We start from the raw sequence: 57,671 nt of genomic DNA, 5'->3' as shown, positions 1-57,671 counted from the left end.
AACGGGAAGCGTTCGCCAGACTGAAGGGCAAGGGCGTAGAGTCCGGTGCGCTTGGGGAAGGCCGGTCCGATATTGCGGTCTCCCCAGGGCGAGCCGTTGGCGAGCGAGAACGTGCGGTCCGACAGGAACCACAGCCATTTGCCATCCGGGGAGAAGCTGGGCGTATAGGATTCATAGCGCCCGTCCGTTACCCAGTTCGACTGGCCGGTGGCGGGGACGTAAAGGGCAATCTGGCGACGCAGGTTCGCGCCGCGTGTGCGGACGTAGGCCAGAACATGTCCATCCGGGGACCATGATACTGAGTCAAAGACGTTGGTGCCGTCCAGCGTGGCGTTATCGACCAATTTGTCGGCCTTTGTGGACAGGTCCGTCAGCCAGAGGCGGCCCAGAAGGTCGGTATGGGCGGCGTATTTGCCATCCGGGGAAAGAGACAGCGCCACGGGTTCGGTGGAGGAGGGCTGGGTGATGGCCTCGCCCTTGCCGCTGCCGTCGGCTGCAAAGCGCCACAGGGCGGAATCGCCGCCTGCATCGCTGAAGGCAATGACGGATTTGCCGTCCGACGTGATCTGGGCGAGACGCAGGCGGACGTTATCGGGGGTGGCGAGCACGACGACCCGGCGGGGTGAAGCGCCGGCAACCACAACATGACCGCGCATGGTGAAGGCGGCGGCGTCCCCTTTAGGAGAAATGGTCGAGGACGTCAGGAAGCGCGTCGGCTTTTCCAGCCAGTACGGGCTGCGGGGCAGGTTGTCGGAGGTCAGATCGACTTTGACGGGCGTGGTCTCACCGCTGGCCAGATTGAAATCGAACAGGTCCGCGCCTTTGCGCAGGACGATGTGATCGCCGGAGATGGAGGCTTCGAGAACGCTGTAATCCGTAAAATGGGTGAGCTGTTTCGCGTCCGAGCCGTCGGTGGCGAGGCTCCACAGATTATAACGTCCATCTTCGTCGGAAATGACGATCAGGCGGTCGCGCCAGGGCATCGGGCGGATCAGGTTGGCGTCATGCGTGCCGATGCGCTCGGCTTCCTTGCCGTTCTGAAGATCGAAGCGCCAGAGCTGGGACAGCGCGCCGCCGCGATAGGCGCGCATGTGATCGCCGGTCGTGGCGAGGCCAAAGCGGATCGCATAAAGCCAGTGTCCGTCCGGGCTGAGGGCGGCATCGTTCACGCCGGAAAGCGGGAAGACACGTGTTGCGCCGGTTTTCGGATCAATGGCGGAGACGGTCTGGGTGTAATAGGGGCCGGTTGCGGCGGGGCTGGCATAGAGCACCCCGGCATGCGCGTCCCAGCCAATGATCTTCAGACGCGCGACGTTCTCGAACGTCAGGCGGTGCGGCGTGCCACCGCTGCGGGGCATGACGTAGATTTCGGTCGGGCCGTCGAAATTGGCGGCGAATGCGATCTGGGTGCCGTCCGGAGAAATGACGGGATGCGGGTCGATGGCGTTGGCGCCCTGCGGCACGGTCGTCAGGCGCTGGGCCTGACCGCCTGCGAGGGGAACGCTCCAGACGGACTGTTCGGCGTTGAACAGGACGGTCTGGCCGGAAATCGAGGGCTCACGCAGATAGCCCGGCTCGGCCTGGGCAACGCCGAGACTGAAGCCCATCAGGGCTGCGCAGGACAGGAGGGAGTTTCTGAGCGAGGAGCGTTGGAGCATGGCGATGATCTCGATATGAAACGAATATGGTCCAGTCGTTTCATAAAGGTGTCATCGCGTCAAAGGCCCCCGGATGACATCCTGTTAAGATATAACACTTCGTTCAGCCCACGGCGGCCTTGAGGCCCTGTCCGGCGGCGAGGGGGCATAGCGGCAGGCAGGCGAAAAGGCATGCTCCCAGCAGATCAAGGCTTGCGGCAGGAGAAGTTGCGAGCTGCCCGGCATAGGACGAAGCCGCGCCAAAAATCAGGACGGGTGTTGCCAGTGGCAGAACGAGCAGCGGGAGCAGCACGCCGCCACGCCGAGCGCCAAGCACGATCGAGGCTGCCATGCCGCCCAGAAGTGAGAGGGACATCGTGCCCATCGCAAGACCGGCCAGCAGAAGGGGAAGTTCGGAGCCCTTGACGCCCAGCATGATGCCGAGCGGGATGCTGGCAATCAATAGTGGAAGGCCGGTTGTCAGCCAGTGCGCAGCCATTTTGGCGAAGGCCACGGCGGCGGGGGCCGGACCGGTCAGCATCAGCAGATCGAGAGAGCCGTCTTCGAGTTCGGCTCCGAACAGACGGTCCAGCGGCAGGAGACAGGCCAGCAGCGCGCAGACCCAGATGATGCCCGGCCCCATATGTCGCAGAAGGTCGGGCGAGGGGCCGAGGGCGAGCGGGAACAGGCTGCCGCACAGTATAAAGAAGAGCAGCGAGGCGAGCGTGTCGGCGCCGAAGCGGAACGCCAGACGGAGGTCACGGTCGATCAGGGCTAGAAAAGCGGTCATGACAGCCAGAAGGATTCCACATGCGCGAGCGAGGGCAGTTCGTGCGAGCGGGTGTTGTCGAGGGGAAGCGGCACATGTGTTGTGACGATCATCGCACCGCCCTTTGCACGATGGGCGGCCATGACGGCCCCAAGGCGCTCGATGCTGGCGACGTCCAGCCCGACCGTTGGCTCATCGAGCAGCCAGAGCGGCGCGCCGGACAGCATGACGCGGGCGAAAGCGGCGCGGCGCTTCTGCCCCGAGGACAGCAGGCGCGCGGGAAGATCGGTCAGATGTGTGAGATCAAGGGCGTCAAGCGCGTCGGGCAGGCTGGTTGTCCCGAGTTTTTCGGCCAGAGCGAGGTTCTGCGCCAGCGTCAGCCCTGGCTTGAGGGCATCCTGATGGCCGAGCCAGGCGAGGGCGCCATAACGCACGACGTCGCCTGAATCGGGGCGCCGCAGGCCGGAGATCGTGCGGAGGAGGGTGGATTTCCCGGCCCCGTTCGGACCCGTGAGGATCATGGCGTCCCCGGCGTCTAGCGTCAGGGACACCCCGTCGAGCACCAGCCGGTCTCCACGGAACACCGTGACGTCCTCGACATCAAGGAGGCGTCCGGGCGTGGGAGGTGGTGGAAAATCAGACGGGGTGGTCATCGGAAGGTCTCATGCGCGGGGTTCGGTTCTGTCCCGGTGTGTGTCTTTCTGTTTTAGAGACCCTGCGGGCGTCCTTCGCAAGGGCTGGCGTGGCGCAGGTGGCCGGGAGGGGTGAAAGAAATATGATGATCGTATGAATCGTGACATGAGCTGCATTAAGGTCTCGATACCCGTGCTCAGGTCCGTTATGAGGTCTGCACGGTCGTGTGATCGTGCGTCTTTTTTCAAGGGTTTCCGGAACTGGCTGATCTGGTGCTGCAGGCGAGTGGTATCGCCAAATCTTTTGGTGGGAACGAGGTTCTGAAGGGCCTGTCGCTCGATGTGGAGCGTGGCGAACTGATCTCGATGATCGGGCCTTCGGGATGTGGAAAATCCACGTTCCTGCGTTGCCTCAACTTTCTGGAGCATCCGGATGCGGGGTCTGTCCGGATCGAGGATGTGACGGTTGCGTGTACGGGCAAGCACTGGAGCCGCGCCAACGAGGCCGAGGCCCATAAACTGCGTGCGCATGTCGGGATGGTGTTTCAGGCCTTCAATCTGTTTCCCCATCGTACGGTGCTCGATAACGTCATGATGGCGCCGATCCAGGTCAAGAAGATGTCCCGTGACGAGGCGCAGTCCATTGCCTGTGAGCTGCTGGAAAAGGTCGGCCTTGCCGCGACCAAGGACCGCTATCCAGACAGTCTTTCGGGCGGGCAGAAACAGCGCGCCGCCATTGCGCGGGCGCTCGCGATGAAGCCGTCTGTCATGCTGTATGACGAGCCGACGTCCGCGCTGGACCCCGAGCTTTCCGAAGAAGTCCTGTCCGTGATGCGGGCGCTGGATGATGATGGCATGACACAGCTTGTGGTGACGCATGACATGCGTTTTGCGCGTGCGGCTTCGGACCGTGTTCTGTTTGTCGAAGGCGGGGAAATCGTTGAGAGCGGTGATCCGGACCTGATGTTCGCCAACCCCAGGGAGGGACGGACACGCCAGTTCCTGCGGACACTTCTGTGATGAAGAAAATTCTTGCGCTTGTGCTGGCTCTTGCGGCCAGCCCCGTTTCTGTCGCGCTGGCCGATGCGCCGGCTGCTGCCCCTCAGGAACTGCTCTGGGCGTCGGACGGTGAGGCGAATGTGCCTTACGTCTTTCATGATCCGGCCCATGAATCGCGGATGACCGGCTTCGAATATGAACTGGCGGACGCGATTGCCGAGCGGCTGCATCGCAAGGCGACCTTTATCCAGAACGACTGGGACGGTCTGATTCCCGGCCTGTCACGCGGGCTGTACGGGATGGTGCTGGACGGCATCGAGATGACGCCGGAGCATAAAGCGGCCGTCCTGTTTTCGCGTCCGTATTATGTGACGAGTGAGCGGATCATTGTCCGGCATGACCAGACCGGACTGGACACGATGGAAGCCCTCAAGGGCCATACCGTCGGGACGATCAAGGACACGACGGCGGAGCGGATGCTGCGTCGGCAAGGTGGCTCGAACGTGCGGTCCTATGAAGAAGAGACGAATGCGTTCTCGGATCTGCGGAACGGGCGGCTGGATGCGATCCTGCTCGATGCGCCGATCGCACTTTATTATGGCAGCATCTCGCCGGATATGAAGCTCGTTGGCGACCCGATCGGGAGCATGGAATACGGGATTGCGTTCTCGCCCGAAAACCGGGAGTTGCGCGATCAGGTGGATGCGGCGCTCGGCGAAATCATCAAGGATGGAACGCTGCATCGCATTCTGGCGCGCTGGAACCTGTGGACGCCGCTGATGGCGAACTACACGGGGGACAACAGCCAGCCGGATATCGCGCCGACGGAATGGAACCGTTATCAGGAGGCCATGGCAAACACGACCGGCAGCGGCTGGCGTGTTCTGATGCGGCGTTATGTCAGTTTCCTGCCGCTGATCGGGCAGGCGGCGCTGATGACGCTGGCAGTTTCGGCGCTGGCCATGGTTCTGGCTGTGGCGCTCGGCCTTCTGCTCGCGCTCGCGCGGCATTATGGCGCGGCTCCGCTGCGTTTTGTTGCGGGGATCTATGTCGAAGTCGTCCGCGGGACGCCGCTTCTGATTCAGGTGCTGTTCATTTTCTATGGGCTGCCGGCATTCGGGATCCGGCTGTCGCCTTTCGTGGCGGGTGTGATTTCGCTGGGTCTGAACTATGCAGCCTATGAAGCGGAAAACTATCGCGCTGGGCTTCTGTCCGTCCCGCGCGGGCAGATGGAAGCGGCGATTGCGCTGAACATGACGCACTGGCAGGCGCTGCGGCTCGTGATCGTGCCGCAGGCGTTCCGCACTGTCGTGCCGGTCATGACCAACGACTTCATTTCACTGCTCAAGGACAGTTCGCTCGTCTCCGTTATTACGTTAACGGAACTGAGCCAGACCTATGTGCGGCTGTCGTCCACCTATTACGATTATTTCGGAACGGGGATCATGGTGGGCATGGCGTATCTGCTGCTCGGACTGCCGTTCGTGCGGCTGGCGCGCATGGCCGAGCGACGGCTGGGACGCGGTTTCTCGGGAGCCGGGCACCACTAAAACCGGGTGCCCGGTCCCTGTTCAGGACGGCTGAGGGGCGGATGGATCGTTGATGAGCGGGGAAACAAGAGTCGCCGTATTCAGCGTTCCGTCAAAGCCCTGACGCAGGACACGCGACCACCCGATCATCCATCGGTCCAGAGCGTCAATGAACTGGGAGGCCTCCGGGTTTTTGTGAACCGAGGCCTTGTTCCAGTATTGCGGGGGCGCCAGAAGCTGGCGCGATCCGCGCTCGATGGGGGCGACGAGCGTCTCGACCGTTTCGATATGAGCGGTGCCCTTGCCAGCCGCTGCGGCATAATACCAGCCGACATTGATCATCAGGCTCGGGATCGGAAAGCCCAGGGTGCGCATTCGCGAAAACGCTGCCGTGATGAACGGGTCCGTGCTGACGCTCTGGTTTTCCAGCACGGCGTTGCTGGTATAGCTGCATTCCTGCGAGATGCCGGGCCTGTCTGAAATATGCGCAGCGTAATCGCGGTCGTCATGACAGGGGGTTTCGAGCTGTTCGGCCAGATCGGCCGGGACGGGCTGCTGCGTGGCGCGCACGACGATGACCCCGGAGACGACGCCGCGATCGGTCCGGGCCAGAACCTGCTGGGAGAGTTCTCCATGCGCCCCGCTGCGGGCGGTCAGGATCGGATGCCAGTCTCCGGCCGGAAGCGGGAGGATGCGTCCGGCAATGGTCAGGCTGCCGTGTTCGGTGATGCCAGGATCGGGAACGCCGATCTGGTCACCGAGGCCGGGCGCACCATTGGGCTGTGCCCCCTGCGCGTCCGGCTGTGAAGCGCCGGAACCGGCATTACCCGGTGGTGCCGCGCCCGGCAGATGCCCCGGAAGCCAGGGCATGGCCTTCTTGAGCGCGGGGGTGGGATAGAAGGCGGCCATGCCGAGCGCGCCGACTGTTACAATCACGCTCGTGCGCCACAGGGGCGCGCGTCGCCAGAGCCGTCCGAATGCCGTCATGGATCAGTGACTCACCCGACCGAGCTGGGCTTCGGAATCGCTGGCGATTTCCGTGATGACGGTGCCGTCGTCCTGCGTGACGAGGCGCACGCGCTTGGCGCCCTGCTGACGCGCAACGATCAGGCTTTCGCTGACCATGTCCTCGATGGAGCGGACGAGATCGCGCGCGCTGGCGCCGGTGCCAAGGTTCTTCTGCTTGACCATGACCTGGAACAGGACACCGGCGTCGATGCCGCCGGTTTCGACATGCAGGCCATAACCTTCGATCATGGCTTCGATTTCGAGTGCCGCGACGCGGGCAAGGTCCAGCCCACGCAGGGCGCGGAAAATGAAAATCCGGTCCAGACGGTTGAGGACTTCCGGAGCAAAGCCGGATTTGCGCAGGGCTTCGACCGACTCGGCACGCATCTTTTCGGGTTCGTTGGCGAGACGATCGGCGATTTCGGTCAGGGCTTCGGTGGCGATGTTGGACGTCAGCATGAAAATCGCGCGCGTGGTCGAGACCTGCTCGCCGGTGGAAGCTTCCGTGACGTGGCCATCGTTCCAGGCGGTGAGGAACTTCTTGAAGACGTCCGGATGGGCTTTTTCGATTTCGTCGAGCAGGACCACGGCGTCCGGATGATCCTTGAGGCCTCCTGTGAGCTTGCCGAACGTGTCGGAGCCGACATAGCCTTTGGGCGAGCCGAAGAGCTGTGTTGCGGCATGGGCGCTGGACATCTGCGTCATGTCGAAATGCAGCAGGGGGCGTTCCATCTGCTTGGCCATCTGTTTGGCGAGGTAGGTCTTGCCGGTGCCTGGAGGGCCTGCGAGCAGGAAAATGCCCACAGGCTTGCCGCGGACCTGAAGGGCTAAGCGGCGGCGCATCTGCTGGGCGATATCCTCGCAGACCTGATCCTGTCCGATGACGCGGGCGCGGAGGGAGGCGGCCAGTTCGTCGGCGTCGAGAACGGTTTCGCGCTGTTCGCGGGCCATGAGCTCTTCAAGGGCTCCGCGGTTCGTCAGACGGCTGAGAACATCCATGATGAGACCTTTCCTGCGGCGCAGTCCGCGACGCGCCAGTTTTTCGGCTGACGTTTCATACGCCAGCCCCGTGACTGCCAGAAGGGCGCTGATGCCTGCCAGCGGAAGATAGAAACGCCGTCCCCATTCGATGGCGGCCCACAGCCCGTTCAGTGACAGGTGTAGCATGACCGCGACCTGAATGACCGCCAGAATGAGAAAGGCGGCCATCATCAGCGGCATGGCCCGGTTGAGCATGGGCACGAGAGACTTGAACACCGGGCGGTTCCTTACTGGACGATCACATTGAGCAGGACGCGCTGGTCGAGCGTCGTCAGGGCAGGCAGGGCTTCGGGGCCGAGGGCCGTGAGGGCGCCGACGATGAGGGCAGGTGCATGCGGGATGCTGATAGGAGCAATGAGAATCTGTCCGGCTTCGACAATGGGGATGACGAGATGCTGGAACTTGCCCGTCAGGACAATACGCTGTGTCAGGCCGGAGACCGTGACGTCAATGCTCTGGCCGACGGCACCCGACGCATCCAGCACAGGCATTTCCACGAGGCGCATCTTGCCGTCCTTCACAGCGGCTAGAATGCGGGCGCGGTCCGCCGGACTGAAGCCGCTTCTGGCAAGGGCTGCCGGAGCCTTGGCGGGTGGCAGCATCGAAAGCTGAACCGCGGCGGTCTGGGCAGCGGGAATGGCCGGAACGTTCTGGGATGGGGGCGCTATCGCAGGCGCGGTGGCCGTGTTGTGGGTGTAGAAAAAAGCACCCGCACCGACGGTCAGGGCCGCGATCAGGCCACCTCCACCCCACAGAGCCCGGCTCCGGGAAGCGGGATCGGCGGGCAGAGGTTGCGGGCGCGGTTCGGGGCGCAGTTCCGGTCGGGGCTCGGGCTGGACAGTCATTTCAGAACCATCTCACTCCCGACAGCGTCCGAAGACAAGGGCTTTCGGGGCATCGGAATGTAAACAAATCTTTCGACTCGTCCAATGGACAAGGCCTTCAGGAATAAAGGGATTTGCGTTCCTCTTGCGTCTTGAGAGGAGGTGACTTACATAAGGCACATTCCATTCATCTTCCGCTCATTTGGGGGGTGGCCCTGACGGGCCGCCTTTTTTGTCTTGTCTCAGCAGCACGCCTCTTCCGACATCGAACTGCCTCACCTTACGGGGCTGGAAGCCCGTATCGCGGAACGGATCGCGCCGACCCTGGCCGATCTGGGCTACGAACTCGTGCGTCTTTCGGTGCTGGGGCGCGATACCCCGACGATCCAGATCATGGCAGACCGTGCGAACGGTTCCCTGATTTCAGTGGAAGACTGCGAACAGATCAGTCACGCCGTGGGCGCCATTCTGGACGTTGACGATCCTATCCCCGGTGCATGGATGCTGGAAGTGTCGTCCTCCGGGATCGACCGCCCGCTGACACGCGCCAAGGACTGGGAACGATTCGCAGGCCATCTGGCGAAGGCGGAACTGGACGTGCCGCTCAATGGCCGTCGCCGTTTTTCGGGGACCGTCATGGGCGCGCGGGACGGAAATGCCCTCATCCGCCTGGATGACGGAACCGAGGCGGTGCTGCCGTTGGTAGATATCCGCAAGGCCCGTCTAGTCCTGACCGATGCGCTGATCGAGGCGAGCGCTGCTCTTGCAGGGCTCGATCCTGAAGGGGAAGATGGCGGCGAAGCGCGCCAGGCGCCCAAACTGAATCCGAAAAAGCCGGGAAAGAAGTGATGACCCGTCTCATGCTGGCTGGAGGTCCGATCTGATGGACACGTCTGTTACACGTCCCGAACTGCTGCTGGTTGCCGATGCAGTCTCCCGCGAGAAGAACATTGACCGCGAGGAAGTGCTCGAAGCGATGGAGCAGGCCATCCAGAAGGCTGGCCGCGCAAAGTACGGGCATGAAAAGGACATCCGCGCGACGATTGATCGCAAGAGCGGTGAGGTCCGTCTGAGCCGCTGGACCGAGGCGGTCGAGCAGGTCGAGAACGAAGACACGCAGATCCCGCTGCATATCGCCCGGAAGTTCCAGCCGGAAATCAAGGCTGGCGAGCATCTGGTCGATCCGCTGCCTCCGATTGATTTCGGCCGTATCGCCGCGCAGACCGCCAAGCAGGTCATCGTGCAGCGCGTGCGCGAATATGAGCGCAAGCGCCAGTACAACGAGTTCAAGGACCGCGTGGGCGAGATCGTCAACGGAACCGTCAAGCGGACCGAGTACGGCAACCTTATGGTGGAGATCGGTCATACCGAAGCTCTGCTGCGTCGTGACGAGCTGATCCCCCGCGAATCCTTCCGCAATTCCGATCGTATCCGCGCCTATATCTATGATGTGCGTGATGAGCCGCGCGGTCCGCAGATTTTTCTGTCCCGCACGCATCCGGCCTTCCTTGCCAAGTTGTTTGCGCAGGAAGTTCCGGAAATCTACGACGGAATCATTGAAATCAAGGCTGTGTCCCGTGATCCGGGATCGCGCGCCAAAATGGCCGTGATTTCGCGCGATGCCGCGATTGATCCGGTCGGTGCGTGCGTTGGTATGCGTGGCTCCCGCGTTCAGGCTGTCGTGGCCGAACTGCAGGGCGAAAAGATCGACATCATTCCCTGGAGCCCGCAGGCCGCGACGTTTGTCGTCAATGCTCTGGCTCCTGCTGAAGTCAGCAAGGTCGTGATGGATGAAGAAGCAGGACGTGTCGAAGTCGTGGTTCCAGATGAGCAGCTTTCGCTTGCCATCGGTCGCCGTGGACAGAACGTGCGTCTCGCCAGCCAGCTGACCCGCTGGGACATCGACATCCTGACGGAAGCCGAGGAATCGGAGCGCCGTCAGGAAGAGTTCCGCAAACGCTCTTCGCAGTTTGTCGAGGCGCTGGACGTCGATGACGTGATCGCGGGCCTGCTGGTGACGGAAGGCTTCCACACCATCGAGGAACTGGCCTACACGGAGCCGGGCGAGCTGAACGATATCGAAGGCTTTGACGAGAGCGTGGCTGAAGAGCTCATGCATCGCGCCAACGATTATCTGGCCAGCAAGGAACAGGCTCTGGACGACCAGCGCAAGGCGCTGGGTGTTACGGACGATGTGGCCGAGCTAGGAACCTTTACGAACCAGATGCTGGTCACGCTAGGTGAGAAGGGCGTGAAGACGCTCGATGATCTGGCCGATCTCGCAGGTGACGAACTGGTGGAGATCCTCGGTGACGAGGCCATCGACGAGGATGCCGCCAATGAGATCATCATGGCAGCCCGTGCACACTGGTTCGATGGTGAAGAAGCCGACTCGGTAAAAACGGAAAACGATGACGGGGAGTCGACCGACGTCTGATCTTTCTGATACTGATAATGGTCCCGTTCGTGGTGCTCTAGGGCGTCGCGGCTCGGAGCGGCGATGCATCGTTACGCGAGAGCAGAAGCCGCCTGAAGGCATGATCCGTTTCGTGGTCAGCCCGGATAACCGGGTTGTGCCCGACCTCGCCGGAAAGCTTCCGGGTCGGGGAATGTGGTTGAGTGCCAGCCGGGATGTGTTAGATAGCGCCCGAACACGACAGGCTTTCGCCAGAGCGGCAAAAGCCCAGGTGACCGTACCGGAAAACCTTGCCGATCTTGTCGGCGGGGCTCTGGTGCAGCGGATGCTGGATGCAGTCAGTCTGGCCCGGAGAGCCGGTCAGACGGTCTGCGGGTTTCAGAAATGCCGGGAGTGGCTTACCTCCGGCAGGGTAGGGGTGGTGATCCGTTCGGAAAGTGCAAGTCCGGACGAATTTTCCAGACTGGTGTCGGGCCGGCGTTCTCTGCCGGTTGTGACAGTTCCCGATCGGGTCCTGGAATCGGCGTTCAGCCGGGACCGGGCGGTCTATGCGGTGATGGCGCCTGGTGCGCTGGCACAGCGCCTGATCGCCGAACATGAGAGATTTTCGGGAGTGGCAGGACGTCCGCTCCCAGACCCCGCAGGGGTCAGTAAGGAACAGGCGGAACTATGAGCGACGGCAACGAGCGCAACCAGGACGGAAACAACACCCCATCGCAGGGCGGCGAACAGACCAGAAGCAGCCGCCTGTCGCTTCGCCCCGCTGGACGGCCGGAGGTCGGGCGTACTGTGGATGCTGGCTCCGTGCGTCAGAGCTTCAGTCACGGCCGTTCCAAGGTCGTGCAGGTTGAAGTGCGCAAACCCAAACGCAATGCCACTGGCCCGGGCGCCGGTGCGGCGGCACGCGGTGGCCGGCCGGGTGGTCGTGCCCTGACGGCAGCCGAGCTGGCAGCCCGTCAGCGCGCTCTGGAAGGGCAGCGTCAGGCTGCGGCTGAAGAAGCGGCGCGGCGCGAAGAAGAAAAGATTCAGATCATGTCTGCTGCCGAGGCCGCGCGTCGCGCCGCCGAGGAAGAGCGTCTGATCGCCGAACAGAAGGCAGCGGAAATCGCTGCGTTGAAGGAAAGCGAGCAGCAGGCTGCACGGGAACAGGCTGCGGCCGAAGCCGCAGCACGTGCTGCGGAACAGGCGGCTGTTGAAGCTGCTGCCCGTGAAGCCGAGGAAGCTGCGCGTTCGGCTCCTCTGGACCCGCGCACGCATTCGACCGGTGGTGTGCAGCTTGCTGCCCCGGTTCAGCGTCTGCGTCCGCTCGCCGAGCGTGCCATCATGCCGCCGCGTCCGGTTCAGCCGTCGCGTCCGGCGCCTTCTGCCGCTCCTGCCCGTAATAACGAGACCCTGCATCTGCGCTCGGGTGCAGCGGCTGCTGGTGAAGAGGAACGTCGTCCCGCGCCGCGCCGCAGTGGCCCGGGGGCGCCTCCGGCACCGCCGCGTCGTCCGTCGGCACCGTCCCGCAAAGCCGGTGGCAGCGACCGCCGCTCGGGACGTATCGACGTCCGTGCTGCGATCGAAGGGGATGACGACAAGACCCGTTCGCTGGCCTCGGTTCGCCGCCAGCGCGACCGCGAGCGTCGTCAGGCCGAACTGGAGCGTCTGCGTTCCGATCAGGTGCGCGTCGTGCGTGATGTCATCGTGCCGGAAACCATCACGGTTGCCGAGCTGGCCAACCGTATGGCGTCCCGTCAGGGTGAAGTCATCAAGGCGCTCATGAAGATGGGTGTCATGGCAACGGCCGCCCAGAGCATCGACGGCGATACCGCCGAGCTGGTGGTTGAGGAATTCGGTCATCGCATCAAGCGTGTGTCCGAGAGCGACGTTGAAATCGGCATTGAAGGCGTTGAAGACAGCGCCGAGGAACTGCTGCCGCGTGCTCCGGTCGTGACGGTTATGGGGCATGTCGATCACGGCAAGACCTCCCTGCTCGACGCCCTGCGCACCACGGATGTGGCGGCAAGCGAAGCCGGTGGCATTACGCAGCATATCGGCGCGTATCAGATCACGGCACCGTCGGGGAAGAAGATCACCTTCATCGACACGCCGGGTCATGAGGCTTTCACCTCCATGCGTGCCCGCGGTGCGTCCGTCACCGATATCGTGGTGCTGGTCGTGGCAGCCGATGACGGTGTGATGCCGCAGACGATCGAAGCCATCAAGCATGCCAAGGCTGCCAATGCTCCGATCATCGTGGCGATCAACAAGATCGACAAGCCGGGTGCCAATCCGAACCGTGTCCGCCAGGAACTCCTGAGCCACGAGATCGTGGTCGAGGAAATGGGTGGCGACACCCAGGATGTCGAGGTTTCGGCCCTCAAGCGGACCGGGCTGGACAAGCTGGAAGAGTGCATCCTGCTTCAGTCCGAAATGCTGGACCTGCGCGCCAATCCGGACCGTGTTGCCGAAGGTGTGGTGATCGAAAGCCGTCTGGATCGTGGGCGTGGCCCTGTTGCCGCTGTTCTCGTCCAGAAGGGAACGCTGCGTCGCGGCGATATCCTGGTGGCCGGTTCCGAATGGGGCCGTGTCCGCGCCGTGCTCGACGATCGTGGTCGCCAGCTCAAGGATGCCGGTCCGTCCATGCCGGTCGAGGTTCTCGGCCTGACGGGTGTGCCGGGTGCGGGTGAGCCGTTTGTCGTTGTCGAAAACGATGCACGGGCCCGTGAAATCAGCGAATTCCGGCAGCGGAAGATCAAGGACAAGGAAGCGGCCTCGCAGGTTGCGGCCCGCGGAACCCTCGATCAGATGCTGGCCCGGATCCAGGCCGGTGTGCAGAAGGAAGTTGCCCTTCTCATCAAGGCGGACGTTCAGGGTTCGGCGGAAGCAATCTCCGCTACCGTGCAGAAGCTGGCCCATGAAGAAGTTGCGGTTCGCGTTCTGAACGCCAGTGTTGGTCAGATCACGGAAAGCGACATCCAGCTTGCCAAGGCTTCGAATGCCATCATCGTGGCGTTCAATGTCCGTGCAACCACGCAGGCCCGTGAACTGGCCCAGCGCGAGGGTGTGGATATTCGCTATTATTCGATCATCTATCAGGTGGCGGATGATGTGGAGCAGCTGGTCAAGGGCAAGGTCGCGCCGAAGCATCGCGAGAAGTTCCTGGGCTATGCCGAGATCCGTCAGGTCTTCAACATCACCAAGACCGGCAAGGTCGCGGGTTGCTATGTCACCGAAGGTCTCGTCAAGCGCGGCTGTGGCGTGCGTCTGCTGCGTGACAACGTGGTCATTCATGAGGGCGAGCTGAGCCAGCTCAAGCGCTTCAAGGATGACGTCAAGGAAGTGGCCCGCGGCTATGAGTGTGGTCTGTCGTTTGCGGGTTATAACGATCTGCGCGAAGGCGACATGGTCGAGTGCTATGAAATGGAAGTGATCCCGGCTTGAGTTCGCGTTCGAGACATGACCTGAAGGGCCCTGCCGGCGTCACCGCCCAGGGGCCAAGCACCCGCCAGCTCCGGGTGGCTGAAGAGGTCCGCCGTGTTCTGGCGGAGCTGTTCGCCCGGACGGAGTTCCGTGACCCGGAACTTCTGGATGTGCGGATCACGGTAACGGAAGTCCGCATCTCGCCGGATTTCAGGCATGCCACGGCTTTCGTGACGCGTCTGGGACGGAGCGACGTGGAGGTTCTTCTGCCCGCCCTCAAGCGGGTGGCACCGTTCCTGAGAACGGGGCTTTCCAAGTCCCTTAATCTCCGGACGGTTCCGGAGATTCACTTCCAGCCCGATACGGCTCTGGATAACGCCATGGAACTCGACGAGATCATGCGGTCTCCGGAAGTCCGGCGGGATCTGGAAAAAGATTCGGAATAATTTTCAGAAACGCCCCTCCCGTTCGGTGAGGGGCGTTTTTTTTGCATTCCGTCCCTGTGCTGGTCTATCAGCGGCCTTCACAAGCAAGGACGGGATGTATGGGCAGGAAACGTGGACGCGATATCGACGGGTGGCTGATTCTGGACAAGCCGCTGGGTCCGACCTCCACGGATATGGTCAACAAGCTGCGATGGGCGTTTGACGCGAAGAAGGCCGGGCATGGTGGAACGCTTGATCCACTGGCGTCCGGTGTGCTGCCGATTGCGTTTGGCAAGGCGACGCGGACCATTCCCTACATCATGGATGCGACAAAACGTTATCGCTTCACTCTGACATTCGGCGAAAGCCGCACGACGGATGACCTTGAAGGCGAGGTTCTGGCGACGTCGCCGAACCGTCCGACCGATGACCAGATCCTGGCCGTCCTGCCTGCGCTGACGGGCAATGTCATGCAGGTGCCTCCCGTATTTTCGGCACTTCGGGTCGGGGGAGAGCGGGCTTATGACATGGCGCGCGCGGGTCGTCCGCCCGAGCTTCCGCCCCGTCCGGCACGGATCGATTCGATAACGCTTGTGAAACGTCCGGATGCGGATACAGCCGTTTTTGACGTTCAGTCGGGCAAAGGGGTCTATATGCGCTCGCTGGCGCGGGACATTGCGCTGGCCTGTGGAACGGTCGGGCATATTTCGGTGCTGCGGCGGACGAAGTGCGGACCGTTCGATCTGGGCCACGCCCTGACGATCGATCAGATATCACTGGACAAATCGACTCAAACTGTGGACAACGCCGATGCTCTTCCGGCTCCTCTGCTGGATGCGGCGACCGCGCTGGTCGACATCCCGGCGCTGGCCGTCACCGATGCGGAGGGAAGGATGCTTGTCTGGGGGCAGTCGATAGATCCCCTGGACCTCGTGCATCCTCTGCCGGCATCGTCGCAGGGGGAGGACCACCTGTGGCGCGCGATGATCGGAGAGCACGTGCTGGGTCTGTGTCATGTCCGTCATGGGCGGCTCAGGGCAGCGCGTATGCTGGAAAACCACGAGTTTTTTGGAGAACACGATGTCGATTACCGCAGAACGCCGCACGGCACTGATTTCTGAGTACAAGCAGAGCGAGACGGATACGGGTTCGCCGGAAGTACAGGTTGCAATCCTGTCCGAGCGTATCGTCAACCTGACCGAGCACCTCAAGACCCACAAGAAGGACTTCCACTCCCGCCGTGGTCTTCTGATGATGGTCGGTCAGCGTCGTAGCCTGCTGGACTATCTGAAGCGCAAGGACCAGGCTCGTTACCAGAGCCTGATCGAGCGTCTCGGCCTGCGTCGCTGAGCTGATCTGTCCGGGAGCACGCTCCCGGACACCCCCGCCATCGCCTGTCCGGCGGTGCGGGTGCGCGACCGGCGTTTCAGGCCACATGGTGTCATGCCGGGGACTTCCCGCCATCACCGCCATGCCGTCCGAAACGCTGCTCCGCCACCTGCCGGACGCCCGGAGATGGTTTACCCGGGGGATGGTTCCATCCTTAATTTGGGAAAACATGCATGTTTGATTATTTCCGCAAGGAAATCGAATGGGCCGGACGCCCTCTGATCCTGGAGACCGGCAAGGTCGCACGCCAGGCAGACGGCGCCGTCATGATCACATACGGCGACACGGTTGTGCTTTGCACCGCCGTTGGCGCCAAGAACGTCAAGCCGGGACAGGACTTCTTCCCGCTGACGGTCAACTACCAGGAAAAGGCTTACGCCGCCGGCAAGATCCCGGGTGGGTTCTTCAAGCGTGAAGGCCGTCCGTCCGAAGCCGAAGTCCTGAACGCCCGTCTGATCGATCGTCCGATCCGTCCGCTGTTCCCGGAGAACTTCCGCAACGAAGTCCAGATCACCGCAACGGTTCTGAGCTATGACAACGAGAACGATCCGGCACTTGTGTCGCTGATCGGCTGCTCGGCTGCGCTGACGCTCTCAGGCATTCCGTTCTTCGGCCCCGTTGCCTGCGCCCGTATCGGCCGCATCGACGGCAAGCTGGTCGTGAACCCTGTTCATGACGAACTCAAGGACAGCACGCTCGACCTGATGGTCGCCGGTACGGCCGAAGGCGTGCTGATGGTCGAATCCGAAGCCAGCGAGCTTTCGGAAGAGACGATGCTTGAAGCCGTCACGCTGGGTCACACCTCCTTCCAGCCCGTTATCGACGCCATTATCGCACTGGCCGAGCACGCTGCGAAGGCTCCGTGGGATCTGCCGTCGCTGACGAAGGAAGAAATCGCCCTTCGCAAGCGCGTCGAGAAGGTCGGCAACAAGCTGATGGCGGACGCCTACAAGGAACGTCAGAAGCAGGCCCGTTACAAGAAGGTTGCCGAAGCCAAGGACCGGATCAACGAGATTCTGGCCGAGGAAGGTCTGGACCTTGAACTTGCCAAGCCGATGCTCAAGGAGCTTGAGGCACAGGTCGTTCGCGGTTCCATCCTCAAGACGGGTATCCGGATTGATGGCCGTGATCTGAAGACGGTCCGCCCGATCCTGGCTGAAGTCGGCATCCTGCCGCGCGCTCATGGGTCGTCCCTGTTCACGCGTGGCGAGACGCAGGCCCTTGTGGTCGCAACGCTCGGCACGGGTCAGGACGAACAGATCATCGACGCGCTGGAAGGGGAATACCGTTCCAACTTCCTGCTGCACTACAATTTTCCGCCGTATTCGGTTGGCGAGTGTGGTCGCATGGGATCCCCGGGCCGTCGCGAGATCGGTCATGGCAAGCTGGCATGGCGCGCGATCCATCCGCTGCTGCCGACCAAGGAGGCCTTCCCGTACACGATGCGTGTGGTTTCCGAGATCACGGAAAGCAATGGCTCGTCTTCCATGGCGACCGTCTGCGGCTCGTCGCTCGCGCTGATGGATGCCGGCGTTCCGCTGCCGCGTCCGGTGGCTGGCATTGCCATGGGTCTTATCAAGGAAGATCGTGGTTACGCTGTGCTGTCCGACATCCTGGGTGATGAAGATCACCTCGGCGACATGGACTTCAAGGTGGCTGGTACGGCTGACGGCGTGACCGCGCTTCAGATGGACATCAAGATCACGTCCATCACGCCGGAAATCATGAAGATCGCGCTGGAACAGGCCCGCGAAGGCCGGATCCACATCCTTGGCGAAATGTCCAAGGCGTTGACGGAAGGCCGTTCTGACGTTTCGGGCAATGCTCCGAAGATCACGACGATTTCCGTGCCGAAGGAAAAGATCCGCGACGTGATCGGCTCCGGTGGCAAGGTGATCCGCGAGATCGTCGAATATTCGGGCGCGAAGGTCGATATCGGCGATGATGGCACCGTGACCATTGCTGCTGCGAACGACGAGCAGGCCCAGAAGGCCATCTCCCGGATCGAAGGCATTGTCGCCGAGCCGGAAATCGGCCGCATCTATGACGGCAAGGTCGTCAAGACCGCCGATTTCGGCGCGTTCGTGAACTTCCTTGGTCCGCGTGACGGCCTCGTTCACATTTCCGAACTGGCTGAAGGCCGCGTTGCAAAGACGTCCGATGTCGTCAAGCAGGGTGATGCCGTGAAGGTCAAGGTCATCGGGTTTGATGATCGCGGCAAGGTCAAGCTCTCCATGAGGGTTGTCGATCAGGCTACGGGTGCCGATATTACGGAAAGCGTGGGGGCCAGACCTGGCCGTCCGCCCCGTCGCGACGCCGAGTGAGTGTTGGGGCGGGGCTCACAAGGCCCCGCCCTTTTTTTTCTGAGTTTCGGAGACAGCCAGTCCCCATGAAATCTATTGATACCCTCCGTTTTGGTGGTCAGGATGTGCTGCCTCTGATCGAAGGGGGCAAAGGTGTCTCCGTCTCTACGGGCGTCTCGGCCGGACACTGGGCCGCTGCGGGCGGGATCGGGACCATTTCTGCCGTCAATGCGGACAGCTACGATCAGGATGGTCATCCGGTTCCGCAGGTCTACCATGGCCGTACGCGCCGTGAGCGCCAGCAGGAACTGATCCGTTATGCGATTGACGGCGGTATTGCGCAGGCGAAGATCGCCCATGATATTTCAGGCGGCAAAGGCCGGATTAACGTCAATATCCTGTGGGAAATGGGTGGGGCCGAAGAGGTCATCATCGGGATTCTCGAAGGTGCTCCGGGGCTGGTGCATGGCGTGACGTGCGGTGCGGGGATGCCGTATCGCCTGTCCGACATCGCGGTTCGTTTCGGGCTTCCCTACTATCCGATCGTTTCTTCGGGACGCGCATTCAACGCCCTGTGGCGCCGTGCGTATGGCAAGGCGCCGGAACTGCTGGGTGGCGTGGTTTATGAGGATCCGTGGCGTGCGGGTGGTCATAATGGCCTGTCCAACACGGAAAATCCGCTCTCTCCGGAAGATCCCTATCCGCGCGTTCTCGAACTGCGCCGCGTCATGCGGAACTACGGTCTGGACGAGACCCCGATCATCATGGCGGGTGGCGTCTGGCATCTTGAGGACTGGCAGGACTGGATTGGCAACCCGGAACTCGGGCCGATTGCGTTCCAGTTCGGGACCCGTCCGCTTCTGACGCAGGAAAGCCCGATCCCCGATGCGTGGAAGCGCCGCCTTCTGACGCTGAAGAAGGGGGATGTGTATCTCAACCGCTTCTCCCCGACCGGGTTCTATTCCTCGGCCGTCCGCAACAGCTTCCTGCAGGATCTGTGCGACCGCTCCGAGCGTCAGGTGCCGTACAGCCAGGAAACCGGTGATGGCTACGAGGCGTCCTATGGCGTCGGTGCCCGCAAGCGCGAAGTGTTCGTGCCGGCGGCCGATCGTCCCCGGATTGCCGAATGGGAAGCCGCAGGCTTTACGGAAGCTCTGCGGACGCCGGATGACACGCTGGTATTCGTGACGCCGGAAAGTGCCCGCGAGATTCTTGCCGACCAGACAGCCTGCATGGGATGTCTCTCGCAGTGCAGGTTCTCCAACTGGATGCAGCGCGAGCCCTATACCAACGGTCAGAAGGCTGATCCGCGCTCTTTCTGCATCCAGAAGACGCTCCAGACCATTTCCCATATTCCGACCGGTGCGGATGAAGATGATGTGGTGGATCACAATCTCATGTTCGGCGGCACGAATGCGTGGCGTTTCGGAACGGACCCGTTCTACGCGAATGGCTTTGTCCCGACGGTCGGCCAGCTCGTGGAGCGTATCCTGACCGGTCGCTGATGGCCTCCGACCCGCCGCTTTCCCGCCAGACGTCAGCATCCCGGGCTCCTCAGAGCCGGGAGAGACCGCTTGAGTTCCTGAGGCAGTTTCTGGCGCGTCATTCGGTTCCCGTCAGTCCGGAGCAGATTGCTCCGGCGGAAGGGAGCCGGGCGGCGGTGGCGACGGTCGTGGCGCTTCTCCCCGCGATTTATGAACATCAGGCCGTTCTGGCCTGGGCTGGCTTTGCCGCCTTCTGGAGCTGCCTGATCGAGCCGGGCGGGACAGCGCGCGAACAGTTTCGCATTCTTGGACTTTTTACAGTCTGCGGCGCGATCCTCGGGGGCGTGACCTCCCTGATTGCGGTGTACCCGCTCTGGGGGGTGCTGCCCTGGCTGGTTGTAACCGGCCTGATGGTGGGAATGTCCCGGGCGCTGACACCGTCCCTGGCGCTGCTCTGTGCGTTGCTGGGCTGTGTCATGCTTGCGGGCACGGGCTTTCCGGCACAGACCCTTCAGGACACTGGCGTGATCGCCTTGGCGTTTGGAGGAGGCGGCCTCTGGGCTGCATTCCTGTGTCTCGTTGTCTGGCCGCAGCATCCCTATGCTCCCGCACGTCGGGCCGTAGGAGCCTGTTACCGGCTGCTTTCGGTCATGGCAGGGGAAATTGCGGCCGGACGGCTTCAGGAAACCGTTCATCGGCAGAATGTGCGTGCGGCGATTGAGCGTGCCCGTGGGATGGCGCTTCAGATTGATGCCGGGCATGCGAGTTATGGTATGCGCGGGCGCCTGATTGCCTCGCTCGCCGGGGCTGAACGCCTGTTTACGGCGATGCTGGCCGTGGAGCACCTTGTCGAGACACGGGGGCTGGATTTCGAGGCGCGGGGTACGCTGGCCGCCTTTTCCTCTCTCTGCCAGCACGCGAGCGATGCGGCCCTTGAGCCCATGCCGGATCTTGAACATCTCGCTGCAGAAGGGCTAGCACTTGCGGGGAGTATTCCTGCGACAGCCGGGCCGGTTGGCGAGCTCGTGGCGACCAGTGCCCGAACGCTGGGAACGCTGGCCGAGGGGCTGGCTCAGAAGGCGCGTCTGCCGTTCGATGGAGATCTGCCAGGTCATGTGGCGCGCCTGACACCGACGATCTGGCAACATGCGCTGCGCCTCGTGGTCGGGCTGTTGGCCACCTATATGACGAGCTGGTGGCTGGAGCTGGATTTCGGCTTCTGGGCGCTGGTGGCGCTGTTGCTGGTGGTCCAGCCTTCCGGGCAGACGACGCTGGTGCGGGCCCTTGAGCGTGTGCTCGGGACGCTCGGTGGTGGTGTCCTTGCACTGTTGTTGACGCCGTTCCTGCCGGGGTCGGCGCAAATGCTGGTTGCCGTGGCGGCCTTCGTGATTGGCGCGATTGCCATGCGTGCGGTCAATTACACGATGCTGGTGGTGTTCATCAGCGCTCAGTTCATCGTTGTGACCGAAATGCTCATGCCCTCGCAGGGCGTGGCCTGGATGCGGATGCTCGACAATACGCTCGGTAGTGTCATCGGGCTCCTGTGTGCTTTCACGGTCTGTCCGCAGCGGCGGGGGCAGGACATGGACGACCTGTTGCAGACGGCCGTGGTCGGCAATCTGCGCTATGTGGCGGCCGTGCTCAAACGGGAAGATCCCGTTATGACGGATCGCGTCCAGCGTCAGGCCGGAATTGATACGACACGGGCGGAATTCGCCAGAGGCTCATTGCCTGTTCTGGGTGGAGTTTCGGCTGTGGGGGAACGCGCAACGCAGGCTCATGCGCTGCTGCGGGCGCTGCGCCGTCTGAGCGGAGAGGCGACACTGCTGCGGTTTGATATTTCAGCAGGGCTATGCGAAGGCGATGTGCAGGCCGGGGAGCGCTGGAGCGCTACGGCGAAGGCTCTGGAGGCGGGCGCTCCCTTCGACGATATTGCCCGGAAGGTCGAAAACGGCGATGTCATGGCCGAGATTGCAGCTCTGGAGCGTGCAGGCCGCAAAGCTGACTGATGCCGGAGGCGGTTGTGCGCCTCCGGTTTTTTTGTGCCCGTGAAGGGGGACGTTCAGCGACGTCCACCGGGGCCATGACCGTGAGCGCCTGGACCGCCGCCATGGTTGCCGCCGCCCATGCCTCCGCCTCCCGACCTTCCTGGTCCCGAACCGCCCCCGGGCCTTCCGCCGCCGGGTCCATTTCCGGGTCTACCCTGTCCGCCGGGACCATGACCGGGGCCTCCAGGTCCGGGACGGAAACCGGGAGGCCGCCGCCCTGGTCCACGTCCGGGATAGGGGCCGACGCCATAACCCGGTCCCCATCCCCATCCGGGGCCCCACGTGCTTCCCCAGCCGCGATTATAGGTGCTGCTGTAATAGCCCCCGCCGCCGTAGTAGCTGCCGTATTGGCCGGGGCCGCCGTATTCATAGTCACTGCAGCCCGACAGAACTCCCAGAAGGCAGAGTGCTCCACCGAGGCGGAGGAGGGATTTTGTTGTCCAACGGGTCATTTCGCATCTCCTGCCGCGCTGGGATCATGCCATTCCATAACGCCGAAGACGGCGCCGCTCGGGTCGGCGAGGACGGCGATCATGCTGTTCTGATGATCGGGATGGGGCTGCACGAGAACACGTCCTCCGAGCTGCACGGCTTTTTCGGCGGCACTCCCGACGCTGTCTACCTGTACGAAGCCGATCCAGCGCGCGCTGGCATCCGGCGGCAGGCGGGCTGGCAGGGGGTTGACGGTCGCACGGGCGATGGACTGTGAATCCAGAATGTAGCGCTGGTGTGTGTCGGGAGGGGGCGCGTCTTCAACCTGATAACCGAAGAGCTTCTGGTAAAATCCGGCGCTGGTTGCGGGGGCGGGAGTCAGGATTGCATTCCAGATCCAGTCCCCCTGAACCGTGGCGTCCGTATCGTCCCGGTCACCATGAGGGGCGTACAGAGCGGCAAAAAGTCCGCCCTGCGGGTCGGCGATGATGGCCTGTTCGCCGCGGCCCGGAACGATGGTCGGGCGATATAGCACTTTGCCGCCCCACTGTAGGGCGGCCTTGGCCACTGTCGGAACGTCGAGTGCCGAAATGAACGGAAGCCAGAGCGGCTGGGGCGGGTTTTCCGTATCGGGCAGGGGACGCTCGACCAGTCCGGCTACGACATGACCGTTGACCAGCGCCTCGGCGTAATGACCGCGCGAGACGGGGCGGTCCTGAAAGGTCCAGCCCAGCAGTGCGCCATAAAAAGCCTTGGCTTTGGCCAGGTCGGGCGTTGTGAGCTGTGTGTAGACGATCTTGCCGGGCAGGGTTTTTGAAATGGCTGCTGGCGTCTCAGCGGTGTCTGCCGTCTGTGCAAGCGCATCGGAAGCGAAGACTGTCAGGCCTAAGCCAAGGGTGAGGGCTGCCGACAGCGTGATGGCGGCCGTGCCGGCTCGGAAAGGGCGGGAAAAGGGCGGCAAAGGCGGCACTCCTTCTGTTCGGATCTGCACGGAGCGCCTTCGGGACGATCGGCAGGTCGGAAGGGGAACGTCCTGTGGCTCCCCGTAATAAGGGCATGACGTTTCATGTCCCATTCCGTTCCCGGAATGCAGCAAAAATGTGGCGCGGCCCTGGGGGGCAGATCCTGAGGGGTCAGATCAGGGCGAGTTCGGCCAGCTCCTTGCGGAGCCGGGGAGGAAGATCGGCAATGCCGTCCTGACCGAGGCTGCTGCCCAGATCGGGCGGGGCGTCCTTGGGCTCCAGATAACGCCAGCCCTGAAAGGGGCGCATTGGCCGCGGCTGCACAGGGATGATCTCGTCGGACACGACGATCAGCGTGCCCGTGCTGCCATCCGCGCGCTGGGCACTCTCCAGCCCGATGATGGGCTGGCGGCACAGGACCATGCCGTCCATCACGCGATACAGGGAACCGCCGTCCAGAACCTCCTCGGCCCGTTTGGGCATGGTGCGGGTCTGGACGGTGGCGTGGCCGTTGATGCGGTAGTGGTTCAGCCGCTCGCGCAGGACTTCGATGCTCGGGCAGCCGACGGCCAGTTTGATGATGTTCAGCATAGGTGTCGGATGCTCTCCTGCAAGCTCTTAGTGCGTGCCCATGGCGTTCTGGGACTGCGAGACGAACTCGTTGATGAAGCGCGCCTTGTCGATGGACTGCACGATCTTCACCTTCCGCAGGCCCATGCCCTTCGGCGCCGTGGAATCCGGCCAGATATGGGCGTGACCGTAATCCATCCCGTGGTCGATATTGACGTCCATGATGGCCGTGACGGACGTCGTGATCAGTGTCGGATCAACGGCGATGGCCGATGTCAGTTCATCCCAGAGCGGCAGGGGCGCCTGATACTTTTTCAGATAGTCCGTGACGGTGGTGTGCTTCGCGTCGATCCGGTCTGCGAGTTCGGGCGTCATCATGATGTCGTTCGAGACGTTGCCGACGCAGGTGATGGCGGCCCATGGTGCGGTCAGGGCAATGCGGGCAGCTTCGGGGTCCATGATCAGGTTGAAATCGGACGCGAAGTCGGCGTTGCCGGTGACGGACATCATGCTGGCATCGAGCAGGCCGCCCATGAAGACGAGCTGTTTGGCTGTCTCGGCGAAGGTCGGGTCAATCCGGATGGCGAGGGCGAGGTTTGTCAGCGGGCCGGCGGCGATGATCGTGACCTGATGCGGATGGGCGTGGACCTCGCGGATCAGGAACATGGCTGCCGGCAGCGCATCGGCGGCGGTATGGGGCGTGCCTTCGGGCAGTTTGCCGACGGGAGGCTGTGTGGCCGGGACGTGTTCGATGGAACCGAGGCCACCCCATGCGCCCTTCCAGGGAATGATTCCGAACTGCTGTTCGCGCAGTTTCGTTTCCGCGACGGTGTTGACCAGCGGCGTGGTGGCGCCATCGGCGACCGGGATCTGTGTCTGGCGGGCGATTTCCAGAAAGCGCAGGGCATGCGCCGTGCCCGCGTTCTCCCAGTCATCGCCGACGACGGAGGTCAGGCCGAGCAGCGTCACGCCCGGGCGGTTGAGCAGGGGAATGATGGACTGGATGTTGGAGCCGCCCGGACCGAGGAAGTCGTTGTCGAGCACGACGTAATTCGGAGCAGGAGCAGCCGTCGTAACGGAAAGCGGGGCGAGTACGGTGCAGGCAGCCAGAAGGGCAGAGAGAATGGATCGGCGCATGGTCTCTTCCAGATGGATTAAGACCGGATCATGCCCTCAAGTGACGAGGCGCGCCAGTATCGCTTCAAGACGAAGCCGTCCTTCGCCGGTCGCGCGCAGGATACCGCTGTCCCGTTCGAGGTAGTTTTCCTCGATGCAGGCTTCAAGCAGGGCAGGGTCCACACAATCCATAAGTGCGCGGCCCGTACGGGTGGCGAAGGCCACCTCGTCGATGCCTTCAGACAGGCGCAGGCCCATCAGCAGGGCTTCGCGGCCTTTTTCTTCCGGCGTGAGCAGGGTTTCCTCGGTACTGCCTGAGCCTGTCTTTTCAACCCGTTCGGCCCAGGGTTCGGGTGCACGGTGACGGCGGGTGGCGTACAGTTCGCCGTCCAGCGTCAGGCGTCCATGAGCGCCGGGGCCGATGCCGATATAATCCGCATAGCGCCAGTAGGTCAGGTTATGGCGGCTCTCGGCGCCGGGGCGGGCGTAGTTCGAGACTTCATAGGGCAGCAGGCCGTGACGGGCGGCGATGTCGCCGGTCAGGTCATAGAGGTGGGCGGCGGTGTCTTCGTCGGGCAGGGTCAGTTCGCCGCGACGGTGCATGGCTTCGAACTTCGTGCCGGGCTCGATGGTGAGCTGGTACAGCGACAGGTGGTCGGCCACGAGCTCAAGCGCCGTATTGAGCTCGTCCGTCCAGTCGGCATCGCTCTGGCCCGGGCGAGCGTAGATCAGGTCAAAGGAAATGCGCGGGAACAGGGTGCGGGCGGTTTCGAGCGCTCGAATGGCCTGCGTGGCGGAGTGTTCGCGGCCGAGCTTGTGCAGCGCATCGTCCCGCAGGCTCTGCACGCCGAGCGAGACGCGGTTGACCCCGGCCTGACGGAACGCCGCGAATTTTCCGGCCTCGACGCTGGTCGGATTGGCTTCGAGCGTGATTTCCAGATCGTCCTGTGCGTCGAACAGGCGGTGTGCGTCTTCGATCAGGGCCGCGACGGTTTCGGGAGCCATGAGCGAGGGGGTGCCACCGCCGAAAAAGATCGAACGCAGGGGGCGTCTGACGCCATCGCGGGTCAGGCGGCCGGCGTCATGGGCCAGTTCACGACGCAGGGCTGCGGCGAAGCGCTGCTGCGGGATCACGTCCCGGACATGGGAGTTGAAATCGCAGTAGGGGCACTTCGCCAGACAGAACGGCCAGTGAATGTAGAGGGAAAGCGGCTTGGCCAAAGGACGGGAGGTCAAATGGCGATCCGGACGCCGAATTCCACCACGCGGTCAGGCGGGATGCGCAGGAACTCGGTCGTGGAGGCTGCATTGCGCTGAAGCAGGAGGAAGATCCACATGCGCCAGAGCTGCATCTTCGGCACGCGGGAGCGGACGACGAGTTCATGGGACGTGAAATAGGAGGCCTGAATGGCGTCGAACGCCACGCCGAGCGCGTTCAGTTCCAGCAGGGCGCGGGGCAGGTTGGGCATCTCCATGAAGCCGTAGCGGACGATGACGCGGTGAATGTTGGGCGCCAGTTCCTGAACGATGGCGCGGTGGCCGCGCTCGGCTTCCGGCTGGTCGAGGTTCTGGACCGTCACGAACAGGATGTGATCGTGCAGGACCTTGTTGTGTTTGAGGTTATGCAGCAGCGAATTCGGCACGATGTCAGGGTTGGCGGTCAGGAAGACGGCCAGACCGGGAACACGGATCGTGCGGGACTGCGGCAGGCGCGCAAGGAAGGAGCCCATCGGCATGGAATCCGCCTGCTGGCGGGCGGCGATGAGGCTGCGGCCGCGCTTCCAGGTGGTCATGATGATGGTGCTGATGATGCCGATCGCGAGTGGGACCCAGCCGCCATCGGGGATCTTGAGCACGTTCGCAGAGAAGAAAATGCTGTCCACGATGAAGAAGAAGCCAAAGACGATCGCGACCGTGGCGGTCTTCCATTTGAAGACGCGGCGGAATACCACCATGGCCAGCACGCAGGTGCACAGGAATGTTCCCGTTACGGCGATGCCATAGGCTGCGGCGAGGGCCGACGACGTACGGAACGACAGCACCAGAACCAGCGCGCCGAAGGCCAGGATCCAGTTCAGGGAGGGCAGATAGATCTGCGCTTCTTCCGATGCGTTGGTGTGCATGATGCGGGTGCGGGGCAGGTAGCCGAGCTGGATGAGCTGGCGGCACAGCGAGAAGCTGCCCGAGATGCCGGCCTGCGAGGCGATCACGGTTGCGAAGGTCGCAAGGATCAGCATCGGGATCTGTGCCCAGTGGGGCACCAGCAGATAGAACGGGTTGGACAGGGCATGCGGATTATGGATCAGCAGGGCGGCCTGTCCGAAATAGTTCAGCGTCAGCGACGGCAGGACGAAGAACAGCCAGGCCTTGCGGATCGGGGCGCGCCCGAAATGGCCCATATCGGCATAAAGCGCTTCCGCACCTGTGACGGACAGGACGACCGAACCGAGTGCGATGAACGACAGGTAGCCGTGCATGATGATGAATTCGAGCGCGAAGGTCGGCGACAGGGCGAGCAGGATATGGGGGTAGAGCAAGATCCCCTTGACGCCGAGAATGGCGAGAACCGCAAACCATGCGACCATGATCGGGCCAAAAGCCTTGCCGATCTTGCCGGTTCCTAGCACCTGAACCGAGAACAGGCCCACCAGCACGATCATCGCCAGCGGGATGATGATGTGGCTTGCCGAGGGCACGGCGGTTTCAATGCCTTCCACGGCCGAGAGCACCGAAATGGCCGGAGTGATTATGCTGTCGCCGAAGAACAGGCAGGTGCCCGCGATGCCCACGAGGCCGAACAGCCATCGGAAATGCTGCGACTTGCAGACGCGCTGGGCGAGGGACATGAGGGCGATGATGCCGCCTTCGCCATCATGATCTGCCCGCATGATGAGGATGACATATTTGATGGTGACGATGAGCATCAGCGCCCAGAACGTCAGGCTGGCAAGGCCCATGATTTCCCAAGGCTGTGCGGGTGCCTTGGGAGAACTGACAATGCTGACGGAGGATTGCAGCGCATAGAGCGGGCTTGTGCCGATATCGCCATAAACCACGCCCAGAACCGTGAGCAGCGCGCCCATTCCTGCAGGACGCTTGTGGCTGGAGCCGTCGTTTTCGCCGCCGATTTCGTGGGTATGGCCGTCCGAACGGGCCTGCTCGATCGTCTGGACGATGTCGCCGGAGTCGTTGGGAATCCCTACGCCATGAGGAGAATTGGAGGCGCGGTCACCGTCATGTTCAGGCATTGCTGGTTCCATTTACGGGCGTCAGTAGAGTGCCGTCATCTCCTGTCGCAGCACTCGTCAAGCGCGCTCCACATCACGGCAACTTCCCCTCATGACAAGATTTCTGCGACGGACGCAAGCCGTGCGTCAGGATTGTGGCACGGGACGGCTTCCGAAAATGGCGCTTCCCACCCGGACGAGCGTCGCGTTTTCGGCAATGGCGGTTTCAAAATCGGCGGACATGCCCATCGAGAGCACCGGAAGTCCGTGGCGGTCGCCCGTTCTGCGCAGGAAGCGGAAATGGGATGCGGGATCTTCGTTCTCGGGGGGGATGCACATCAGACCACGGATTTTCGGGCCGAATTTTTTAAGGGAGGTTTCGATAAACGCATCGGCTTCTTCGCGGGGGATGCCGGATTTCTGCGGTTCGTCGCCGGTGTTGACCTGAATGAGAAGCTCGGGGAGGCGCCCGGCTTTCTGCGCGGCTTTTTTAATGGCGTCTGACAGGGACGGGCGGTCGAGGCTCTCGATCATGTCGGCGATCTGGCAGGCTTCGAGGGCCTTGTTGGTCTGAAGGCCGCCGATGATGTGCAGGCGCAAATCCGGAAAATGGTCGCGAAGCTGCGGAAATTTGGAGGCGGCTTCCTGCACGCGGTTTTCGCCGAACACGCGCTGGCCAGCTTTCAGTGCGGCTTCGACGCTCTCGATCGGGTGGAACTTGCTGACGGCCACGAGAGACACGTCCGCCTCTGCACGCCCGGCCTTTTCGCAGGCCTGAGCGATACGATGACGAATGGCGGCGAGGTTTTGGGCAATAAGATCGGACATGTCGGGAGAAGACGCCATTGCGTCCGTGGCCGCAAGATGCGATTTCGGCAGGATGCGAGAGATCGATAGCCTGTCATGACCCAGCCCCCATCCAACAAGCCTCCCCTTAATCCGGCCTCCGGAACCCGGAACGGCGGCCCCCGCCGTTCGCAAGGGGGCCGTACGCCCGAGCGCCGTCCTGCCCCAGACCCAACGCGCGACCTTGCGTTCGATATCGTGTGCGGCGTGGTCGAACATCGCCGGATGCTGGAGACGACGCTGGATCGTGCGGGGCAGGGACTGGACCCGCGGGATCGCGCGTCGGCCCATCGTCTGGCGGCGACGACCCTGCGTCATCTCGGCAGCATGACCGAACTGCTGCAGCCGCTGCTGCGTCGTGAGCCGCCCGAGCCTGTGCGTTGCGCGCTGCTGATGGGGGTGGCGCAGCTGCTGCATCTTGAAACGCCGCCTCATGCGGCTGTCGGCACAATCGTGGACCTTCTGCGCCGTCGCGGTCTGGCGCCGTTCGCGGGGCTCGCCAATGCCGTGCTGCGGCGTGTTTCGCGTGAGGGGCAGGAGCTGCTGGACGGTCTGGACGAGGACCGGCTGGATGTGCCGCCCTGGCTGTGGAGTGCCTGGGGCAAGCGGGCACGGGCGATTTCGCGCGGCCTGCATCGTGAGGCGCCGCTGGATCTGACGCTGCGTCCGGGAGCAGTCGCACCGGAGGGGGGCGAGGTGCTGCCGACAGGGTCCGTCCGCTATCCGGCCGGGACGCGGATCATGGCGCTGGAAGGGTTCGAGGACGGCGCGTTCTGGGCGCAGGATGTCGCGGCGACGATGCCGGTGAAGTTGATGGGAGACGTGGCAGGCAAAACCGTCGTGGATCTCTGCGCGGCTCCGGGCGGCAAGACGGCGCAGCTTGCGACGGCGGGTGCGCAGGTTGTGGCGGTTGAGCGTGAGGAAGCGCGGGCGAAGCGGCTTGAGGAAAATATCGCGCGGCTGAAGCTCTCGGCGAAGACGGTTATTGCGGATGCCGCGACATGGCGCCCGGACGCTCCGGTGGACATGGTTCTTCTGGATGCGCCCTGTTCCGCGACGGGCACGCTGCGTCGTCATCCTGATGTGTTGTGGATCAAACGCCCGCGGGACGTGACGGCGCTGGCGGAAGGTCAGGATGCGCTGATCGACGCCGCGCATGAAATGCTTAAACCGGGTGGCGTGCTGCTTTATGCCGTCTGCTCGCTTCAGGACGAAGAAGGTCCGGAGCGGATCAAGGCGGCGATTGCGCGCGGTGGCTGGAAGTTCGATCCGTTCTCGGAAGCGGAACTGGCCGATATGGCCGTTGCCCGGACATGGGACGGGATGTTCCGCACCCATCCGGGCCTTTGGAGCGAACTTGGCGGCATGGACGGCTTCTTTGCCGCGCGTCTGATCAAGGTCTGAGTCCGGTCGGCATCGGGAGTGTTTCCCGATGCCTGATGTGCTGCCTTCAGGGGGCAGGGTTGGAATGGACCTGATGAATGGCGTTGATCTTTTCTTCCAGCTCGGGCGTGATGATGACATCCGTTGCGCCGAGAATGGTGCGGAGCTGATCGACGCTGGTGGCGCCAATGATGTTGGACGTCACGAACGGGCGTGAGGTAACGAACGCAATCGCGAGCTGAACGGGGTCGATCCCTTCTTCGCGGGCCAGGGCGTGATAGGCCGTGATGGCATCGTCAACGCCGGGCTTCTGGTAGCGCTGGCCACGGTCAAACAGTGTGGTGCGGGCCCCGGCGGGGCGGGCGCCGTTCAGATACTTTCCCGTCAGGTAGCCCTGTGCGAGCGGGGAATACGCTAGCAGTCCGACCTTTTCGTGCAGGGCCATTTCGGCAAGACCGATTTCGAAGGTCCGGTTAATCAGGTTATAGGCGTTCTGGATGGAGGCGACGCGCGGCAGGCCCGTACGGGAGGCTTCCAGGAATTTCGAAACGCCCCATGCGGTCTCGTTGGAGAGGCCGACGTGGCGGATCTTGCCTTCATTTACAAGATCGCCGAGCACGCCGAGTGTCTCTTCGAATGGAACGGCAGAGTCTTCTGGCAGGTCGCGGAAGGTCGTGCCCCCTGCGCCGAACAGGCCCACCTTCCGGTCGGGCCAGTGGAGCTGGTAAAGGTCGATGTAATCGGTGCCGAGGCGGCGCAGGGAGCCTTCGAGCGCATAGCGGATCTGGTGCGGGGTGAGGCGTGCTTCTTCGCCATCGGGGCGGAACCACGGCATGGCCGTCCGTCCGACGACCTTGCTGGCGATGACGAGGCGGTCACGGCCGCCGCGTGCCTTCAGCCAGCTTCCGATAATGGTTTCCGTCGCGCCCTGTGTCTCGGCGCGGGGCGGGATGGAATAGAGTTCGGCGGTGTCGATGAAATTGATGCCGTGGTCCAGCGCCATGTCGAGCTGGGCGTGGCCCTCGGTTTCGGTGTTCTGCTGACCGAAGGTCATGGTGCCGAGGCAGATTTCGCTGACGGCAATGCCGGTGCGGCCAAGTTCACGCTGTTTCATGGAAAAGACCTGATCAGAAAAATGGGGAAGCCCCTAGCATGGACAGAGCCGGGCCATTGATCAAGGCGGGGCCGTCTTCACGCCCCGTTTATGGGGCCAGCGTGACGATGACGCGCAAGCCACCGGCGGTCCGGTTTTCAAGGCGGACATCCCCACCCTGACCGTGCAGGATGGTGCGGGCAATGGCGAGACCAAGGCCGGTTCCGCCCGTCTCCCGGTTGCGGCTGCTCTCGATGCGGACGAAGGGTTCGAACACGCGGTCCAGCTCGTTTTCAGGCAGGCCGGGACCATTGTCCTCGATCAGGATGCGGACCGCATTGCCTTTCTCGCCGGGGCGGGTGGCCGGAATGAGCGTGACATGCGCGTTCCCGCCATATTTCATGGCATTGAGGATCAGGTTGTTCAGGGCGCGTTTCAGCGCGACCGAACGGGCCTTGATGCGGACGGGCACGTTGGGCGGTTCGTAAAACAGGTCGTCCGCCTTGTCCGGCAGGCTTTCGGCAGCTTCGTCCATGATGGTCTGGAGCAGGGCGCGCAGGTCCAGCGTGACGATGGGCTCGGCAGAGGCGCTGTCGCGTCCGAAGGCCAGCGTGGCGGAGACCATGGCTTCCATCTCGTCCAGATCGGCGAGCACCTTGTTGCGCAGTTCGTCGTCGTCGATGAATTCGGCGCGTAGCTTCAGGCGCGTGATGGGGGTACGCAGATCATGGCCGATGGCGGTCAGCATGAGTGTGCGGTCCGTCACGAAACGGCGGATGCGCGTGGCCATCGTGTTGAAGGCAATGGCCGCGCGCCGGATTTCGGAGGGACCGTTTTCGGGCAGGGCCGCTGTGTTGACGTCCCGGCCCAGTGCTTCGGCGGCATTGGCGAGTGTGGTGACGGGTGCGATCAGGCGCCGTGTGGCCCAGACGATCATCGCACTGCCGGCAATGGACATGACGAGGAACGCGATCAGGAAGGTCGGCGATCCGAACGGGTTGGGCAGAGGGGTGACGAACCGGACGACGATCCAGCAGTCCCGGTCCGGCAGGAGGATCGAGGTGGAGTGGGTTCGCAGCTTCTGGCCAATCAGGACCTTGCGCGGATAAAGCGAGGAAGGCAGGAGCGCCCATCGTACGAAGGGCGGCATGTCGCGATGGTGCACGCTCCCTGGGAAGCGGGGGCCTCCTTCCATCGGGGGAGGCATATGGCTGTCCATCGGGCTCCCCATTGGACCCGCCATGGGGCCACCCGAAGGCGTACCGGGAGAGCCGGGGGGCATGTGGAAATCCGGCCCGTTCATGCCGGGTTCGGGAAAACCCGGTGGTCCCATGTGTGGGGGCATGTCCGCACCGGGATGGGGGCCGTTTTCGTCCATCATGCCGGGCTGGGGAAAGCCGTCGCGCGGATGGTGCAGGAAAGGGGAGGATACTTTCGGCGGGAGGGGAATTTCATGCCCCTCAATCAACGGGTCCGGCTGCTTGAGAAGCAGGACCGTGACGTTGGAGGGGATGTGCAGGTCTTCGATCGCATCGTGACGGTCAGCGGGGCTGGCTTCCGCGACCGTGCGGTAGATCGAAAAGACCTGCACCTGTTCTTCATGGACCTGGCTGCGCTCTTCCAGATCGAAGCGGTCCAGCGCATGGATGGCCAGTCCGGCGGCTTCCACGATGGCAAGCCCCACGATCAGCAGAAGGCTGGTGCGGGTGACGAGAGATCGCGGAAGGATGTGCATTACGGTCAGAGACGCTCGACTTCCGCGGCGAGGACATAGCCACCGCCGCGCACCGTCTTGATGACCTGAGCGTTGCGGCCGTCATCTTCGAGCTTGCGACGCAGGCGGCTGACCGCGACGTCGATGGCGCGGTCGAACGGGCCGGCCTGACGGCCACGGAGCAGTTCCAGCAGCATGTCGCGCGTCAGAACGCGGTTGGCGCGCTCAAGCAGGGCCATCAGCAGGTCGTACTCGCCACCCGTGAGGGAGACTTCCGCACCGTCCGGGTTCAGCAGGCGACGACGGACGGGATCGAGGCACCAGCCTGCGAAATGGATCTTGCGGGTATCGGCAACCTGCCGCTTGTCTTCGACATCGCTCGTCCGGCGCAGGACCGCGCGGATCCGGGCCAGAAGTTCGCGCGGGTTGAAGGGCTTGGCGACGTAATCATCCGCGCCAAATTCGAGGCCGATGATCCGGTCGGTCTCGTCGCTCATGGCGGTGAGCATGATGATGGGGACATTGTCCTGCGTGCGCAGCCAGCGTGCGACTTCAAGGCCGCTTTCGCCGGGCAGCATCAGGTCCAGCACCACGAGCTGGTAATGGCCGTTCGCCCAGGCTTTGCGGGCTTCGCGGGCGTCACGGGCAGCCGTCACGCGGAAATGATTGCGCTCGAGGAACTGGCTCAGCAGTTCGCGGATTTCGCGGTCATCATCCACGACCAGAAGATGGGGCAGTGTTTCCGTGCTCATGACCAGAGGCCTTTCAGGAATGCTGTGACCGCGTTCGGACTGCTGGTGTCGCCCCGGACGAGGGGCGACACGGAGGCGAGGTCAGGCCAACCAGGGCGGGACAGGCAGGTTTTTCGCACGCAGGAACTCCGGGTTGAACAGCTTGGACTGATATCGGGCACCACCGTCGCACAGAATTGTAACAATCGTATGTCCGGGTCCAAGGCGACGTGCGGTCCGGATTGCGGCAGCGACATTGATGCCGGATGAGCCGCCGACCGAGAGACCTTCGTTCGATGTCAGCGAGAAAATCTGCTCCAGTGCCTCGGCGTCAGGAATGCGTTCTGCGTCATCGGGGGCCGAGCCTTCCAGATTGGCGGTCACGCGGCCCTGACCGATTCCTTCGGTGATCGAATTTCCGGTGGCGGTAAGGTCATTGGACTTCACCCAGCCGTAAAGGGCGGAGCCTTCCGGATCGGCGAGAACGACGCGCGGTGCGGCCTTTCCGGCTGCTGCAGCCTGATCGCGCAGGCCCAGCGCGATTCCGGCCAGCGTGCCACCCGTGCCGCAGGCACAGGTGAAGGCGTCAATTTTTCCGTCCGTCTGTTCCCAGATCTCTCGGGCCGTGGTGGCGCGGTGGCCTTCACGGTTGGCGGTGTTGTCAAACTGGTTGGCCCAGAACCCGCCGATTTCTTCGGCGAGACGGCGCGAGACATGCACATAGTTGCCCGGATCGCGATAGGGCTTGGCGGGGACAAGACGCAGATCCGCGCCGATCATGCGCAGGAAGTCCAGCTTCTCACGGCTCTGTGTTTCCGGCACGACGATCACGGCCTTGCAGCCCACCGCATGGGCGACCAGCGTCAGGCCGATTCCCGTATTGCCGGCCGTTCCCTCAACGACCGTGCCGCCGGGTTTCAGGGCGCCGCTTTTCAGGGCATCATTGATGATCGCAAGAGCGGCGCGGTCCTTCACGGAGCCGCCGGGGTTCATGAACTCGGCCTTGCCGTAGATATTGCAGCCGGTTTCCTGGGAAGCGCGTTCAAGGCGGATGAGGGGCGTGCCCCCGATCGCGGCGGTCATACCCGGGGAGACAGTCTGCCATCCGATCGTGGCAGCCTGGCGGTTCGGAGAGAGGTCGGTCATACGGTAACTCCTGTGCTGGCCCGTGCTGGATGAATTATAGAACGCGTTTTGGAAGGATGAGAAAGAGCATGAAGGTTCTGACAGCAAGGCAGGCGTGGGACATGCTTGAAAAAAAGCATGGAACGGCCTCTGAAAATGATGCGCAGCCTGTTCTGGTAGATGTGCGTACCCCGCCGGAGTGGATGCATGTGGGACTGCCCGATGCGGATGCGATGACCGCGCCGCTTGTGTGTGTGACCTGGCAGCCGGACCTTCAGCGTGAATTCCTTGAGGCTCTGGTCGAAGCTGTTCCCGACCAGCAGACGCCGCTGCTGTTCCTGTGCCGGTCGGGCGTACGCTCCCATCATGCCGCACTGCTGGCGGAAAATGCCGGCTATGCGGATGTCAGCAATATCGTGGACGGATTCGAAGACCAGCACGGACCCGGCAAGGGCTGGCGTTCCAGCGGCCTGCCGTCGGCTTACATGCCGCTGTCGGGTTCCTGATCCGCGTCGTAATGCACTTCCAGCACGGCGCACCAGGGATAGCGGCTGTCGTAGCTGTGCCCTGAACTGTCGGCGATCATGCCGTTGGCGTCCGTGGGAACATGGGTAAGGGCCACGGCATCATCCACGTTGCCACCGACAATGCTCAGCTCGTGTCCGAAAGGCTGAGCATTCTGGTTTGTGGCCGACACGATGCCGCAATGGGCCGGAAAGCCGTAGCTGGTTGGCAGCATGGAAAAGGTGACGGTCTTGCTCTTGCCGCGCCCGACGCAGATCAGATCGCCGAGCCTGGGGGCATAGGTTCCGGGATCATGGGCCGTCACGCCGCTGGACTGCCCGCTGGCGGCGGCGTTGATATAGGTCGAGTGATTGGGAGAGTATGGAAAACGCCCATTGGCGCCCGCGATGCGCATTACATACGAGATGAATGCAGCGGACCAGGCATAATGGCCGTCATGCGCGATCTCGAAGCGGGTTCCCTGGGAATCCGTCTTACCCGTCCAGCCGACTTCCGTCTCATACGGGTCCTGTCCGATCCACCAGTACTCGCCGATCCGCTGCCAAAGGCCGGGGAGCCGTTCGGGCTTCAGCGCCGCATCTGTGGGTTCGGGACGATCTTCGGGGTTGTCGTCCGAGACAGGGGAGCCGAACATCCGCCATTCGCGCAGAGCGATGGCTGCAACGTCCTGCCGGTTGAACGGCTCGAAATTGCGGGTGGCGAAGTCCGGAACATGGACGTCGTAACCTGCCGGACCAGTGGTTCCGTTCGCATACTGGGCGTTCGGCGTGCGGGCCGGATACGGGCTGACACTCTGCTGGCTGGAACATGCAGCCAGTGCGAGCAGGGCGGCCGTAGCGGCTGCTCGCCTGAAAAGATGCGAATCTGGCACTGTTATCCTCGTGTACCCATCATGACTTCAACTTGAACGGCATGTGACACAGAGCGTCAAGGACGGGTGCTGGCTGATGGAGAGGCCACGGCCTGCAAGGAAAGCCCGAACGATCCGAAACCATAGCGGAGCGCAGGCCTTGCAGGGGTGTGCAGACTTCACGGACTGTCTGGAAATAGCGACCGCAGTCCGATTTCGCTGGCCTCACAGCGGCCGCGCTCTGTGATGAGACCTGTCACGAGGCGGGCTGGCGTGACGTCGAAGGCCGGGTTTGCGGCCGGACTGCCGAGGGGCGCGATGCGGACGCGGCTGGCGTCTCCTTGGCTGTCGAGGCCTGTCATGAACAGTACTTCGTCGGCGCTACGCTCTTCGATCGGGATTTCCTTCACGCCGTCACGCACGCGCCAGTCGATCGTCGAGGACGGCAGCGCCACCCAGAACGGCACGTTGTTGTCATGCGCGGCAAGGGCCTTGAGATAGGTGCCGATCTTGTTGGCCACGTCGCCCTGCGCCGTGACGCGGTCCGTGCCGACGATGACCATATCCACCCGTCCGGCCTGCATGTAATGGCCGCCGGCGTTGTCTGCGATGACGGTATGCGGCACGCCGTGGCTGCCAAGTTCCCATGCCGTCAGGAGACTGCCCTGATTGCGGGGGCGCGTTTCGTCCACCCACACATGGACCGGAATGCCTTCGTCATGCGCCATATAGATCGGGGCGAGGGCCGTGCCCCAGTCCACGGTGGCGATCCAGCCCGCGTTGCAATGCGTCAGCAGGTTCACCTGCCCCTGACGGCCCTTGCGTTCCCAGATCTCGCGGATCAGTTCCAGACCGTGACGGCCGATGGATTCATTGACCTGAACGTCTTCGTCGCAGATCGCATCGGCTTCGGCATAGCCTGCCGTGACACGCTCGGCCTCCGGAACAGCCTTGAGATGCTTGACCATACGCTCGATGGCCCAGCGCAGGTTGATGGCGGTCGGTCGCGTGGCGACGAGGAATGTTGCGGCCTTGTCCAGAGCATCGTCGGAAGCATCGTCCTGAAGGGCGAACACCAGACCATAGGCTGCGACAGCCCCGATCAGCGGCGCTCCGCGGACCTGCATGCTGGTAATGGCTTCAGCCACGCCGCCGACGTCCCGGAGTTCCAGAAGCTCCACGTTCCAGGGAAAGCGGGTCTGGTCGAAGATCCGGATGCTGCTGGCATCGTCGGACGGGCGCCAAAGACTGCGATAGGAAATGCCATTGATTTTCAAGGGAACGCTCCTCGGAAGGCCGGAAAGACGGGGCTGCAACGGGAGCGCGAACGACCCCATGCTGACTGAACTGCTGGGTTCTGCATGTGCGTGATCTGCGGGCCTGACTCAAGCCCCTGTGCATGAAACTTTCATGCACAGGGGCAAAGACGTTTACAGGCGCAGGATTTTCAACGCCGGACGGCGTCGAGGATGACCTTTGCGCCGGTGGTCCACGGAACGGGTTTGAACTCGCTCCGCACTTTCTGGGTCCACGCGGCCAGATCTTCTGGATCGTCGATGACCTGACGGATCAGGGCATAGGCTTCACTGAGATTGCGCGGGTTGAAGTAGCGTCCGAGCGGTCCGCCAGCCTCGGGGATGGAGGTCGTGTTGGAGGCGATGCAGGGACGTCCCATGGCCAGACCTTCCGTCACCGGAAGGCCCCAGCCTTCGAAGAAAGACGGGAAGACCGAGAAGCTGCAATCGGAATAGAGGCGTCGCAGTTCGGCATCGGACGGGTTCTGGATGAAGCGGATCTTGCCATCCAGCCATTTCGTATTCTCAAGCTGCTGCATGAGATCGGAAACGAGCCAGCCCGGACGCCCCGCGAACACCAGTGTCGGAACCTGATCGACCGGCATGTCCTCCAGCATCTGCCGCCAGATGCGGAAGAGGAGCATGTGGTTCTTGCGCGCCTCGATTGTGGAGACGAACAGGACATAGGGCTCACTCACCAGACGCTCGGCAGGCATGGCGGTTTCCGCCAGCCCGAACTCAGTTCCCATGGGAACGTGCTGGACCGTGATGCCCGTTCCGATGCCTTCTTCCGCGAGATAGGACTGGACGTCCTGAGCTGTGGCGCGGCTGTTGGCGAAGATCATGTCCGCCAAAGGCAGCACGGCATGATGCCAGGCCCGGAATGTCGTGATGACGCCGATATGGCACCATTCCGGGCAACGGATGGGGGCCAGATCATGCATCAGGAGTCCGAAGGAGACGCGCAGTTCATCACGCAGCCACCGGACGGTCTGGACATAATTCTCATGATTCCACGGAGAACCCAGCGTCAGGAAGACGTCCCCGGCCTCGACAGCTTCCGTCAGAGGCGTTCCTTCGGCGTGCTGTGCGGCGTCGGTGCTTGACTGCTGACGTCGGCGGCGCAGAGCCGCCTTGCCTTCGCTGACTGCCAGTCGTCCCAGCCCGGCCCACAGGCTCGCCAGCCCACCCAGAACCTGCGCTTCCGTTTGCAGGATGCCGGTTAATGCCTGACGGTGTGTTTCGTTTTCGGCGAACTGCATGGCGTAAAACAGCGGCGCCGAGGCTTTTGCGGCTTTGGCGCCGCTGTCTTTCATAACTTGCCGCAGCAGCGTGTCGACTACCGACCAGTCAATGGTGCGGAAATCGCGCGGGTCGTGTTTGTTCGCCCCGCGGCGTACGAACTGGACGTTGTGGCCGTGTAGGGTCCGCAGGCCCGCGCAGAGCTCGAACACCACACGCTGAATGCCGCTCGGACGGCCATGATGCACGAGGTGGAACAGCAGGTCGTCGACGTCGATCCAAAGGGTCATGACGTTCTCCCGTCCACATACGCGGCGTGACAGGCGTCCAGAATGGCGTCAGCAGTATGTTCCCACGGGGTGGGTTTGAACTGCGTCCGGACCTGCTCCTGCCATTTCGTCAGGCCTTCGCGGTCTTCGATCGTTTCACGGACGACGCGATAGGCATCGTCGGTGTTTTCCGGATCGAAATAGCGCGACAGCGGGCCGCCCGCTTCTGGAATGGAGGTTGCGTTTGACGCCACGCAGGGGCGCCCGTTGATCAGGCTTTCCGTAACCGGAAGGCCCCAACCTTCAAACAGGGACGGGAACAGCGTGAACATGCAGCCATCATACAGATGTGCCAGTTCATCATCTGACGGATCCCGAAGGAGGCGGATCTTGCCGCGTAGCCAGTCGGTGTTTTCAAGCTGTTGCATGAGGTCGGAGACGAGCCAGCCGACCCGACCCGCAAAAATGAGTGTCGGCACCTGTTCGGGAGGCAGGTCAGCGACCAGACGACGCCAGACGCGGAATGCCAGCATGTGGTTCTTGCGCGCCTCGATTGTGGAGACGAACAGGACATAGCTTTCCGGCGCAGGCAGCCCTTTTGGCCGCTCCCCTGTTACCTTACGAGGTGGCCCGAAGCCGCTGCCGATTGGAACGGTCTGTACGGGCGCCAGCAGCTTCAGGCGGTGCTTACGGGTGTAGTCATCAATGGTTTTCGCTGTGGCGTGGCTGATAGCAAGAAGGCGTCCGCACTGTGGCAGAGTCGTATCCAGCCAGTGTCGGAAATCACGGATCAGGGACAGTGCGCACCATTCCGGCCGGATGGCGGGAATGAGATCGGACAACAGCAGGACAGGCTGGATGCCGTAAGCCTTGCGCATCCGGGCCAGCCGCTCGCCGAAGTCGGGTTCCGACCATGCCGCGCCGAGGATCAGGAAGATATCGCCGGGCTTTGGCTGGTGGGCCGTAGAGGATACTGCCTGAGGCTGCACCACAGTTGACGTTCGCGCCGTTGCTGTTTCCGAATTGCGGTTCAGCTGCTTTTGTACGAAACGGCGCAGCAGACGCAGGACGCGCAACTGGTTGACAGCTATCGTCAGCAGTGGGCGTGCCAGCTCGGGTGGCAGGCTCTCGATGCGCCTGATGACGGTATGACGCAGTTTCCGAACAAAGGCCCGGGGTGTCGTCCGTGATTGGGGTGTCGGGCGGCTGATCTGTTCGACTTTTTCATCGGCGCGGACGGCAAAAAGGTTTTCCAGATCATCAAAAGAGACCGTGGAGAAAAGCTGCGTTTTATCCTGCCCGCGTCGGATCAGTGAAATGTTGCCGATGCCTGGTTTGGTCGCGGCCTGTTTGCGGATGACATGCAGGATTTCGTAGACAAGCCGCTGAATTCCGCTGGGGCGCGAGTTGTTTTCGAAATACTGGAAAATGTCTTCGACGTCGATCCAGATGGTATAATCTGCTTGCATATGTCCGGACTAGCTTTGTGGCGGCCGACAAGGACGCCGGTCTGTCAAACGATATTCGTGTTAAAGTTTAGGTAAGCCCCGTTGGATGGGCAAGGGCATTGGGAAAAGGCAGAGGCTTTGTCCCGCAGGATTGATTGGGTCATGGGAGAGTTCTGCTGTGCACAGCGTTACGGTTCATCAGTGCGTCATTCTGCTTGAAGACCCTGTATCAGGTGCGCTGCCCCTTTCGCTCACTCTCTGTGGAGACAGGCCGTTTCTCGCCTGGGTCATGCGGGAAATGCAACGCTTCGGTGTCGAGGAGTTTGTGGTCCTGACCGCGCATGGATCTGTGGACATTCTGACCGCCATTGAGAATCTCGGATCTTTTCTCCCCAAACCTGCAACAACGGTCACAAGCGTTATACCGCCCGGAATGGGAACCGGAGGGGCTCTCCGTCATGTCCGGTCATGTCTGCATGAGAGGTTTTTTCTCTGCCCTGCGAACACGCTGTTCTCCTGCAATCTGGCACACTTTCTGAAAGTCGCCCGGAATGGACACTGGATGCTGTTGCGTTCTGCTGCTTCGCGGGATCAACAGACAGAAATCCTTTTGGGCGAAGAGGGATCTGTGTCGTTTCCCCAGAGCCCTGAAGCTGCGGGTCAGTCTGTACAGTTCAGCACTGGACTGTGTCTTTTCGATGCCGCGATTTGTGAAATCCTGACGGAAACCTGCTCTCTTGAGCGGGATGTGCTTCCGAAACTGGCGAAAAACGGGACTCTCCGGGGGGTGTCACTGGCAGGAGATTTCTATAGCTCTGCCAGTGACAGCGGATTGGAAAAAATCCTGGAGGAGATGTCGCTGCGGTTGCGTCGTGCTGCTGTTTTCCTTGATCGCGACGGTGTCATTAACCAGGACTTCGGGTGGGTAGGAACGCGAGAGCGCTTCGAATGGGAACCGGGTGCCCGCGAAGCCGTGGCCCGGATGACTGATAACGGTCATCACGTTTTTATCGTGACCAATCAATCCGGGATTGCGCGCGGATTTTATTCCGAAAGCGACCTAGAGACACTTATGGACTGGGTCATCGATAGTATTCGCGAATACGGCGGTACCGTGGATGACTGGCGGTACTGTCCGATGCATCCTGATGCCCGGATCGCGCGATATCGCGGACACAGCGCCGACCGTAAACCGGGGGCCGGCATGCTTCTCGACCTGTTACAACGATGGGAACTGGATCCTGCGCGCTGCGTCCTGTTTGGAGACCAGCCGACTGACATGCAGGCTGCACAAGCAGCAGGAGTGCGGGGGATCATGGTTGGCCCTGACAGTCTGGCCGTTCTTGTCCCGGAAGAGGGCGTGTCATTGTATGAAAGCGGGGGTCTGGAAAGCGCTCGACAGGCTGCGATATGATAGTTACAATTTGTATCAAATAGTCTGAATGGAAAGATGATGGCGTCTTACAGGAACACGGAGACATCCCTGCCTCGCATTTCCTCTAAGCTTCAGCAGTCCGGAGGATGCGATCTTGCGGAAAAAAGTTCTCTGAGCGCAGTTGAGAAATATCGTCTGTTACGTGAGACACGTCGTATCGTCAGACGGGAGCGTCTGGCTGAGACACGCAAACCTGAAAGAGGTCAGGACAGATGATCTCTGGAAATTCTGGCGCTTTGCCGGGGTAGGGCCGTCGTATCGGTCATGCCCGGACAGGCTGATAGATCTGCCAGAGGGGCAGGGCGCCCCATCAGGAAGCCCTGTGCCGTCGTGCAGGACGTATGGCGCAGCATGTCGAGTTGTGCAGCCGTTTCCACGCCTTCGGCGATCACTTCCATCGACATGGCATGTCCCAGTGTCATGATGGCGCTGACGATGCTCTGGGCCTGTGGATCGTTCAACATGTCCCGGATGAAGGAGCGGTCAATCTTGATCCGGTCAAAGGGAAAGCTGCGCAAATAGTTGAGGCTTGAGAACCCGATACCGAAGTCGTCCATGACAATCTTGACGCCCAGAGCGCGGATCTTGCCCATGGTTTCCAGATTACGCTGTACGGCGTCCAGAAATATGCTCTCCGTCAGTTCGAGTTCGAGCCTTTCCGCAGCGAGCCCTGTCTGAAAAAGGGTCTGGATGACCGCGGCATACATGTCGTCATGCGCGAACTGGACGGCAGAAATGTTGACTGCGATCCTGATATGCGGCGGCAGTCTGCTCGCCTGGGCACAGGCTTCCAGAAGCACCCACCGGCCGATCGGGACAATCAGATTGCAGTCTTCAGCAACCGGAATGAACTCGTTCGGCGCGATCACGCCTCTTACGGGATGCTGCCAGCGCAACAGGGCTTCAACACATTCGACCCTGTTCGTCTTCAGGCAGATCAGGGGCTGGAATTCTAGAAAAAATTCGTTTGATTCAAGAGCCCGGTGCAGGTCGTGTTCCATCTCGCAGCGATGCTGGACATCGGCCTGCATAACCGGATTGAAGCTGATCCAGTCCGGAGACTGAAGGCGCCGGGCTTCACTCAGGGCGAGTTCGGCATAATGACACGCTGTCTCGAAGCGGTAGGTATCGAACGGCAGAAGGCAGCAGCCGATACTGGCTGTTATGTGAATTCTGTGTCCATCCACCGGAAGGGTGGTGTGAAAGACATCCCGCATAATCTGTGCCCAGCGTGTGGCCTGAGCCGGATGTTCGTAGGGAAAAGGGCAGAAAATCCCGAACTCGTCTCCGCCGAACCGTGAGACGATGCAGTCCTCGGTCAGAAATGTCTGAAGCCGTTGCCCGATCGCGCCGAGAAGGTCATTGGCAATTCTGGTGCCGTAACGCTCGTTGATAGTGCGGAAGCGGTTGATGTTGACGTGCAGAAGAATGCCTGCAGGTTGCGGCACCGTATTGTTGGTGAAGAAGCCTTCCAGCTGCTTTTCAAATTCCTGCTTGCTGCACAGATCCGTAGCGGATTCAGGAGGTTGAAAGGCGGTAGCAGCGGAGATGGGCGTGAGGAATGTGACGGCCAGCGCCAGGCAGTCCTTGTCGTTCCGGCGAAGGGGAGCCAGTCGGAACTGGACGGGAACGGCTCCGTCCTGCAGGGTCATGAGTTGTCCGGAATGATACTGATTGTCCGGCGCGACTTTCAGGGCTGCGGGAAGAAGATTTTCGAGTAAGAGGGAATTCTGGAGATCGGTCCCGAGGCAGGAAAGGAGAGGCCTGTTGGCCTCAATGATCCGGTCCTGATACAGAATGGCCAGTCCTTCGCTGGAGGCGTCGGCGAGATGGTGAATGGGAAAGAGTGTCGCGATGTTTTCCCGGGACGCAGTCTTCGAAAGGCATATGTCCGCGCACGGGCGTTCTCCTTCCTGACCTGTTCTCTGGGAAATACGCACAATCATTTCCATCCTTTAATCTCGAGGTAAGATGCCTCGGCTTCTGTTAAGAAACTGGAAATGTCGAACAGTCAGGAATCGCTCAAACTGCAACAAAATGTTGCTGAGAACGAATATGACACGATTCATGCGCGGATTCTGACCATCCTGCCGCCCCGCGAGCGTTACGAAGCGGGCCATGCGGGGGCAATCTCCCTGTTGGTCAGCCGGCTCGCCAGCGCCGGGGACCATGTGGCGGGCAACGGAGCGGTAGGCGTGCCTCTGTCTGGCGGGCAATATCGGCCGTTAGTCCTGCCGCGGGTTCCTCTGCCGCACGCCTGGCGTCTGCGGCTGGCGTGCGTGGCCATGATGCGGTCGTACCAGCCGGCTTTGACGGAAGTTCACAATCGGCCCGATCTGGCACGTTTTCTGGCACGGTTCGGGCCGGTCCGTCTGGTTCTGCATAATGATCCCTGCGGGATGCGAGGGGCACGGTCGGTCCGGCAGCGTGAGGCTCTGGCGCGGCATGTATTGGTTTGTGGCGTTTCGGCTTGGGTCATCCAGCGTTTCAGGGAAGGCTGCGGTCCGATCCGGACTGAAGTGCAGCCTAACTGCCTTGATCTGTCCGTACTCCCGGTTTCGCGAGACCGGGAGAAGACAGTCCTGTTTGCCGGGCGGGTTGTGGCGGACAAGGGCGTGGATGCGTTCGTGCGCGCCTGGGGGCACATCCGGGCGTCTCATCCGGAATGGCAGGCTGTTATCATGGGGGCGGATCGGTTCGGGCCAGACTCTCCGGAAACGCCTTATCTGAAGCAGCTTCGGCCGCTGGCGGCAGCTGCCGGGGTCATGATGACGGGATATCGGCCTCATGACGCGGTTTTGGACGCAATGGCGGAGGCCGCGATTGTTGTGGTGCCGAGTCGCTGGCAGGAGCCATTCGGCATGACCGCGCTGGAAGCTATGGGGTGTGGCGCCGCGGTTGTGGCGTCGCCTGTGGGCGCGTTGTCTGATCTGGTCGGGGACGCGGCGCTTCTGGCGGCACCGGACGATCCAGGGGCGCTGGAGCAGGCCCTGAACCGTCTGATGGACGATGACGGTCTGAGGGTAAGGCTGGGCGCAAAAGGGCGTGAGCGGGCGACCCTGTTTGACGTCGGGGCGGCCCGTCTTCGCGTGGAAGAACTGCGGCAGGCGGCGATTGTATTTGCCGGGCGCCTGCCGCGATCCTAAGAGCCTCAGTCCCGCTGGGGGGGAGCCATGAAGGTCGGGTCGATGGCGTTCGGCACGTGGCGTGCCAGAATGTCGTCCACGGCTTTCTTTTCCTCGTCCGTCAGGGTCCAGCCGAAGACATCCTTCACCCCTGAGACCTGTTCGGGCTTGCGGGCACCCCACAGGGCGATGACCGGACCCTGATCGAGAACCCAGCGGACGGCGAAGGCCATGGTGGATTTGCCACGCTTCTCAGCGAGCTTTTTGAACTCCTCGACGGCTGCGAGATAGTTCTCAAAGTTCGGCTTCTGGAACTTCGGATCGTTCGAACGCAGGTCGTCCTTGGGGAAGGTCGTGTCCTGGCTCATCTTGCCGGTCAGCAGGCCGCGACACAGGGCGCCGTAAGCCAGAATGACGGCATTGTGCTTTTCGGCGTAGGGAAGGATGTCCTTTTCGATCGTGCGTTCGAACAGGTTCAGCGGAGGTTGGATCGTGGCGATCGGGGCGACCTCGCGGAAAATGTCCATCTGTTCGGGCGAGAAATTGCTGACGCCGAGGGCGCGGATCTTGCCTTCCTGATGGAGCTTCTGGAGTTCGCGGGCGCTCTCGTCGATCGGGGTCTTGTCGTCGGGCCAGTGGATCTGTTCGAGGTCGATCGTTTCCACACGCAGCCGACGCAGCGAGTCTTCGACTTCCTTGCGGATACGGGCCGGGCGGGAGTCCCGGAAAACCTTCATGTTCTTTTCGTCTTCGCCGGCCCAGTGCAGTCCGAGTTTGGTGGCGACATGGGCTTTGTTGGGCTTCTCAGCCAGCGCGCGACCGACGACTTCCTCGGAATGGCCGAAGCCATAGACCGGGGCCGTGTCGATCAGGTTGATGCCTTCGTCGAGGGCCGCGTGAATGGTGCGGACGCCATTGTCATCGTCGGGGCCGCCCCACATCCAGCCGCCGATGGCCCAGGTGCCAAGGGCCACGCGGGAAAGGGGAGTGTCGATGCCGGGGATGAGGATGGTGTCGGATGCCATGATTGTCTCCATTGGAAATAGACAGTAACGAAAAAGCGCTTCGGACTGTAAGTGGTTGCATGCGAAGCGGAAACCTTCCATCCACTGGAGATGTGCTTCTCTCCTTCCGCCGTGACCCGGATTGGCCGATGGGCCGCCCTGGTCCTGCCTCTGGCCCTGACGCATGTGCGCGTGGCAGGTGAGGCCGATCTTGATCTTCTGGCAGTTCTTCTGCTGCTCCATTCGTCCCTGACCGGGCGGCGGCAGGGCGGATGGGGCTGGTTCCGCGAGCCCTGGGTTGTCGCGACGTTCTGCTGGTGGGGCTGGCAGGTTCTGTGCACGCTGTGGGTGTCGCCGGGACATGGGGCGCTGGTTCAGGCGCTGCTTGCGATCCGTTTTCCACTTGCGGCGGCCGCGCTGGGTTGTTGGCTGCTCCGGGATGTGGTCTGGCGAAGGCGCGTGCTGTGGCTGACCTGTGCCTGTGGCGTTTATATTGCGGTGCAGATGCTGGTTCAGGCTGTGTTCGGGCGCAATCTGTTCGGGATTCCGCGCTTTCATGATGGAACGCTGACGGGCCCTTACGCACATCCCCGAGCTGCGGCGCCGCTGTCCCGGCTGGTTCTGCCGCTGCTGATGGTGGGCTGTGCGGTGGCGGAGGGGGCGCAGAGTCGTCTGAGGCGGACGCTCGGGCTGTGTGCCGCCACAATTTTGGCTGTCGGGATCATGGTACTGGCGGGGCAGCGGATGCCGCTTGTGCTCTCGCTTCTGGGGATCGGCGTGTGTGCGGTGCTGTACCGACCCATGCGTCCTGCGGCGCTGGCGGCGGCGGCGATGTTGCCGGTTCTGGTACTGCTGGCGCGGCTGTTTTCGCCGGGCAGCTTCTTTCATCTCGTGACACTGGCGCACGAGCAACTCACGCATTTCGGCCAGTCGCCTTATGGAGAAATCTATACCCATGCGGTTGTCATGGCACAGGCGCATCCCTGGATCGGTCAGGGTTATGACGCGTATCGACATTTCTGCGCGGATCCAGTCACGTTCCACGGACTGTTCTGGCTTTCCAATGCCGTACCGGCGAGGGGCTGGATGGTTTTGTGTGTGCAGCACCCTCACAACCATTATCTTCAGGCTCTGGTCAATGCCGGCGTGCCGGGACTTCTGTTGTTCGTGCTGATGATCGCGACATGGCTGAAGGCGATCTGGCCGGGTAGGGACGGGCACGCGATCGCAATCGGTCTGTTTGCGGCGGTGCTGATTCAGGAATGGCCGATCGCCTCCACGTCGGATTTCCTGAACCTGCCGCTGAGTGGCTGGGGGTTCCTGCTTCTGGGGCTAGCCCTGGCCTATCGGCCGTCCCCGATACGGAACGGGTTTCAAGCGGGCGGGGTCCGGCCTATATCGTAAGGCAGATTACGGAGGCCTTATGTCCAGCACCCCTGATACTACCCGCGAGACTGCAGCGTCTGACCGGAGTGGCACCGTTCCCGTAACGGTCCTGACCGGCTTTCTTGGCGCCGGCAAGACGACGCTTCTCAATCATATCCTGACGGCCGAGCATGGCCGCAAATATGCGGTTGTCGTGAATGAGTTCGGTGAACTCGGGATTGATAACGACCTCGTCGTGGATGCTGACGAGGAAGTGTTTGAAATGAACAACGGCTGTATCTGCTGCACGGTGCGCGGGGATCTGATCCGCATTCTGGGCAGTCTGCTGCGGCGTCGGAACCGGTTTGACGGCATCATCGTCGAGACGACCGGACTGGCTGATCCGGCCCCGGTCGCGCAGACCTTCTTCGTGGACGAGAACCTTCGCGAAAAGGCGCGTCTGGACGCGGTTGTGACGGTTGTGGACGCGTTCAATGTCATGGAGACGCTGGACGAAAGCCCTGAGTCCGTAAACCAGATCGCGTTTGCCGATGTGATTGTGCTGAACAAGGTCGATCTGGCAGACGAGGAACGTCGCCGCGACATCGTGGCGCGTCTGCGCAAGATCAATGCTGTGGCGCAGATCCACGAGGCGCAGCATGGCGGCGTGAAGCTGACGGATATCCTTGACCGGGGTGGCTTCGACCTGGCGCGTGCGCTCAAGACGATGCCGGACTTTCTGGAAAACGAGCATCACTCCCACGAGGAAGGCATCACCAGCATTTCCCTGAGCATCAAGGAACCGATCGACCAGCCGCGTTTTCAGGCCTGGATTGGCGCGATTCTCCAGGAGCAGGGGGCGGACATTCTGCGGGCCAAGGGCATCCTGCACTTCAAGGGCGAGCAGAACCGCTTTGCGTTCCAGGCCGTGCATATGATGGCGGACGGAGATTTCATCGGTCCGTTCCGTGAGGGCGAGAGCCGGGATTCCCGTCTGGTGTTTATCGGGCGCAATCTCAACCGTCCGCAGCTTCGGCGCGGTTTTGAAAGCTGCATTGCAGGATGATGAGTGATCTTCTGGCGGACCGGGGCGCAGAGCGGCGGTTCGAGAGCCCGATTGTGCATGTGGTGTCCTCGCGCGATGGGCACAGCTTTGCGGCGCTGACGGTGGATGGAGAGCTTGTTCTCATTCCGCGGGGCCGTCTGCGGGATGCGGAAAGCTGGACGGTCGTGACCGTGCATGATGGCGGGCTGTGTCTGGCGCAGGATTGTGCGCCGGATGCGTTTCTGACGGGCGGGGAGGACGGGAAGCTCGTCCGGACCTTTGCCGATGGACGAAGCGAAATTCTGCATGAGGGCCGTCGCTGGATCGACTGCGTGGCCAGCACGACGGACCATCTGGCGTTCTCGTCCGGCAAGCAGATCGAGGTCCGTGCGGCGGAAGGGCGGCAGACGCTCAAGGTTCTGGAACATCCCTCGACCGTGACCGGCATCGTGTTCGATACGAAGGGCAAGCGGATTGCGGCGTCACATTATAACGGTGTGTCGATGTGGTTCGTGCAGGCCAGAGTCGACAGCGTGCGGCCGTTTGAGTGGAAAGGCAGCCATATCGCGATTGCCATCCATCCGGGCGGGGAGGCGCTTGTGACGTCCATGCAGGAAAACGACCTGCATGGCTGGCGCCTGTCGGACGGGCACAACATGCGCATGAGCGGCTATCCGAAGCAGGTGAAGTCCATGGGCTTCACGCGTAACGGGCGCTGGCTGGCAACGGCCGGGGCGGATGCGATCGTATTGTGGCCGTTCACGGGCGGTGGCCCGATGGGCAAAGCGCCGGCTGAACTGGCGCGACTGCCAGGGCTTTTCGTCAGTGCGGTCTGTCCGAACCCGAAGGAAGATATCATCGCGGCGGGTTATGAGGACGGCACGGTCGTTCTGGCGGAAATCGGCGGCGGCGATCAACGCGTATTGCCGCTGTGTTCGGGACAGGACACCAAGCGCGGCAAGGTGACATCGCTGGGCTTTACGCCTCAGGGAGGCGCGCTGGCCTTCGGGACCGAAGACGGGGTTCTGGCTGCGATCGACCTCTCCAGCGGTAATTGAGCCACAGCTTGCTCCAGATGCAGGCCGATGCGGCGGGTCAATTGTTGCAGCGGCGAAAACACGCTATATCTGTCTGATGAAGGACAGGGATCCTGTTCAGGAGGCGTATCTGGAGACTGTGTCATCGTCTGCTGCGCCGCCGGGCAGAGCTGCCGGACCGGGCGTTTACGGAGATCTGGAAGCCTTTTCGGATCTCGATCTGGACGATCTTGCCATTGCTGCGGCGGCCTTGTGCCGCACCCCCATTGCGCTGGTCAGCATTCTGGACGGAGATCAGCTCTGGTTTTCCGCACGTGTCGGAACGGACCAGACGTATGGAGCGCTGGCGAATTCCGGATGTGCGGCCGTCATCGCACGAGGGGCTCCGGTGGTGATCCCCGATATGATGGCCGATCCCGAAACGCGAAAGAACAGTCTTGTCTGCGGAGGGCCGGGGCTCCGGTTCTATGCCGGGTATCCGCTGTTTACAGCCGAAAACGAGACTTTTGGAACGCTATGTGTCGTGGATCTGTACAGCCGTCCGCAGGGGTTGTCTGAGCGGGAAAATGACGGTCTGGCCGCTCTGGCCCGCCAGGCCATGCGCCTGATGGAACTGCGTCGGGAGACGATCGCCCAGGAGCGGCGTCTGGCCGCACAGCAGCTCCGCCGCAAGCGTGTCGCCCGAGAGGCCCGGCAGGCGGATGCGGAACGGCGGCACGCCCGCGAAAAATATGCTCTCCAGCAGGCTGCGGGTGCGGCAGGTGGCGTGGGTATTTATGAATACGATCTGGTCAGCGGGGATATCACGGTCTCTCCGGAAGTCTGTCGCATTATCGGCATGCCCGTCACCGAGATTGTGACGGCGCCGCAGTGGGCCCAGCGCGTGCATCAGGACGACAGGGTACATATTCCCCTTCTGTCAGAACTTCTGGACGGTTCGGCGCCGCTGAAACTCGACTACCGCATCATCCGGGATGATAACCGGCAGGAACGCTGGGTCCGGCGACAGGGCGTTCTGGACAGGGACGGGGCCGGACGTCCGATCCGGCTGATCGGAACGCTTCAGGATATCACCCCCGAAAAAAACGCGACCAGTCGTCTGACCACCCTGCTGGCGGTTGAGGACGCCCTGCGTGCCGCCACGACGCGCAGGCAGGCGCTGGCAGAGGCATGCGGCCTTCTGGGGCGCAGGCTTGAAGTCCAGCGTGTCGGGTTTGCGACCATTACGGTGCGTGATGAACTTTTCACCATTGATCATGGCTGGTGCAGCCCGGATGTGTCGCCGATTTCGGGTGATTTTCTGTTCCAGACGTTTCGCCGCACGTCCGATTTCCTGCGCAGTGGAGCCGTTCTCATCCTGGACGATCTCTCCAGCCCGTCCTGGATGCAGGAAGAGCAGGATGCCTGCCGTGCGTTGGAAGTGGAGGCACAGATCGTTGTGCCGAAAATGGATCATGGCGAGCTGACGGGATGTCTGTTCGTCCACAGTGCCACGCCGCGCGGCTGGACGCTGGATGAAGCGTCTTTCATCCGCACGACTGCCGACCGGATTTTTACGGCGCTGGACGAATGGGATACCGAAGCGCAGCAGGAAATCGTCAATCACGAGATCCTGCATCGCCTCAAGAACACGCTCAGCATCGTCCAGAGCCTTGCACATCAGGGGTTTCGGAACGTGGACGATCAGGGGCCGCTCAGGACGTTTACGTCCCGTCTGGTGGCCCTCAGCGCCGCGCATGATCTGCTGATGCGCCGGAACTGGCAGTCTACCGATCTGGCCAGTCTGGTGTGTGGTGTGCTGACGCCGCTGGGCGTTGAAGACCGGGTCGAGGTATCGGGACCGTTTCTCAAACTTGGTCCCGATACGGCGACATCTTTTTCAATGGTGCTGCACGAACTGGCGACAAACGCCATGAAATATGGTGCGCTCAGCGTTCCGCAGGGGAAGGTATCCCTGAACTGGACGATTACGGGCGCCGAGGCCGTTATGACGCTCACGTGGCGGGAGGCTGGCGGGCCGTCGGTTACACCGCCGGAGCGGACCGGATTTGGTGTGCGTCTTCTCAAGGCCGGACTGGGTCGGCACGGAAAAACGGAACTTCATTATGCGTCAACGGGTTTATGTGCGGACCTGACCGCCCCGACGCTGTCGCTCGCAACACTCTGAGACTGACCGGAGACCCGTGATTTTCATGCCCCAGGACCCTGACCCACGGCCCACGATCCTGATTGTCGAAGATATCGTCTTCATTCGCATGATGACGGAAGACTACTTCGAGACGGCCGGTTTCAGGACCCTGAGCGCGCGCTCGACGTCGGAGGCCATTGCGTTTCTGGAGACGGATTCGACGATCGGTTACCTGTTTGCCGACATTCATCTGCCTGATGGTGAGGACGGTCAGATACTGGCGGAAATCGCACGCAGGCGCTGGCCGCCCGTGAAAATCATCCTCACCTCCGCGGATATTCCCGCCGATCAGGTTCGGTTGCCGGTGCGCGGTCTGTTTGTTCCCAAACCCTACAGTCTCGATAAGGTGCGGAAGGCTTTCGAGAAGATGGCCTGATCAGGATTGCTGGCCGGAGGGGCGGTCCGTGTGCCCGAGGTCGCGTTCAGGGGCGATGATGTCCCGCACGCGCTGTTTCAGTTCCTTGGGACCGGGAAATCCTCCGTCGCGCTTGCGCTCCCAGACCAGCGTTTCGTTGACATGAATTTCAAAGCGGCCACCAGTGTCCGGGATCAGTGCGACTTCTCCCAGATCCTGACCGAATGTCGAAAGCAGTTCCTGGGCCATCCAGCCGGAACGGAGCAGCCAGTTGCACTGTGTGCAGTAGCGGATGGAGACGCGGGGAGCAGTGGACGTCATGAGGCGATCCTGTCGGGCTCTGGGATTTCAGGCAGTGACACTGTCATGGAGGCGTCACGCGGAAAAGTCTTCGCGTCAGGAGCGCCCGACGTTAAGGGTACGGAGTGTTATTCTGTTCCAATGCTCTGACGGGATTTTCCGGCCCATGCGTTCTGCCCCTCGTTTGCCTGTTGCCTTGCTTGTATGTGCGACTGTCCTTTCGGCCTGTGCGCCCTCAGCGCGGCACAACGGAGCGTTTCCTGAAAACGCAGCACCGGACGAGCGGCTCGTTCTGGCGCCTCCTCCCGTGGCAGGGAGTGCAGCGCAGCTTGACGATGACCGGGTCTTTCGTGCCACGCGCGCCCTGAAGGATACAGCGCGCTGGCAATTGGCCCAGAGCGATGCGGATCTGGACCCGACGCATCTGGTCCGGGATTTCTCCTGTGCCGCAGGTTTTGATCTCGACCTTGCCCGGGCACCGCATCTCAGGCGCGTTCTGGAGCGCATCCGCCATGCTGTTGGACACCGGACATCCGAAGCCAAGACATACTGGCATCGCACGCGCCCCTTCGTGGGCACGAATCTGCCGATCTGCACGTCCCCTGATGGGCTCGGGCTGCATTCGTCCTATCCCTCAGGGCATACGACGGCGGGATATGGTATGGCGCTGCTTCTGGCGCATCTGATGCCGGAGCACGCTACGGCGCTTCTCCAGCGCGGCCGCGTCTTCGGGGAAAGCCGGATTGTCTGTGGCGCACATTGGAAATCTGACGTTCAGGCGGGCTATCTGAATGCATCGTCCCTGATGGATGCGCTTCTGGCAAACCCGGAGCTTCAGGATGATCTGGCAGCGGCGCGTCGTGAACTGCTGGCGATGCAGGCGCATCCTGTGGCGCCCGATGCGGCGCGCTGCGCCATGGAACAGGAGGCTGCGACGCACTCCCTTTTGAGCGAGCCGTAAGAGAGGGACGGCCGGCGTTTCTGAAAAATCAGGGCGCCGGTTTTTTCTTGTCAGAGGCGGGCGGCCTATGATGGGCACCGCGATCATTGGCCTCCATGAAGCGGTCGGCGAGGCAACTGTAGAGCGAATGCGGGCAGATCATTTTTGATACGCCGAAGGCCAGAAAGGACGTGGCCAGCAGCGCAAGTGTAACCTGCTGGTTGTCGCACATTTCCATGACGATGATGGTTGCGGTCAGGGGAGACTGCGACATGCCGCAGAAATAGGCCACCGTGCCAAGCAGGACGACCGCGCCGGGCGTGGTGTGCGGCAGGAACTGCTCCACCCAGCCGCCAATTCCCGCGCCGATGGCAAGGGAGGGGGCGAACATGCCGCCCGGTATGCCGGAGCAGTATGAGACGATCATCGCCAGATATTTGAGGATGAAGAACGAAGCGGGATAGTGCTCGGTGCCGTTGAAAATGGCGCGGGCCTGATCGTAGCCTGTGCCATAGGTCGCGCCTTTGGAGAGAAGGCCGATGAGGGCCAGCACGAAGCCGCAGGATGCCGCAAAGGCGATGGGGCGCGTGGCGGCGAAGTGGCCCACGCGGCCGGGAATGCCGCGTGAGGCTTTAATGAGGATGGCCGAGAAGCTGCCTCCCGCAAGGCCACCCAGAATGCCGCAGGTCAGAACCGCGATCCAGGCAGTGCCAACCGGAACGTCCACATCCGCATGGCCGAAATACGTGTAGTTCCCGATCAGCGCGATGGCGGTGACGCCGGACAGGACGACAACCGTGAGTGTGCGGCCCGAGGTCTTCTGTTCGAAAGAATGGGACAGTTCCTCGATGGCGAACATGATTCCGGCGAGGGGCGTGTTGAAGGCGGCGGCCATGCCTGCTGCGCCGCCCGCAAGAATCATGCTGCGTCGCGCCGCGATGTTCGACTGTCCCAGCAGCCGCGAGAAGGCGTGCATGATGGACGCCCCGACCTGCACGCTCGGGCCTTCGCGGCCGATGGACGCGCCGCAGATCAGGCCAAAGGACGTCAGCAGGATCTTGCCAAGGGAGGTCTTGAGAGACAGCACGCGATCCACGACCGCAACATTCTCGATATGCAGGGTTGCGATCGTCTGGGGGATGCCCGAACCCTGCGCGCCCTTGAAGATGGTCCGTGTGGCCCAGGTGATGAGTGCCAGTCCGACGGGAGCGACGATCAGCATGGCCGCGGGATGCCAGGCGATGATCTGGTGACGGATGCCTGCCGCCCAGTCGCCCAGTCGTGCGAAAAGCACGGCCACGGTACCGACCAGAACCGCACCCAGCCAGTAAACCGCCGTACGGCGCCACTGGTTCGTCGTTACTTTCGCTGAACGCCTCAGATGCAGGATGCGGTCCTTGCGGCGCATGGCGTGTGGCGAGGAGCGCACGTCCGGGGCCGGAGGCTCTGAGGAAACAGCAGCAACGGGAGAAGGAGGCGGTGTATCGGCCAATATTCGGACGTCCGGGAAGGAGGGTCAGGCTGTGGAGGATACGCCCGGTTTTAAGGCCCGTGCGCTGATGATGTGCACCTGCCACCAACGCGGGAGGAGGGTCAAGGGTTCTCATCTGATGGCGTGCGGGGGGCTGAATCCGTTCCGGGCTGTGTCATAAACCGCACAGTAGCGGCCGCTTTCCCCATGAAGTGAGTCTGTGGCTTCAGCTCAGGACAAGGGCGCCGGAATGTTTGGCCTTGTCTTCAGGCTCGACATGGATGTGGATGGAGGCACGGCCCAGTTCGGATCGGATGGCGGCCTCGATCTGGTCGCAGATTTCATGGGCGTCATGGACGGTCAGGGCGCTCGGCACCACGAGATGGAATTCCACGAAGGACAGGGCGCCGACCTTGCGGATGCGGAGGTCGTGGGCCTCCAGCGCACCAGTGGCGCTGGCGGAAATCACGGCCTTGACCGCCTCCATCTGCTCGGGCGACGGCGCTTCGTCCATCAGGCCGGACAGGGAATGCTTCATCATGGAAAAACCGGCGCGCATGACGTTCAGCGCAACCAGTCCGGACAGAACGGCGTCGAGGCGGTCCCATTTGAGCAGCGGGATCAGGGAGACGCCGATCACGAGTGCCACGGTCGCCCACACATCCGAAACGACGTGTTCGCCCGCCGCCTGAAGCGCCTGTGAGGACTGTTTGCGGCCAACCGCGATCAGGATGCGGCCCCAGACGAGATTGACCAGCCCGGCCAGTGCGTTGAGGGCCACGCCGGAGAAGGGCGCGCGGATGGGTTCGGGATGGCGCCAGTCATGAACGGCGATGACCAGAATGCCGATGGCCGTCAGGACGACCAGAACGCCTTCGAGGACTGCGGACAGATATTCCGCTTTGCCGTGGCCGTAGGGATGGTTGTCGTCGGCCGGAAGGGCCGCGACGGACATGGCCCAGAGCGTTCCGACAGCCGCCACCACGTTCAGGATGGTCTCGATCGCGTCCGAAAGCAGGGCGCTGGAGCCCGAGACCGCATAGGCCGCGTATTTGATGGCAAGGACCACCACGCTCAGTGCGATGGAGGCCCGGGCGACCTTGATGCGGGTTGATGTCATGACGCGTCCTCAGCAGCAGGGCTGGTGCGTGTCGCAGACAGAGGGCTGTGTTTCAAGCTGGAAAGTGGGGTGGGCGATGTCAAACTGCGTCCGCAGCAGCGCGGCGGCGCTCGCGATGATCCGGTCCGGAGAAACGGGATGTGCAGGATCGCAGAGGAGATGAACGGTCAGGGCAGTCTCGGTCGTGCTCATGGCCCAGATATGCAGATGATGCAGACCGGACACGCCTTCGACGGACAGGAGGGCTGTCTGAACCGCCCCGGGGTCGATCCCCGCCGGGACCGCATCCAGCGCCAGATCCAGCGAATGGCGCAGCAGGGACCATGTACCGGCGACGATGGACGCAGAGACGATCAGGCTCATGATCGGGTCGATGATCGTATAACCCGTAAACGAAATGAGCAGTCCGGCGATGACGACCGAAAACGCCATGACGGCATCCGCTGCCATGTGCAGGAAGGCGCCACGGATGTTGAGATCGTTCGAGGCGCCTTTCATAAACAGCAGGGCCGTGACGGTGTTGACGGCGATCCCGACCAGCGCGACCCAGCTGATGATCTCGCCCTGCACCATCTCGTGGGAGAACAGGCGCAGGACGGATTCCCAGACGATTCCGCCGGTCACCAGCAGCAGGATCGTGGCGTTTGCAAGGGCCGAGAGGATCGTGGAGCGGCGCAGCCCATAGGTGAAGCGTGCGCTGGAGGGACGGGTCGCCAGAACCTGCGCCAGCCATGCCCCCGCGAGACCCAATACGTCGGACAGGTTGTGTCCCGCATCGGCCAGCAGGGACATCGAATGCGCCCAGACGCCCCAGAGCGCTTCGCCTGCGACATAGGCTGCGTTCAGGGCGATGCCAATGGCGAAGGCCGCACCGAAACTTGCCGGAGCATGGACGTGCTGGTGGCCGAATCCGAAGCCATGACTGTGCCCGTCGCAATCCCCGTGGTCATGATCGTGGTGGTCATGGTCCGCGTGGTCGTGTCCTGCATGGTCATGCGGGGCGGCGTCATGATGGGCGTGATCGCAGGCGTGGTGGGGATCTGAAGTCATGGAGGCCAGTGCTGCAAGAATGAAGGCATGACCTTACCGCATGTGACGCGACCGTCCCATCTCTATATCCCCATGCGTGACGATATTGCCGAACGGCATGGGGCGTGGTGTCGTTACAGGGTGAAGACTGGCCGCAGCCCCTGGGACTGCGCCTATGAAGAAGGACAGGAAACGATGGCCGAAAAACGTATTCTCATCATCGCAGGTGATTTCGTTGAGGATTACGAAATCATGGTGCCGTTCCAGATGCTGCTTCTGGTCGGGCACAAGGTCGATGTGGTCTCGCCGGGCAAGAAGGCCGGGGAGCAGATCGCCACGGCGATCCATGACTTCGAAGGCCATCAGACCTACACCGAAAAGCGCGGCCATAATTTCACGCTGAACGCGACCTATGCCGGCGTGACGGCAGATTCTTACGACGCGCTGGTCATTCCGGGTGGACGTGCGCCGGAACAGCTCGGTACCGATGAGAGTGTGCTGGATCTGGTTAGGGCTTTTG

At 62.2% G+C, this 57,671-nt stretch carries 50 protein-coding genes and 2 pseudogenes (2 of these 52 only partly in view); 25 read left to right on the top strand and 27 right to left on the bottom strand.

Going from position 1 to position 57,671, the window contains the following annotated elements:
• From GAL01_RS02670 to ccmA, 3 genes are all read right to left on the bottom strand, one after another.
• On the bottom strand, positions 1-1,658 hold the start of the coding sequence (locus GAL01_RS02670; protein ID WP_062030370.1) for a S41 family peptidase. It extends 1,663 nt beyond the left edge of the window; only the first 1,658 of its 3,321 coding nucleotides appear in the window; its start codon is at positions 1,656-1,658; the stop codon falls past the left edge of the window.
• Between the two features lie 103 nt (positions 1,659-1,761).
• Entirely contained in the window at positions 1,762-2,427 is a 666-nt protein-coding gene (ccmB, locus tag GAL01_RS02665; RefSeq protein ID WP_062030368.1) for a heme exporter protein CcmB, read from the bottom strand.
• Positions 2,424-3,059 carry a heme ABC exporter ATP-binding protein CcmA gene (ccmA, locus tag GAL01_RS02660; RefSeq protein WP_062030366.1) on the bottom strand — a complete coding sequence of 212 codons (636 nt, stop codon included), beginning with the start codon at positions 3,057-3,059 and terminating at the stop codon, positions 2,424-2,426. The genes ccmB and ccmA overlap by 4 nt, the downstream gene beginning before the upstream one ends.
• Positions 3,060-3,311: 252 nt before the next feature.
• On the opposite strand from ccmA, the gene GAL01_RS02655 reads away from it, so the two are divergent.
• Positions 3,312-4,058: an amino acid ABC transporter ATP-binding protein gene (locus GAL01_RS02655; protein ID WP_062030364.1), complete on the top strand. Its 747-nt coding sequence runs from the start codon at positions 3,312-3,314 to the stop codon at positions 4,056-4,058.
• On the top strand, positions 4,058-5,587 hold the full coding sequence (locus GAL01_RS02650) for an ABC transporter substrate-binding protein/permease (RefSeq protein WP_062030362.1): 1,530 nt from the start codon (positions 4,058-4,060) through the stop codon (positions 5,585-5,587). The genes GAL01_RS02655 and GAL01_RS02650 overlap by 1 nt, the downstream gene beginning before the upstream one ends.
• A 21-nt stretch (positions 5,588-5,608) precedes the next feature.
• Here GAL01_RS02650 and GAL01_RS02645 read toward each other — a convergent pair whose 3' ends face one another.
• The 3 genes from GAL01_RS02645 to GAL01_RS02635 are packed head-to-tail and all read right to left on the bottom strand — an operon-like array spanning position 5,609 to position 8,460.
• A complete protein-coding gene (locus GAL01_RS02645) occupies positions 5,609-6,553 on the bottom strand; it encodes a hypothetical protein (RefSeq protein ID WP_062030360.1) in 945 nt (314 codons plus the stop codon).
• Positions 6,554-6,556: 3 nt separating this feature from the next.
• Complete coding sequence (locus GAL01_RS02640; RefSeq protein WP_062030466.1) at positions 6,557-7,810, bottom strand: AAA family ATPase; 1,254 nt, start codon at positions 7,808-7,810, stop codon at positions 6,557-6,559.
• Positions 7,811-7,842: 32 nt separating this feature from the next.
• A complete protein-coding gene (locus GAL01_RS02635; protein ID WP_062030358.1) occupies positions 7,843-8,460 on the bottom strand; it encodes a hypothetical protein in 618 nt (205 codons plus the stop codon).
• Between the two features lie 216 nt (positions 8,461-8,676).
• Here GAL01_RS02635 and rimP point away from each other — a divergent pair, with 216 nt between their 5' ends.
• The 11 genes and pseudogenes from rimP to GAL01_RS02585 all read left to right on the top strand — a co-directional run bounded on the left by rimP (position 8,677) and on the right by GAL01_RS02585 (position 21,870).
• Positions 8,677-9,288 carry a ribosome maturation factor RimP gene (gene rimP / locus GAL01_RS02630; RefSeq protein WP_062030356.1) on the top strand — a complete coding sequence of 204 codons (612 nt, stop codon included), beginning with the start codon at positions 8,677-8,679 and terminating at the stop codon, positions 9,286-9,288.
• A gap of 34 nt (positions 9,289-9,322) precedes the next feature.
• Entirely contained in the window at positions 9,323-10,876 is a 1,554-nt protein-coding gene (gene nusA, locus GAL01_RS02625) for a transcription termination factor NusA (RefSeq protein ID WP_062030354.1), read from the top strand.
• Positions 10,851-11,528, top strand: a complete 678-nt coding sequence (locus GAL01_RS02620; protein ID WP_082790728.1) for an RNA-binding protein — start codon at positions 10,851-10,853, stop codon at positions 11,526-11,528. Before nusA ends, GAL01_RS02620 begins: the two co-directional genes overlap by 26 nt.
• Positions 11,525-11,945 (top strand): annotated as a pseudogene (locus GAL01_RS16200) (translation initiation factor IF-2 associated domain-containing protein); the annotation flags it as partial. The gene GAL01_RS02620 and the pseudogene GAL01_RS16200, both read left to right, overlap by 4 nt.
• A gap of 173 nt (positions 11,946-12,118) precedes the next feature.
• Positions 12,119-14,281 (top strand): annotated as a pseudogene (gene infB, locus GAL01_RS02615) (translation initiation factor IF-2); the annotation flags it as partial.
• On the top strand, positions 14,278-14,706 hold the full coding sequence (gene rbfA, locus GAL01_RS02610) for a 30S ribosome-binding factor RbfA (RefSeq protein WP_174694425.1): 429 nt from the start codon (positions 14,278-14,280) through the stop codon (positions 14,704-14,706). The pseudogene infB and the gene rbfA, both read left to right, overlap by 4 nt.
• A gap of 98 nt (positions 14,707-14,804) precedes the next feature.
• Positions 14,805-15,806, top strand: a complete 1,002-nt coding sequence (gene truB, locus GAL01_RS02605; protein WP_062030350.1) for a tRNA pseudouridine(55) synthase TruB — start codon at positions 14,805-14,807, stop codon at positions 15,804-15,806.
• Positions 15,766-16,035: a 30S ribosomal protein S15 gene (gene rpsO, locus GAL01_RS02600; RefSeq protein ID WP_011253110.1), complete on the top strand. Its 270-nt coding sequence runs from the start codon at positions 15,766-15,768 to the stop codon at positions 16,033-16,035. The genes truB and rpsO overlap by 41 nt, the downstream gene beginning before the upstream one ends.
• A gap of 212 nt (positions 16,036-16,247) precedes the next feature.
• Positions 16,248-18,398 (top strand): polyribonucleotide nucleotidyltransferase, encoded by a 2,151-nt coding sequence (gene pnp, locus GAL01_RS02595; RefSeq protein WP_062030348.1) that lies wholly within the window; start codon positions 16,248-16,250, stop codon positions 18,396-18,398.
• Between the two features lie 65 nt (positions 18,399-18,463).
• The gene (locus GAL01_RS02590) at positions 18,464-19,882 is read left to right on the top strand and encodes an NAD(P)H-dependent flavin oxidoreductase (RefSeq protein WP_062030346.1); all 1,419 of its coding nucleotides are present in this window, start codon (positions 18,464-18,466) and stop codon (positions 19,880-19,882) included.
• A complete protein-coding gene (locus GAL01_RS02585) occupies positions 19,882-21,870 on the top strand; it encodes an FUSC family protein (protein ID WP_062030345.1) in 1,989 nt (662 codons plus the stop codon). The genes GAL01_RS02590 and GAL01_RS02585 overlap by 1 nt, the downstream gene beginning before the upstream one ends.
• A gap of 53 nt (positions 21,871-21,923) precedes the next feature.
• Here the strand turns inward: GAL01_RS02585 and GAL01_RS02580 are convergent, their stop codons facing one another.
• From GAL01_RS02580 to GAL01_RS02550, 7 genes are all read right to left on the bottom strand, one after another.
• A complete protein-coding gene (locus GAL01_RS02580) occupies positions 21,924-22,361 on the bottom strand; it encodes a hypothetical protein (protein ID WP_082790727.1) in 438 nt (145 codons plus the stop codon).
• On the bottom strand, positions 22,358-23,302 hold the full coding sequence (locus GAL01_RS02575; RefSeq protein WP_231865341.1) for a VOC family protein: 945 nt from the start codon (positions 23,300-23,302) through the stop codon (positions 22,358-22,360). The genes GAL01_RS02580 and GAL01_RS02575 overlap by 4 nt, the downstream gene beginning before the upstream one ends.
• A gap of 172 nt (positions 23,303-23,474) precedes the next feature.
• Positions 23,475-23,894, bottom strand: coding sequence for a DUF1489 family protein (locus GAL01_RS02570; RefSeq protein ID WP_062030341.1), 420 nt, complete (start codon positions 23,892-23,894; stop codon positions 23,475-23,477).
• A gap of 27 nt (positions 23,895-23,921) precedes the next feature.
• On the bottom strand, positions 23,922-25,010 hold the full coding sequence (locus tag GAL01_RS02565; protein WP_062030339.1) for a nucleoside hydrolase: 1,089 nt from the start codon (positions 25,008-25,010) through the stop codon (positions 23,922-23,924).
• Positions 25,011-25,046: 36 nt separating this feature from the next.
• Positions 25,047-26,210 (bottom strand): radical SAM family heme chaperone HemW, encoded by a 1,164-nt coding sequence (gene hemW, locus GAL01_RS02560; protein ID WP_062030458.1) that lies wholly within the window; start codon positions 26,208-26,210, stop codon positions 25,047-25,049.
• Between the two features lie 11 nt (positions 26,211-26,221).
• Positions 26,222-28,249, bottom strand: a complete 2,028-nt coding sequence (locus GAL01_RS02555; protein WP_062030337.1) for a potassium transporter Kup — start codon at positions 28,247-28,249, stop codon at positions 26,222-26,224.
• A 114-nt stretch (positions 28,250-28,363) separates the two neighbouring features.
• The gene (locus GAL01_RS02550) at positions 28,364-29,062 is read right to left on the bottom strand and encodes a YggS family pyridoxal phosphate-dependent enzyme (protein WP_062030335.1); all 699 of its coding nucleotides are present in this window, start codon (positions 29,060-29,062) and stop codon (positions 28,364-28,366) included.
• Positions 29,063-29,119: 57 nt separating this feature from the next.
• Here GAL01_RS02550 and GAL01_RS02545 point away from each other — a divergent pair, with 57 nt between their 5' ends.
• The gene (locus tag GAL01_RS02545; protein ID WP_062030333.1) at positions 29,120-30,466 is read left to right on the top strand and encodes an RsmB/NOP family class I SAM-dependent RNA methyltransferase; all 1,347 of its coding nucleotides are present in this window, start codon (positions 29,120-29,122) and stop codon (positions 30,464-30,466) included.
• A gap of 46 nt (positions 30,467-30,512) precedes the next feature.
• On the opposite strand, the gene GAL01_RS02540 is transcribed toward GAL01_RS02545, so the two are convergent.
• The 4 genes from GAL01_RS02540 to GAL01_RS02525 form a co-directional block, all read right to left on the bottom strand.
• Positions 30,513-31,559: an aldo/keto reductase gene (locus GAL01_RS02540; protein WP_062030331.1), complete on the bottom strand. Its 1,047-nt coding sequence runs from the start codon at positions 31,557-31,559 to the stop codon at positions 30,513-30,515.
• An 88-nt stretch (positions 31,560-31,647) separates the two neighbouring features.
• The gene (locus GAL01_RS02535; RefSeq protein WP_062030329.1) at positions 31,648-33,273 is read right to left on the bottom strand and encodes an ATP-binding protein; all 1,626 of its coding nucleotides are present in this window, start codon (positions 33,271-33,273) and stop codon (positions 31,648-31,650) included.
• 5 nt (positions 33,274-33,278) lie between these two features.
• Positions 33,279-34,004, bottom strand: coding sequence for a response regulator (locus GAL01_RS02530; RefSeq protein ID WP_062108919.1), 726 nt, complete (start codon positions 34,002-34,004; stop codon positions 33,279-33,281).
• An 81-nt stretch (positions 34,005-34,085) separates the two neighbouring features.
• Positions 34,086-35,129, bottom strand: a complete 1,044-nt coding sequence (locus GAL01_RS02525; protein WP_062030185.1) for a cysteine synthase A — start codon at positions 35,127-35,129, stop codon at positions 34,086-34,088.
• A 68-nt stretch (positions 35,130-35,197) separates the two neighbouring features.
• Here GAL01_RS02525 and GAL01_RS02520 point away from each other — a divergent pair, with 68 nt between their 5' ends.
• Complete coding sequence (locus tag GAL01_RS02520; protein ID WP_077802305.1) at positions 35,198-35,614, top strand: rhodanese-like domain-containing protein; 417 nt, start codon at positions 35,198-35,200, stop codon at positions 35,612-35,614.
• On the opposite strand, the gene GAL01_RS02515 is transcribed toward GAL01_RS02520, so the two are convergent.
• From GAL01_RS02515 to GAL01_RS02500, 4 genes are all read right to left on the bottom strand, one after another.
• On the bottom strand, positions 35,590-36,510 hold the full coding sequence (locus GAL01_RS02515; protein WP_062030178.1) for a DUF2272 domain-containing protein: 921 nt from the start codon (positions 36,508-36,510) through the stop codon (positions 35,590-35,592). The two genes, GAL01_RS02520 and GAL01_RS02515, sit on opposite strands and share 25 nt — an antisense overlap.
• A gap of 152 nt (positions 36,511-36,662) precedes the next feature.
• Positions 36,663-37,760 carry an S-methyl-5-thioribose-1-phosphate isomerase gene (gene mtnA / locus GAL01_RS02510; protein WP_062030176.1) on the bottom strand — a complete coding sequence of 366 codons (1,098 nt, stop codon included), beginning with the start codon at positions 37,758-37,760 and terminating at the stop codon, positions 36,663-36,665.
• 170 nt (positions 37,761-37,930) lie between these two features.
• A complete protein-coding gene (locus GAL01_RS02505) occupies positions 37,931-39,310 on the bottom strand; it encodes a glycosyltransferase family 4 protein (RefSeq protein ID WP_062030174.1) in 1,380 nt (459 codons plus the stop codon).
• Entirely contained in the window at positions 39,307-40,758 is a 1,452-nt protein-coding gene (locus GAL01_RS02500) for a glycosyltransferase family 4 protein (protein WP_062030172.1), read from the bottom strand. The genes GAL01_RS02505 and GAL01_RS02500 overlap by 4 nt, the downstream gene beginning before the upstream one ends.
• A 607-nt stretch (positions 40,759-41,365) precedes the next feature.
• Here GAL01_RS02500 and GAL01_RS02495 point away from each other — a divergent pair.
• On the top strand, positions 41,366-42,151 hold the full coding sequence (locus GAL01_RS02495; RefSeq protein ID WP_231865333.1) for an HAD family hydrolase: 786 nt from the start codon (positions 41,366-41,368) through the stop codon (positions 42,149-42,151).
• Positions 42,152-42,375: 224 nt separating this feature from the next.
• Here the strand turns inward: GAL01_RS02495 and GAL01_RS02490 are convergent, their stop codons facing one another.
• Positions 42,376-44,118, bottom strand: a complete 1,743-nt coding sequence (locus tag GAL01_RS02490) for a putative bifunctional diguanylate cyclase/phosphodiesterase (RefSeq protein WP_062030170.1) — start codon at positions 44,116-44,118, stop codon at positions 42,376-42,378.
• 54 nt (positions 44,119-44,172) lie between these two features.
• Between GAL01_RS02490 and GAL01_RS02485 the strand changes: the two genes are divergently transcribed.
• A complete protein-coding gene (locus GAL01_RS02485; RefSeq protein WP_082790721.1) occupies positions 44,173-45,318 on the top strand; it encodes a glycosyltransferase family 4 protein in 1,146 nt (381 codons plus the stop codon).
• Positions 45,319-45,323: 5 nt separating this feature from the next.
• Here GAL01_RS02485 and GAL01_RS02480 read toward each other — a convergent pair whose 3' ends face one another.
• A complete protein-coding gene (locus GAL01_RS02480; protein ID WP_062030202.1) occupies positions 45,324-46,322 on the bottom strand; it encodes an aldo/keto reductase in 999 nt (332 codons plus the stop codon).
• A 51-nt stretch (positions 46,323-46,373) separates the two neighbouring features.
• Here GAL01_RS02480 and GAL01_RS02475 point away from each other — a divergent pair, with 51 nt between their 5' ends.
• The 5 genes from GAL01_RS02475 to GAL01_RS02455 all read left to right on the top strand — a co-directional run bounded on the left by GAL01_RS02475 (position 46,374) and on the right by GAL01_RS02455 (position 52,312).
• Positions 46,374-47,705, top strand: a complete 1,332-nt coding sequence (locus GAL01_RS02475) for an O-antigen ligase family protein (protein WP_231865332.1) — start codon at positions 46,374-46,376, stop codon at positions 47,703-47,705.
• Between the two features lie 19 nt (positions 47,706-47,724).
• Entirely contained in the window at positions 47,725-48,732 is a 1,008-nt protein-coding gene (locus GAL01_RS02470) for a CobW family GTP-binding protein (RefSeq protein WP_062030168.1), read from the top strand.
• The gene (locus tag GAL01_RS02465; RefSeq protein ID WP_062030166.1) at positions 48,729-49,769 is read left to right on the top strand and encodes a WD40 repeat domain-containing protein; all 1,041 of its coding nucleotides are present in this window, start codon (positions 48,729-48,731) and stop codon (positions 49,767-49,769) included. Before GAL01_RS02470 ends, GAL01_RS02465 begins: the two co-directional genes overlap by 4 nt.
• 118 nt (positions 49,770-49,887) lie before the next feature.
• On the top strand, positions 49,888-51,915 hold the full coding sequence (locus GAL01_RS02460; protein ID WP_169926392.1) for a GAF domain-containing protein: 2,028 nt from the start codon (positions 49,888-49,890) through the stop codon (positions 51,913-51,915).
• 25 nt (positions 51,916-51,940) lie between these two features.
• A complete protein-coding gene (locus GAL01_RS02455; RefSeq protein WP_145995596.1) occupies positions 51,941-52,312 on the top strand; it encodes a response regulator in 372 nt (123 codons plus the stop codon).
• Here the strand turns inward: GAL01_RS02455 and GAL01_RS02450 are convergent, their stop codons facing one another.
• Positions 52,313-52,612, bottom strand: coding sequence for a SelT/SelW/SelH family protein (locus tag GAL01_RS02450; protein ID WP_062030161.1), 300 nt, complete (start codon positions 52,610-52,612; stop codon positions 52,313-52,315).
• 145 nt (positions 52,613-52,757) lie between these two features.
• Between GAL01_RS02450 and GAL01_RS02445 the strand changes: the two genes are divergently transcribed.
• Positions 52,758-53,552: an acid phosphatase gene (locus GAL01_RS02445; RefSeq protein WP_062030159.1), complete on the top strand. Its 795-nt coding sequence runs from the start codon at positions 52,758-52,760 to the stop codon at positions 53,550-53,552.
• Positions 53,553-53,580: 28 nt separating this feature from the next.
• On the opposite strand, the gene GAL01_RS02440 is transcribed toward GAL01_RS02445, so the two are convergent.
• The 3 genes from GAL01_RS02440 to GAL01_RS02425 form a co-directional block, all read right to left on the bottom strand.
• On the bottom strand, positions 53,581-55,023 hold the full coding sequence (locus tag GAL01_RS02440) for a chloride channel protein (protein ID WP_062030157.1): 1,443 nt from the start codon (positions 55,021-55,023) through the stop codon (positions 53,581-53,583).
• A 205-nt stretch (positions 55,024-55,228) separates the two neighbouring features.
• Positions 55,229-56,122, bottom strand: a complete 894-nt coding sequence (locus tag GAL01_RS02430; protein ID WP_062030155.1) for a cation diffusion facilitator family transporter — start codon at positions 56,120-56,122, stop codon at positions 55,229-55,231.
• 9 nt (positions 56,123-56,131) lie between these two features.
• Positions 56,132-56,968, bottom strand: coding sequence for a cation diffusion facilitator family transporter (locus tag GAL01_RS02425; protein ID WP_231865334.1), 837 nt, complete (start codon positions 56,966-56,968; stop codon positions 56,132-56,134).
• Here GAL01_RS02425 and GAL01_RS15935 point away from each other — a divergent pair.
• Together GAL01_RS15935 and GAL01_RS02420 are read left to right on the top strand one after the other, a co-directional pair.
• On the top strand, positions 56,918-57,166 hold the full coding sequence (locus GAL01_RS15935; RefSeq protein ID WP_231865335.1) for a hypothetical protein: 249 nt from the start codon (positions 56,918-56,920) through the stop codon (positions 57,164-57,166). The genes GAL01_RS02425 and GAL01_RS15935 overlap by 51 nt on opposite strands.
• A 180-nt stretch (positions 57,167-57,346) precedes the next feature.
• On the top strand, positions 57,347-57,671 hold the 5' portion of the coding sequence (locus tag GAL01_RS02420; protein ID WP_062030199.1) for a DJ-1/PfpI family protein. It continues 257 nt past the right edge of the window; 325 of the gene's 582 nt are visible here — the first part of the coding sequence; the start codon lies at positions 57,347-57,349; the stop codon falls past the right edge of the window.

Source organism: Gluconobacter albidus, assembly GCF_002723915.1.
GTDB classification, from domain to species: Bacteria; Pseudomonadota; Alphaproteobacteria; order Acetobacterales; family Acetobacteraceae; genus Gluconobacter; species Gluconobacter albidus.
This window is presented reverse-complemented; position numbering and strand designations above follow the sequence as displayed.

Bases quoted from the DNA above. Each gene is read 5' to 3' on its own strand.
- ccmB (WP_062030368.1), bottom strand. From the start codon at position 2,427: ATGACCGCTTTTCTAGCCCTGATCGACCGTGACCTCCGTCTGGCGTTC.
- ccmA (WP_062030366.1), bottom strand. From the start codon at position 3,059: ATGACCACCCCGTCTGATTTTCCACCACCTCCCACGCCCGGACGCCTC.
- GAL01_RS02650 (WP_062030362.1), top strand. From the start codon at position 4,058: ATGAAGAAAATTCTTGCGCTTGTGCTGGCTCTTGCGGCCAGCCCCGTT.
- GAL01_RS02645 (WP_062030360.1), bottom strand. From the start codon at position 6,553: ATGACGGCATTCGGACGGCTCTGGCGACGCGCGCCCCTGTGGCGCACG.
- GAL01_RS02640 (WP_062030466.1), bottom strand. From the start codon at position 7,810: ATGCTCAACCGGGCCATGCCGCTGATGATGGCCGCCTTTCTCATTCTG.
- GAL01_RS02635 (WP_062030358.1), bottom strand. From the start codon at position 8,460: ATGACTGTCCAGCCCGAGCCCCGACCGGAACTGCGCCCCGAACCGCGC.
- nusA (WP_062030354.1), top strand. From the start codon at position 9,323: ATGGACACGTCTGTTACACGTCCCGAACTGCTGCTGGTTGCCGATGCA.
- GAL01_RS02620 (WP_082790728.1), top strand. From the start codon at position 10,851: ATGACGGGGAGTCGACCGACGTCTGATCTTTCTGATACTGATAATGGT.
- truB (WP_062030350.1), top strand. From the start codon at position 14,805: ATGGGCAGGAAACGTGGACGCGATATCGACGGGTGGCTGATTCTGGAC.
- rpsO (WP_011253110.1), top strand. From the start codon at position 15,766: ATGTCGATTACCGCAGAACGCCGCACGGCACTGATTTCTGAGTACAAG.
- pnp (WP_062030348.1), top strand. From the start codon at position 16,248: ATGTTTGATTATTTCCGCAAGGAAATCGAATGGGCCGGACGCCCTCTG.
- GAL01_RS02590 (WP_062030346.1), top strand. From the start codon at position 18,464: ATGAAATCTATTGATACCCTCCGTTTTGGTGGTCAGGATGTGCTGCCT.
- GAL01_RS02585 (WP_062030345.1), top strand. From the start codon at position 19,882: ATGGCCTCCGACCCGCCGCTTTCCCGCCAGACGTCAGCATCCCGGGCT.
- GAL01_RS02580 (WP_082790727.1), bottom strand. From the start codon at position 22,361: ATGACCCGTTGGACAACAAAATCCCTCCTCCGCCTCGGTGGAGCACTC.
- GAL01_RS02570 (WP_062030341.1), bottom strand. From the start codon at position 23,894: ATGCTGAACATCATCAAACTGGCCGTCGGCTGCCCGAGCATCGAAGTC.
- GAL01_RS02565 (WP_062030339.1), bottom strand. From the start codon at position 25,010: ATGCGCCGATCCATTCTCTCTGCCCTTCTGGCTGCCTGCACCGTACTC.
- GAL01_RS02555 (WP_062030337.1), bottom strand. From the start codon at position 28,249: ATGGAACCAGCAATGCCTGAACATGACGGTGACCGCGCCTCCAATTCT.
- GAL01_RS02550 (WP_062030335.1), bottom strand. From the start codon at position 29,062: ATGGCGTCTTCTCCCGACATGTCCGATCTTATTGCCCAAAACCTCGCC.
- GAL01_RS02545 (WP_062030333.1), top strand. From the start codon at position 29,120: ATGACCCAGCCCCCATCCAACAAGCCTCCCCTTAATCCGGCCTCCGGA.
- GAL01_RS02540 (WP_062030331.1), bottom strand. From the start codon at position 31,559: ATGAAACAGCGTGAACTTGGCCGCACCGGCATTGCCGTCAGCGAAATC.
- GAL01_RS02535 (WP_062030329.1), bottom strand. From the start codon at position 33,273: ATGCACATCCTTCCGCGATCTCTCGTCACCCGCACCAGCCTTCTGCTG.
- GAL01_RS02530 (WP_062108919.1), bottom strand. From the start codon at position 34,004: ATGAGCACGGAAACACTGCCCCATCTTCTGGTCGTGGATGATGACCGC.
- GAL01_RS02525 (WP_062030185.1), bottom strand. From the start codon at position 35,129: ATGACCGACCTCTCTCCGAACCGCCAGGCTGCCACGATCGGATGGCAG.
- GAL01_RS02520 (WP_077802305.1), top strand. From the start codon at position 35,198: ATGAAGGTTCTGACAGCAAGGCAGGCGTGGGACATGCTTGAAAAAAAG.
- GAL01_RS02505 (WP_062030174.1), bottom strand. From the start codon at position 39,310: ATGACCCTTTGGATCGACGTCGACGACCTGCTGTTCCACCTCGTGCAT.
- GAL01_RS02500 (WP_062030172.1), bottom strand. From the start codon at position 40,758: ATGCAAGCAGATTATACCATCTGGATCGACGTCGAAGACATTTTCCAG.
- GAL01_RS02490 (WP_062030170.1), bottom strand. From the start codon at position 44,118: ATGATTGTGCGTATTTCCCAGAGAACAGGTCAGGAAGGAGAACGCCCG.
- GAL01_RS02485 (WP_082790721.1), top strand. From the start codon at position 44,173: ATGTCGAACAGTCAGGAATCGCTCAAACTGCAACAAAATGTTGCTGAG.
- GAL01_RS02480 (WP_062030202.1), bottom strand. From the start codon at position 46,322: ATGGCATCCGACACCATCCTCATCCCCGGCATCGACACTCCCCTTTCC.
- GAL01_RS02470 (WP_062030168.1), top strand. From the start codon at position 47,725: ATGTCCAGCACCCCTGATACTACCCGCGAGACTGCAGCGTCTGACCGG.
- GAL01_RS02465 (WP_062030166.1), top strand. From the start codon at position 48,729: ATGATGAGTGATCTTCTGGCGGACCGGGGCGCAGAGCGGCGGTTCGAG.
- GAL01_RS02455 (WP_145995596.1), top strand. From the start codon at position 51,941: ATGCCCCAGGACCCTGACCCACGGCCCACGATCCTGATTGTCGAAGAT.
- GAL01_RS02450 (WP_062030161.1), bottom strand. From the start codon at position 52,612: ATGACGTCCACTGCTCCCCGCGTCTCCATCCGCTACTGCACACAGTGC.
- GAL01_RS02445 (WP_062030159.1), top strand. From the start codon at position 52,758: ATGCGTTCTGCCCCTCGTTTGCCTGTTGCCTTGCTTGTATGTGCGACT.
- GAL01_RS02430 (WP_062030155.1), bottom strand. From the start codon at position 56,122: ATGACATCAACCCGCATCAAGGTCGCCCGGGCCTCCATCGCACTGAGC.
- GAL01_RS15935 (WP_231865335.1), top strand. From the start codon at position 56,918: ATGCGCCCAGACGCCCCAGAGCGCTTCGCCTGCGACATAGGCTGCGTT.